The organism is Dyadobacter alkalitolerans DSM 23607 (genome assembly GCF_000428845.1).
GTDB lineage: Bacteria > Bacteroidota > Bacteroidia > Cytophagales > Spirosomataceae > Dyadobacter > Dyadobacter alkalitolerans.
Genome location: NZ_AUAS01000002.1, coordinates 576,713 through 621,071, shown reverse-complemented (window position 1 = coordinate 621,071; position 44,359 = coordinate 576,713). Strand labels below are relative to the sequence as shown.

At 45.7% G+C, this 44,359-nt stretch carries 33 protein-coding genes (1 of these 33 only partly in view); 27 read left to right on the top strand and 6 right to left on the bottom strand.

Annotated features, from left to right (window positions below; genetic code table 11):
• The 10 genes from G395_RS0105805 to G395_RS0105750 all read left to right on the top strand — a co-directional run.
• On the top strand, positions 1-521 hold a 521-nt coding region (locus G395_RS0105805), incomplete at its 5' end, for an IS110 family transposase (protein ID WP_026629192.1).
• A 418-nt stretch (positions 522-939) separates the two neighbouring features.
• The gene (locus G395_RS0105795; protein WP_026629190.1) at positions 940-3,342 is read left to right on the top strand and encodes a TonB-dependent receptor; all 2,403 of its coding nucleotides are present in this window, start codon (positions 940-942) and stop codon (positions 3,340-3,342) included.
• Positions 3,343-3,356: 14 nt separating this feature from the next.
• Entirely contained in the window at positions 3,357-4,646 is a 1,290-nt protein-coding gene (locus G395_RS28735; RefSeq protein ID WP_211237747.1) for an MFS transporter, read from the top strand.
• A 12-nt stretch (positions 4,647-4,658) separates the two neighbouring features.
• On the top strand, positions 4,659-5,003 hold the full coding sequence (locus tag G395_RS0105785) for a hypothetical protein (RefSeq protein WP_026629189.1): 345 nt from the start codon (positions 4,659-4,661) through the stop codon (positions 5,001-5,003).
• Positions 5,004-5,015: 12 nt separating this feature from the next.
• Positions 5,016-5,912, top strand: a complete 897-nt coding sequence (locus G395_RS0105780) for a helix-turn-helix domain-containing protein (RefSeq protein WP_035360422.1) — start codon at positions 5,016-5,018, stop codon at positions 5,910-5,912.
• A 14-nt stretch (positions 5,913-5,926) separates the two neighbouring features.
• Positions 5,927-6,628, top strand: coding sequence for a metallophosphoesterase family protein (locus G395_RS28730; protein ID WP_084439448.1), 702 nt, complete (start codon positions 5,927-5,929; stop codon positions 6,626-6,628).
• Positions 6,577-6,954: a hypothetical protein gene (locus G395_RS28725; RefSeq protein WP_157486579.1), complete on the top strand. Its 378-nt coding sequence runs from the start codon at positions 6,577-6,579 to the stop codon at positions 6,952-6,954. The genes G395_RS28730 and G395_RS28725 overlap by 52 nt, the downstream gene beginning before the upstream one ends.
• Before the next feature lie 133 nt (positions 6,955-7,087).
• Positions 7,088-7,639, top strand: coding sequence for an SDR family NAD(P)-dependent oxidoreductase (locus G395_RS28720; protein ID WP_051350024.1), 552 nt, complete (start codon positions 7,088-7,090; stop codon positions 7,637-7,639).
• 138 nt (positions 7,640-7,777) lie between these two features.
• Entirely contained in the window at positions 7,778-7,939 is a 162-nt protein-coding gene (locus G395_RS31995; protein ID WP_157486577.1) for an NAD-dependent epimerase/dehydratase family protein, read from the top strand.
• Positions 7,940-8,334: 395 nt separating this feature from the next.
• Positions 8,335-8,610 carry a hypothetical protein gene (locus G395_RS0105750; RefSeq protein WP_026629185.1) on the top strand — a complete coding sequence of 92 codons (276 nt, stop codon included), beginning with the start codon at positions 8,335-8,337 and terminating at the stop codon, positions 8,608-8,610.
• A 21-nt stretch (positions 8,611-8,631) separates the two neighbouring features.
• On the opposite strand, the gene G395_RS0105745 is transcribed toward G395_RS0105750, so the two are convergent.
• Entirely contained in the window at positions 8,632-9,171 is a 540-nt protein-coding gene (locus G395_RS0105745) for a hypothetical protein (RefSeq protein ID WP_026629184.1), read from the bottom strand.
• A 1,064-nt stretch (positions 9,172-10,235) separates the two neighbouring features.
• Here G395_RS0105745 and G395_RS28715 point away from each other — a divergent pair.
• Positions 10,236-11,906: an IS1182 family transposase gene (locus G395_RS28715; RefSeq protein ID WP_157486575.1), complete on the top strand. Its 1,671-nt coding sequence runs from the start codon at positions 10,236-10,238 to the stop codon at positions 11,904-11,906.
• Between the two features lie 352 nt (positions 11,907-12,258).
• Here G395_RS28715 and G395_RS28710 read toward each other — a convergent pair whose 3' ends face one another.
• Positions 12,259-13,941, bottom strand: a complete 1,683-nt coding sequence (locus G395_RS28710) for an FtsX-like permease family protein (RefSeq protein WP_310588842.1) — start codon at positions 13,939-13,941, stop codon at positions 12,259-12,261.
• A gap of 725 nt (positions 13,942-14,666) precedes the next feature.
• Here G395_RS28710 and G395_RS0105720 point away from each other — a divergent pair.
• The 8 genes from G395_RS0105720 (at position 14,667) to G395_RS0105685 (ending at position 29,251) form a co-directional block, all read left to right on the top strand.
• Positions 14,667-15,005, top strand: coding sequence for a PadR family transcriptional regulator (locus G395_RS0105720; protein WP_026629181.1), 339 nt, complete (start codon positions 14,667-14,669; stop codon positions 15,003-15,005).
• Entirely contained in the window at positions 15,002-17,665 is a 2,664-nt protein-coding gene (locus tag G395_RS0105715) for an ABC transporter permease (RefSeq protein WP_084439429.1), read from the top strand. The genes G395_RS0105720 and G395_RS0105715 overlap by 4 nt, the downstream gene beginning before the upstream one ends.
• A gap of 536 nt (positions 17,666-18,201) precedes the next feature.
• Positions 18,202-18,804, top strand: coding sequence for an RNA polymerase sigma factor (locus G395_RS0105710; protein ID WP_026629179.1), 603 nt, complete (start codon positions 18,202-18,204; stop codon positions 18,802-18,804).
• A 171-nt stretch (positions 18,805-18,975) separates the two neighbouring features.
• Positions 18,976-20,079, top strand: a complete 1,104-nt coding sequence (locus G395_RS0105705) for a FecR family protein (RefSeq protein ID WP_026629178.1) — start codon at positions 18,976-18,978, stop codon at positions 20,077-20,079.
• Positions 20,080-20,325: 246 nt separating this feature from the next.
• The gene (locus G395_RS0105700; RefSeq protein WP_229204001.1) at positions 20,326-23,901 is read left to right on the top strand and encodes a SusC/RagA family TonB-linked outer membrane protein; all 3,576 of its coding nucleotides are present in this window, start codon (positions 20,326-20,328) and stop codon (positions 23,899-23,901) included.
• 12 nt (positions 23,902-23,913) lie between these two features.
• Complete coding sequence (locus G395_RS0105695; RefSeq protein ID WP_026629176.1) at positions 23,914-25,365, top strand: SusD/RagB family nutrient-binding outer membrane lipoprotein; 1,452 nt, start codon at positions 23,914-23,916, stop codon at positions 25,363-25,365.
• Between the two features lie 75 nt (positions 25,366-25,440).
• On the top strand, positions 25,441-27,579 hold the full coding sequence (locus G395_RS0105690) for a PKD domain-containing protein (RefSeq protein WP_026629175.1): 2,139 nt from the start codon (positions 25,441-25,443) through the stop codon (positions 27,577-27,579).
• Between the two features lie 64 nt (positions 27,580-27,643).
• On the top strand, positions 27,644-29,251 hold the full coding sequence (locus tag G395_RS0105685; RefSeq protein ID WP_374754372.1) for an FAD-dependent oxidoreductase: 1,608 nt from the start codon (positions 27,644-27,646) through the stop codon (positions 29,249-29,251).
• A 917-nt stretch (positions 29,252-30,168) separates the two neighbouring features.
• On the opposite strand, the gene G395_RS0105675 is transcribed toward G395_RS0105685, so the two are convergent.
• The 4 genes from G395_RS0105675 to G395_RS28705 all read right to left on the bottom strand — a co-directional run bounded on the left by G395_RS0105675 (position 30,169) and on the right by G395_RS28705 (position 32,779).
• Positions 30,169-30,522, bottom strand: a complete 354-nt coding sequence (locus G395_RS0105675; RefSeq protein ID WP_229203999.1) for a hypothetical protein — start codon at positions 30,520-30,522, stop codon at positions 30,169-30,171.
• Positions 30,523-30,535: 13 nt separating this feature from the next.
• Complete coding sequence (locus G395_RS31990; RefSeq protein ID WP_157486569.1) at positions 30,536-30,760, bottom strand: hypothetical protein; 225 nt, start codon at positions 30,758-30,760, stop codon at positions 30,536-30,538.
• 229 nt (positions 30,761-30,989) lie between these two features.
• Positions 30,990-32,123, bottom strand: a complete 1,134-nt coding sequence (locus tag G395_RS0105665; RefSeq protein WP_026629170.1) for an alpha/beta fold hydrolase — start codon at positions 32,121-32,123, stop codon at positions 30,990-30,992.
• Between the two features lie 98 nt (positions 32,124-32,221).
• Positions 32,222-32,779: a hypothetical protein gene (locus G395_RS28705; protein ID WP_051350020.1), complete on the bottom strand. Its 558-nt coding sequence runs from the start codon at positions 32,777-32,779 to the stop codon at positions 32,222-32,224.
• Positions 32,780-33,093: 314 nt separating this feature from the next.
• On the opposite strand from G395_RS28705, the gene G395_RS0105655 reads away from it, so the two are divergent.
• From G395_RS0105655 to G395_RS30990, 8 genes are all read left to right on the top strand, one after another.
• Entirely contained in the window at positions 33,094-33,669 is a 576-nt protein-coding gene (locus G395_RS0105655; protein ID WP_026629169.1) for an RNA polymerase sigma factor, read from the top strand.
• 78 nt (positions 33,670-33,747) lie between these two features.
• Positions 33,748-34,821: a FecR family protein gene (locus G395_RS30995; RefSeq protein WP_051350019.1), complete on the top strand. Its 1,074-nt coding sequence runs from the start codon at positions 33,748-33,750 to the stop codon at positions 34,819-34,821.
• 160 nt (positions 34,822-34,981) lie between these two features.
• Positions 34,982-38,398, top strand: coding sequence for a TonB-dependent receptor (locus G395_RS0105645; RefSeq protein WP_169720005.1), 3,417 nt, complete (start codon positions 34,982-34,984; stop codon positions 38,396-38,398).
• 27 nt (positions 38,399-38,425) lie between these two features.
• Positions 38,426-40,000, top strand: coding sequence for a RagB/SusD family nutrient uptake outer membrane protein (locus tag G395_RS0105640; protein ID WP_026629167.1), 1,575 nt, complete (start codon positions 38,426-38,428; stop codon positions 39,998-40,000).
• A gap of 27 nt (positions 40,001-40,027) precedes the next feature.
• A complete protein-coding gene (locus G395_RS0105635) occupies positions 40,028-42,079 on the top strand; it encodes a CehA/McbA family metallohydrolase (RefSeq protein ID WP_035360419.1) in 2,052 nt (683 codons plus the stop codon).
• 45 nt (positions 42,080-42,124) lie between these two features.
• A complete protein-coding gene (locus G395_RS0105630; RefSeq protein ID WP_084439423.1) occupies positions 42,125-43,105 on the top strand; it encodes a metallophosphoesterase in 981 nt (326 codons plus the stop codon).
• 247 nt (positions 43,106-43,352) lie between these two features.
• Positions 43,353-43,994, top strand: a complete 642-nt coding sequence (locus G395_RS28695; protein WP_051350017.1) for an RNA polymerase sigma factor — start codon at positions 43,353-43,355, stop codon at positions 43,992-43,994.
• Between the two features lie 54 nt (positions 43,995-44,048).
• On the top strand, positions 44,049-44,359 hold the 5' end (the start) of the coding sequence (locus G395_RS30990) for a FecR family protein (RefSeq protein ID WP_051350016.1). It continues 670 nt past the right edge of the window; the window shows 311 of its 981 coding nt (coding positions 1-311); it begins with the start codon at positions 44,049-44,051; its stop codon lies off the right edge, out of view.

The window sequence follows — 44,359 nt, the reverse complement described above, 5'->3', positions numbered from 1 at the left end:
CAGTGAAAGACGAAGCTGTTCAGACTAGTTTAACACATATATTAAATGAGTTTGACGTTGCTATAAAGAGGTTAAATGACGAAATTGAAGAATTAACGAAAGCTAATTTCAGTCAGGAGCTCATCAGATTGACTTCCATAGTAGGCATTTCAACAACTATTGCTACGGCATTGATTGAGGTAACCGGCGGTCTCAGGCACTTTCATTCGGCTAAAGCTCTGGTTACATTCATTGGTGTAGCCCCTATTATCTATCAATCCGGAAAGCTAAATTCAGCTAAGGGAATCTGTAAAACTGGTGATGGCCAATTAAGGAGCATGCTGTATACTGCCTCCTGGTCTGCAATTCAGCATAATAAATCATGTCGAGCGCTCTATGAACGTTTAAAAGCCGCAGGCAAAGCTTCAAAAGTCGCACTAATTGCAGTCGTTAACAAGTTACTTCGGCAGGCGTTTGCAGTGGTCAAGTTCGATCAGGATTTTGATCCAAATTATTGTCCAATTTTACGGAGTTATCCTTGACTTTTAATACAGTTCATAAAGTAATATGCAAAAGCAGAAGAGCCAGCTTTCTTGGTATTAAGAATTGATGATCTCAAATAACAACAAAACCAGACTCAAAATGATAGATAAAAACAACGACGACAAATTGCCAAACGCTTGGTTTATGCTGTCAAACGCAATGCCGCCGGTAGGTATATTCCTTTACTTTAAATATAGGAACCAGTTCCCTAACAAAGCCAGAAGGGCTTTGATGGGTGCTTTGGCCGGTATCCCGGTAGCAATATTGATGGGCTACATCTTTAACAACTACTTGCTAAAGTGACACAGGCGCTCACTTTTTAAAGCCCAAATTCCATTTGACTACAGCAAAAGACGTTTAGGCTACAATTGCTTTTCTGCTGCTTTGCAATTTTGTCTCAACAAAAATCAAGGAAAAATGAAACAAAAAAGCAGGATGAAAACCCAGGTAATTACCCTATTCCTAAGCATGGCCAGCGTGCTGTCTTTCGCCCAATCGACAGGAAGTTTTAAAGGCAAGATTGTAGACCAGTCCACCAAGCAGCCCATTGTGGGCGTAATAGTGCAAATCGATCAGACGCAGCTGGGGGCGAACACGGACACCCTGGGTCTTTTTACCATCAGTAACATTCCCACTGGCACTTACGGAGTAACGATTTCTTACATGGGTTTTCAGACCAAAAAGATTAGTGAAATAGGGATCATATCGGGCAAAACTTATTATTCCGAAATTGAAATCTTAGAGGTGGCAGCCAACCTAAATGAAGCAACTGTGAAATCATTTAAAGGAGAAAACAATCCGATGACGCCCGTTTCTACTTTTTCTTATTCCCGGGAAGAGATTTTTAGAAACCCGGGTGCGCAGGGAGATATCATGCGTGCTTTGGCAAGCTTACCCGGCGTGGTGAGCAGCGGGGCTCAGTTTTCTGCCATTGCCGCCAGGGGCCAGGGCACGCAGGACAATGTGTATATGGTCGATGACATACCGATGTTTAACTTGTCACACCTCGAAGCGGAGGGTTTTAACTCGGGCTTTAACGATCCCAACGGTGGGCGGTTCAGCATCTTTGCGCCCAGGATCATTGACAATGTGCAATTTCAAAATGGTGGTTTTGATGCGGTGTATGGGCGTAAATCTTCCTCTTACCTTGCACTTGGTATCAAAGAAGGTAATAAAGAAAGTTGGTCGTTTGCAGGGCAGTTTGACTTGATGGGTGCGACTCTGATTGCAGATGGGCCTATTTCCAACAAGACCAGTCTGTTCGCTTCGGGCAGGTATCAGAATTTTGGATTGCTGCAAAGGGTCGTCAGCCAGCAAAACCCGGCAACTATTGTTTTTGGCGATTACCTGATTAAAACAACAACTGAGCTGAACGCTAAAAACAAACTGTCATTCATCGCCATGTACAATCCCGAAGCGCCGAGCCGGGGCATTGATGATATTGGGACAGACTACAACATCAACGAGGATAACAGCGGCGGCACCACACTTTTCAATCATAGCGGTAGCAAAGCATTGGCAGGTCTGAACTTGCGGACGCTGATTGATAGCAAAAGTTACATTAAAAATGTACTCTATTTCCGCTCGTCGACCATCGATAACAACTTCGGATCTTTTACACCAACATTAAGTGACGAAGGCATCATCCTTGATCCCAGGTCCGGCAGATATGAAGACGATTTAAGGCGCATCAAAAATAATCAGCAGGAGATTGGATACCGGTCGATCTATACCAAACGCTTCAATAAGCTGACATTCACGGCAGGCGTCGAGGCCATGCAAGTTCAGCTGGATTATGAAAGGAGCATCAAGCGGACTGATACGGTATTTGTTTTTCGCACCACAGATGTAAGACCAAGTCCTTCGCAATACTATCAAATTTTGAACCCTTCGCTTTATAATTCCGCGTTCGACAACAGTGCATTTAATGGCTCGGGTTACGTGAGTGCATCTTACAGGGTTACAAACGGTTTCACGCTAAACCCAAGCATTCGTTACGATTACACCGGCTTTACCGAGCAGCACACCATTTCCCCACGACTGAGCGGCAGCCTTGTATTAAGCGACAAGCAAAGCCTTAATTTCGCTTCGGGAATCTATTATCAGGACGCGGCATACTCCGATGTTGCAGGACAGAGCGCGGTCAATAAGCTGAAAAATGAACGCACGTTCCAGAATATTCTCGGATATAAGTATCAGTTTTCGAGCGACTTGAAACTGGTGGTGGAAGGCTGGCACAAACGATTTGATGATGTAATTGTCCAGCCCAACAGGTTGCAAAGTTATCTTACAAATAATGGCGATGGCTATGCGTATGGCGGGGATATCAGTCTGACAAAACGGCTTTCGCAGAAATATTACGGGCAGGTGAGCTATTCGTACATGCAAAGCAAGAGAGACGATAACAATGGCCTGGGAGAATATGATTACACTTTTAGTATCCCAAATAACCTGTCACTGCTTGGAAGTTACAAGCCCAATGAAAAATGGATATTTTCGGGAAAATTCCGGTATAGCACCGGCCGTCCTGGCGATGAGTACATTGTTCGTTCCAACGTATTGAACAATCCCAATATGCTTCGTTATTCGCAGGAAATTACAGCCATCAATGGCAGAAGGCTGCCCGATTATATGAGCCTGGACGTCCGGGTTGATTACAATGTTCAGATGAAAAAAGGCATGTTCTCTGCCTTTCTGGACCTGGCCAATATAAACAACCGCTTCAATGTGAACTCTGAGATTTTTCTACCCGACACAGGTAATGTCTTTAATATCGGGCTGGGTGTGTTTCCCACGTTCGGCGTAAGGTTTGAATTATAATTATATATTAAGGCATGATGCATAAAAAAGATATACTTAAAACCCAGCCTGGCTTGACTGGATGGAAAAGGTCGGCCTTCCTGGCCACGATTGTCCTGGTAAGTATTTTCAGTCAGGTAGACCGTATTTTGCCTTTCATCATGGCTGAATCCATAAAGGCAGATCTTGGCCTAAGTGATACACAGCTCGGTCTGATAACAGGTCTTGCATTTGCACTTTGCTACTCAGTTGCCGCCTTGCCCTTGGCACGCCTGTCAGATATGGGCCGCTCAAAACAGGTGCTGGCCGCGTGTATTCTGATATGGAGCGCTATGACCGGGCTCTCAGGATTAGCGACTGGTTTTGGTATGCTGGCATTTCTGCGGGTTGGCGTAGCCCTGGGCGAGGCCGGGGGAACACCTGCAAGTCATGCTTTAATCGTGCAAAAGATTCCGGTCTCGTTTCGCGGGCGGGCGATCGGTTTATTTTCGATGGGGATTCCCTTGGGTACAATGCTGGGTTTCGGCTTTGGGGGCTGGGCAAATGATACGATTGGCTGGCGCAATGCTTTTGCTGTCGCAGGTGGTTTGGGACTGGTGCTGGCAGCAATGGTCTGGTTGTTTGCAGGAAAAAAGGAAGCGGCGGCGCCAGATTTAATGCGTGCGGAAGGCTTCTTACCAGCTAGCCGCAAATTATTATCGAAGCCCGCTTTTTTGTGGCTGTTCATTGCTGCCAACCTGGTAACCTTCGCATCAGCCCCATTTTACGTATTCACTGCGCCTTTCCTGATCCGGACGCATGGACTCACAGCAAGCCAGGTGGGACTTAGTTTTGGCGCTTTACAAGGATTAATGGGCATCCTGGCAACATTGATCGGAGGAAGATTATTTGACAAATTGGTCGCCGAAAGATCGGGCCGGTTGCTGCATCCGCCCGCCATTGTTTTTATGATAGGAGCCGTATTTACGTCGGCAGGCTTGTTTGCGCCCACCAGCAATCTGGCTATTGCACTTTTTGTGCCCGGAATGTTCTCATTTGCTTTCTGTCTGCCATTCGCATTTGGTGCCGGACATTTGGTTGCAGGAAGTGGAAAGCAGGCCATGTCCAGCAGTTTGCTGATGCTGGCAACAAGCCTTTTGGGCCCGTCAATTTCGCCTCTTTTGGTGGGTTTAATCAGTGATGCTTTTACCGAATCAAATCTTGGAAATGGGCTTAGGTGGGGTTTGACCATTGGCCCGGCCGCAAGCATCCTTACTGCCTTGGCTTGCCTGATGGTAAGCAGGCAAATGGGTGGATTTTGGAAAGAAAAGACTATTTTAACTTAAATTAAAACACAAATGAAAGTCATTAGCATTGTGCTCATTTTAGTTTCAGCAGCGCTGAGTATCAAACATGGTTGGGATGGTTTTCGCCCGCCTGGACCGGAGCAGGCTAAGATGATGGCCAATCTGGGTATTACCCAGGCCATCATGCCTTATTTTGGAGCGTTTTCGATCATACTTGGATTGACGTTATTTTTCCCGCAAACCTTTTTTCTGAGTAATGTATTCTCGGCCATCACCATAGTTTTGATCATGGCTTTGTCATTGAGAGCGGGAGATACAAAAACAGCATTGATCGAAATCCCTTTCCTGGCTTTGCCATTGCTATTGATATGGTTGAAGTACCCATTTAAATTTTAAAATATCCCAAAAATGAATGAACTGGTCAGAGTAAGTTCGATATCACAGGCCCACAAAATGCAGGGCTTTGCACCTCCCAAGCACCCACTTATCAGCGTGATTGAATGTGGCACCATGACAGCAGTGCCAGGCCTTACAGCCGTACTGGATTTTTACTTGATTTCTGTCAAACGAAATTGTAACAATCTCAACTACGGACAGCAGAAATATGACTTTGATGAAGGTTTTATGGCATTCGTTGCACCCAACCAGGTGATCAGTGGTGAGAAACATGAACCCGAGCACAGACCCGTGGGCTGGATGCTTGCAGTGCATCCAGACTTTTTCTGGGGATCTCCACTTGCCAAAAAGATAAAACAATACGAATACTTTGGCTACTCGGTAAGGGAAGCGCTGTTTCTTTCTGAATACGAAGAAGCCACAATCAATACCATTGTTGATAATATCAGACACGAGTGCAATGGGAATATTGATAAATTCACCCAGGATATTATCATTTCGCACATTGACACATTGCTCAATTATGCCGAGCGTTTCTACCAGCGCCAGTTCATCACCCGTAAAATCAGCAATCACCAGATCCTTGACAAATTTTCAGATTTGCTGGATGAATATTTTGCAAGTGATATGATTAATAAAAGCTTACCCACAGTAGAATACATCTCGGAGGCGCTAAATATTTCACCCGGCTATTTAAGGAGTGTGCTTAAAACCCTGACCGGGCAAAATACCCAGCAGCTCATTCATGAAAAGCTGATTGATAAAGCCAAAGAAAGGTTATCTACCACTAGTTTGTCTGTGAGCGAAATCGCCTATGAGCTGGGTTTTGAACACCCACAATCATTTAATAAACTCTTTAAGACCAAGACCAAAGTTTCACCTCTGGAATTCAGGGCTTCGTTTAACTGATGGGTTTTGATTGTATGAAAGGTCAAAATCATTTCCGTTCAGCCGCACCTTTCAGAGCATATGGCTATTGGGTCTTTATTTTATTGCTCCTAACTGGGTGCAACCAATTCGAATTTAGTCCTAACCAAGTCCGCGACCGCAATTCGCCCACACAACTAAATGAGAAAAACCTGGCGCAACTTTATCAAAACCCGGTCGATGACACAGTTACCATAGTTTTTGTGGGCGACTCACAGCGCTGGTATGATGAGCTGGATCGATTTGTCGACAAAGTAAATACGCTGAATGCGGTCGATTTCGTCCTGCTAGCCGGTGACATTTCGGATTTTGGGCTTTTACAGGAATTTGAATGGGTGAACGACCGCCTAAGGCGTCTTGAAGAACCATATATCGGCGTCATTGGAAATCACGACCTGGTTGCAAACGGGGAACAAGTATTTACAAGAATGTTTGGCCCAACTGATTTCTCATTTGTTTACGACAGCATCAAATTTGTTGCCCACAATACAAACAGCATGGAATATTCACGGCGTAAAGTTCCTGATATGCCGTGGCTTTCTAACGCATTGTCAGACAGTAATGATGCTGCGTATATAGTGTTGGCTATGATTTATTCCGACAACGGGTACGGGCCGGTTTGTCATATGGATATGTTCCAAAACAAATGGGAGGAGAACTTCATTTGCTTTCAGCTTTGCTGTTCTACACACCATTGAAAGTAAAAGTCTCTGAAATGGTTACCATTAACCCGCTGGACGTTGGGATTAAAACTGTCTATCATTTTGGTGACCAGTTCTATCTGAACTGGCCCGAACGGTTCCCGCGAAATTATTATTGGTGGAAGTCGGCACTCCGGCAGCATCTCGTAACAGAATCGTCAGTCACTCGTGAGCTTAAAAGTGCAGGAAAAATAAAATCAGTAACTGCATATGTCGGATTTAACACCAACGACCTGTATTTGATTAGCTATGTGCTTAATCCATCATCATTATCTGTTACAGATATTATTAAGGTTGGATGCGGATTGAGGATTCATTTTTAATGACCGTTTACCATCCCGATCACACGGTTCGTGAGCTAAGGCTCCCGACGTTTGAACAAAGCAAATAGGACGTTTGAACAAATCAACCCAAAAAGAAGCTGTCTAATTTTGGTCTCAATTAAATAATAATTTTATGACATCGAAAAAGACAGCGTTTATTACAGGTGCAAACAAAGGCGTCGGATTGGCGACCGCAAAACAACTTGCAAAACTCGATTATCAGGTTTATCTCGGGAGCCGTGACAAAATTAATGGCCAGAAAGCGGTAGAAGAACTGAGGAAATTAGGCTTAACCAACGTTGATTTAATTAAAATCGACGTGACAGACGAAGAGTCTATTATAAAAGCCAAGCTTGAATTGGAGAGCAAAATTGAAAGGCTTGACGTGCTGGTAAACAATGCGGGAATTGGCGGCACGTACCCGCAGCATGCGTCTGGAATATCCATGGATAATTTTTTTAAAAAGGATTTTTATAAAATTTACAGGATAACGCCACAGCGTTGGCTAACGCAACGACGCTTGGAATTAGCACATTACTTTCTTGCTAAGAAAAACAGAAGACCCATTGAAGTGTATTTACAAACAGGCTTTGAAAATTTATCACATTTCTCTTATGCGTTCAAAAAACAATTCGGGATAACGCCGACAGAATTTGCCGGTGGCGAAAGGGAAACCATCCACTAATATTAGCCTACGAAGACATTTTGCTGCTCCGACGCTGTCTTTAAATGGATATGGACCTTTAAGCAAAGTGTTATTGGACTTTTCAACAAAATACCCTTCCATTTTTTGGGCAAACTTTGCCATATAATAATATAGAAAATGGAAGATAAAGAGATTGTGTTAGTTACAGGTGGTAATGGTTTTGTTGGCTTGCATATCGTGCTGCAATTACTGCAAGAAGGACATAAGGTTAGAACCACGCTTTGCTCTATGGTATGCGAACTACAACAAGCAGTACCAGGCTTTACTTATTACTGGTGATCCAGCAAGTGGCTGGTCTTGCTTTTATTATGCTACACCTCAAGAATTGAAAATGATCGCAAACCGCAAGATATCATGCGATAGTATGAAGCATTATTTAAAACCTTTTCCAGTGGATCTGCTTATGGATTGCCCAACACGGTCCAGAGATTTATTTTCAATATTCTGATTCAGTCGCAAGAACCTTCGTATTTCTGACACTCGATCACTTTTGCCGGTGAATACTGTTGACATGTGAACCATCTTTAAAATGAATGAAAAGCATACCGCGGACTGACTGAAAGTGTAAATTAAAATATTAAGCAGTATCTGACCAGGTTTGGCTGCCTTTCCCATTTGGCAATAATAGTAGGACGGTCGACGTGAGTTTAATTATATTCATGCGTACATAGGTTATGGATCAGGTTAAGAAGCAGGAATTGCAAAAAGATTGGTGGCGCTTCATGCTCATTGGAAGCATGCTGTTTTCGATATTCCAGACGCTTTTTGAGAGAAGCGTCGATGCTGACAGGCTCCCATTCCAGTATTACTTGATGGCAGGCATGGCAGCTTTAGGGGTGGAAGTCCTACTCTATTTTTCAATTCGGAATTGGCCTGGGCGCTGGAAGACAGCGATGGCCTGGCTGTTTGCCCTTATCTGGTTAGCCGTTTGCTTCACGTACGAAAGGTAGTAGTTCATAATGGGCCAAATTTCATTTTTCGCTAATCATGAATGGCTCGTTAGGAGGTATGATAAGCCGTTTATGTCTGTCGAATGTTAATTCTCTTTCCGAGTATAAGCTGACCAATTCAAACAATTGGGTCCTTGAAATATTTTGCTGTGAGTTGCACAGTCGTGATCTACCAAAATCAATGAATGGAAAGACGAACCAACAGCTATCTGAAGGTTTGGAATTTGGAGGCAACTTCCATTTCCCTTTCGTTGCATAAATATTCGATTTAATCGTTTTAACGGATTGGTTATCAAGATTCCCCTTAACTTCAATACTATCAACAATTCCCTGGCCATTTACTCGGAAATAAAATGTTGACATCTTAACCATACATTCATCACCTGGGTCGAGTGCCGCACTTTTTGATAGATATTCACTTAATGTCAACGGTTTATTATAAAGGACAGTCTCGGCTGTTAGCCCGAAATCAAATATAGGTCTCCAATCTTGACCATAGGTCCGATAGATCGTATTTGATAACAACCAAATTATCACTGCAAGTGAAATTCCTTTGATCATATGTACTGTTTTGTTTTACTATTACTCAAAACCCTAATTTAAGAATTCGAAAGTTAAAGTCAAGTAACCGTCAACGTCGCCAGTCGCAAATAACGTCTGTATTTTTTGACACTTACTCATGTTCACGTGCCGGGACGGTTGATGTGTGAACCATATGGATAGAAAGGAGAGGAGCCAGGTGCCCTATTTTTTGTCAGGTTAACATTTTATATGTAAATGAAAACACAGAACAAGAGGGGAAGCGACAATTGGGCGAAGTTCTTGGTTTTACAAGTTGAGCGCACTTTGCCCATTGCATTCCGGATCTGATAGTAGCAGGTGAAGCAGCGGATCTTTTAATCTTTGTTATCCTGCCAGATTTGTTATACTACGCAACTAAAAATCATTTAGCCGTGTCAACATTGAAAACCGCTCACAAATGAAAGCACACTGCTTATTGTTATTTCTTCTGGCGTTTAGCTTTGCCTTTACTGCCTGTGATGATTGCTCAGATACTGGCGATGCTGCGATAACGCCACCACTCAGATTTTCAATTGTTGACATCAAAGGCAATAATCTCGTGGATACAACGAAATCTTACTATTCAGTAGATTCCATCAGGCTTTTCGATCTCGAAGAATAGGAGTGGATTGTTTTAAATATGGAGTATTTGCCAGTGGCCGGTGGGTTCGTCTTCGCGGCAGATATCCAAAGAAATATTCGGGGAAAGTCCGGGGAATCATCGTTAAGACTTCAATTTAACAGCCTAGATTCTGACACATTGGATGTTTGGTATAGGCAAACTGACGACAAATGCTTTACTACTTATGAGTATACTCATTTTCAGTATAATGGCCAAGATTTGCAGAAATCACCACTATCTCCGTTACTTATCAACAAAGAAAACTAGCTAATAGAGAAAGCTCTTAAATATTTGTTGCACGAAACGTCCATTTGGTAAGACTAGATGATGTGTCAACTACTACATTATTAGTTATATAAAATTTTGTCTTAAATGATCATCTCAAATTTCTAGATTGCTTGTAGCCAACCTTGATTAAGTTAATGAGATATGTTAGAGAAGTATGCAGACAGGAGATCTGTCTAAAAAACCACCGTGGCCGTTGCAGAACTCAATGAAAGACAGTCCAAATCCTTTCCATAACTGCTTGGATCTTTGTAACTTCAGGAATGCAAGGAAGAAAAAATTACTCCGTGCGACGGCCGCCGAAAAGCTGTTTATGAGCTTCCAGTTATGCGAGCGGATCCCGAAGGATAATTTTTATAGGAGGCTCAGAGAGACTCTGGATCTACAATCCATTTACAGCGATACCCGAGACCTGTATGGTCGCACCGGAAACCCATCCATAGACCCGGTCGTATTTCGCCCGGCGACCCGGTTCAAGCTTATGCTTGTCGGTTACCTGGAAAATATTACGTCTGACCGCAAATTGGTAGATCACTGCTCGATGCGCATGGACATTCTTTACTTTTTGGGCTATGATATTGATGAGCAATTACCCTGGCATTCGACCATCAGTCAGACCAGACAATTATATCCAGCTACCGTTTCTGAGGCTCTGTTCAATAAGATATTTGCTTTATGTGTTGATAAGGGCATGGTCAGTGGACATACCCAGGCCATAGACCGCGGCGGCGGCCGTTCGGCTCCCATTAAGGCGAATGCTTCAATGGAAAGCCTTGAACTGAAAAGACCTTTTCAGTCTGTTGAAAGGCACATTGAAGCCGTAGACACCGAAAACCAAAATCAAACAAGCACTGCTGTAACTTCCACGGTGGGGTTGATCACTGCTCCGCAGCATCATTTGAAGCGTGTTAAACATATTCATGATAAACTGCGTAAAAATCCGGTCGGAGCCAGCGGCGCTTCTCATGAAAAAGCCCAGTTATTCAGTAATAAAACGCATTATAGTCCGCATGATCCGGATGCTCGTATTTCGGTAAAGCCTGGCAAGGCAAGAAAACTTAACTATCACTGCAGTATGGCAGTAGATACAGGTCAGGGTGTGATCAGCCATATACAGGCCGACTTTGCAGATGGAAGAGACAGTCAGTATCTGCCAGCAATGACTCTACAAGTTCAAAGCCGACTGAAAGCAAATGAGCTTCGTATGACAGAGCTCCTAGCAGATGCAGGATACTCAAATGGTTTTAATTACGAGTTCCTGGAACTGAGAAATGTCACACCATGGATCCCTGTTTTTGGCAAGTATAAACCAGAAAGAGAATGGGTTACCTATGACAGGAAAGAAGATGTTTTTACGTGTACCATGGGGAAGACAATTCCTTTTAAAGGCTTCGATCTAACATCTGACGGGAAGCTTATCAAAAACTACCGGGCTTCAAAAAAGGATTGCATTCCCTGTGTTCTAAAAGAATCCTGCACACCTAAGTCATTATTTAAAAGAATATTTACGACAGCTTATGAAGATTATTACCACCGAGCCTATGAAAGACAATTAAGCAGGCGAGGGAAACGGATGAAACAAGTCCGACAAAGCACGGTAGAGCCGGTCTTTGGAAGCCTGATCCATCATTACGGACTAAGTAAAATCAATGTTTTAGGAAAAGCCGCAGCACATAAGGTGATGCTAATGGCAGCGACCTGCTTCAACCTCAAAAAGTACCTCAAAACATTCAAAAGGAAATTGACAAATGGAGCAGCAATGGAGACCATGGGTCACTTAATAGGCGCATTTCTGAAGCCCTCGATTGCTTTTACGCCAAATTCTTAAAATTCTCAGAAGTCAGCACTAATAATTCCCAAGACTTAATTTATAAGGATAGTTCTGCAACGGCCACGGACGTTTAAACGAACTCAGGACGATTTTCGATTTTATGCGATTCCCTATCCAGAAGTGGCAGTATTGTACATTTAATATAAGTAGGTATACATTAAATCGTACTACTATTTTGTCTTTATTCACTTGTGGATAGACTTGTTGAGACGGCCAGCTATAATAAGCAATGCAATGAAAATGAACGGAATGCTGAGTACTTAAATTTCGAGGTTTACAGTTTAAAATATATCGCTGGTGTAACCTTTGCTTAGTTGCCAAAAGGTCCCGCAGGAGCCATTGTGGACAATTATTCTGATTTGAGTGACTTTATTGGATTTAACAAAGCCGCTGTAATACTTTGGTAACTGACTGTCAATAACGCAATCCCCAAGGCTAAGAAGTCCGTATAGCCAAATATGCCCCAGCCAATATTTACTTTGTATGCAAATTCCTGCAACCATCTTTGCATGACAAACCAGGCGATAGGAGATGCAATGACAATAGAAATCACTACCAGTTTCAAAAAGTTGCTGGAAAGCAGTGTTACAATACTCGTCACGGAAGCCCCAAGAACCTTCCTGATTCCGATTTCCTTCGTACGCTGATCTGCTGTTATAGCAGCCAAACCAAATAATCCAAGTGAGGCAATGAATATCGCCAGGCCAGAAAATAAGCTGGTTATGGTTTCAATGATCTGCTCACTCCGATATTGTTTCTGATACTCTTGGTCAAGGAATGAGAAAGTGAAAGGATACTCCGGATTTAAGTTTTTGTATAAATTCTCCAAACCCGTCAGGGCTTCTCTTGTCTTACCAGGTTGGATCCGGACCAGAATATTGCCAAAATTCAGGTTTTCATCGATACTTATCACAAGCGGTTCTATCGGCTGGCGTAATGAATTAAAATGAAAGTCTTTCATCACACCAATAATGACACCTTTGTTACCGTAAACGCTGAATGATTTATCGATAGGATCTTTCAGTCCCATTTGTTTGATGGCTTGCTCATTAACAATGTAACTGTTTGTGTCTGTTGCAAACGCTCTTGAAAAATCCCGGCCTTCTACAATTTTCAAGCCCATGACCTTAACAAAGTCATATCCAACAGAAGTCGGATAGAAAGTAACCGTGGTGGTCGGGCTCTTTCCTATCCAGTCTGCATTGTGGGTTTTCAATCCCATAGCATGAGGTGGTTCACTTGTAAGGTCTATGCCAAGGACTCCGGGTAATTCAAGGGCTTTGCCGCGAAATACTTCATATCTGGTCGATGAACCGGCTTCAATAGGTATGTAAAGAATGCCGGACCGGTCATAGCCGGTTTCTTTGGTTTGTAGAAATTTTGTCTGCTTGGAGACGACTGACGTCGCAATGATAAACAGGACGGAAAGCGTAAACTGGAAGCCAACAAGTGCCTGGCGAATAGAAACAACCCCGAAAAAATGTTGCTTTCCCTTCAATACACTTACAGGATTCAATGACGATAAATACAAAGCAGGATAACTGCCAGCAACTAAGCCAATAAAGAAAACAAGTCCTGTAAGTGCCAGCCAAAATGTTGAGCTTTTCAGGGGTAGCTCCATCGGACGCTCTGTAAGATCTGCAATGTAGGGCAATGACAACCAACTGATAACCAAGGCTAAAAAAACTGCTATTAATGTCAATAGCCAAGTTTCAACAAACAACTGGGCAACCACGCCCGAGCGGGCCGAGCCGACCACCTTGCGGATGCCTATCTCTTTGCTTCTCTTTAAAGACATTGCAGTGGCAAGGTTCATAAAATTGATACAGGCAATCAGCAAAATAAATAACCCGACTCCGCTAAATAACCAGACATAAGTGATTCGTCCCCCGGCTGGCTTGCCATTTACATAAGCAGAATGTAGGTATCTCTCTGAAAATGGCTGCAAAACCAAATCTATCTTGAAATCACTGGATGGCTTTTTTGAATTTTTAATGAAAGGATCAACAAAATTTTTAATCTTGGAATCCACCAAGGCCGGATCGGCGTCCGGGTGAAGCTGTACATAGGTCCGGACGAAATTTGCTCACCCGGTAACTTTGACAGACCACATAGCTTTGGCATCACCACTTATATGCATGGGTGAATTTTCGATATAAAAGCCGATGCTACGTTTAGCTGGTCCGACTTGTAAGGTATAGTAAGTGGGCTCAGATACCTTGCCTCTAACGTGCAGGATATTTGCTGATGCCGTCTTTGAGCTAACCGCTAGATATCAATTCTATCTATAAGGATTTGTGTGAAATTTATTCGGTGGTTTTTCCGTACCCTCTAACCCTCTGAATATTCTCCCCTCATTAGTGTGAATTTGAAAAATTGTTTTGCAATGGTTAGAAGAAATATTTTGCATGGGCCGGTTCATTCAAACCTTGGTGTAAATGAAAATGACTTACACCGCCAAATAAGCGATATCAGCAGCAGAGAGGCCAATATAGTACAGCTTAGTACTTTGTTGCCGTTAAACTGTAATATTCTAAATAACAAAATCACAAGAAGGGATAGCCGGGGGAGCGAAGTTTCTGAGAATGTTAAGAACAGGTGTAATTAACTGTTTTGATAGCGAACATTCAGGTGTCCGGTATCGGACATTACGCTACAAGTATAGTGAATCTAAATGTCTAACAATCAACCTATTATTAAACATTTTCTTTTTTGGCTCGACTATTTAATCAGCAAAAGTAGAAGTTATAAAAACATATGAGACGGACCTATTTAGGTGAGTTTGAAGAAATCGTCCTGCTAACCGTTGCGGTGATGAATGAACGCGCTTATGGCGTGGTGCTGATGCTTGAAATCATTGAACAAACTGGCCGGGACGTAAGGCTGAACCAAGTTCATTCGGCTTTGCAGCGGCTAGAAGAAAAGGGTATGGTAAAATCCGAAATGGGAGAACCTACTGCCGAAAGGGGAGGTAGGCGCAAAAGACTGTTTAAAGTAACCGCTTTTGGGCAGCGGACGCTGCACGAAATTCAGGAGGTACGTGTGAGTTTTTGGGATAGAATCCTGAATCCATTGAAGCTTTCCTCAAACCTATGAACCAGCACGACAAACTTCCCGAGCCACCGCCATTGGCCGATAAATTGCTTCGTCTTTTTTGTGCTCCGCATTTGTTGGAATCGATTCAGGGCGATCTTCACGAAGCATTTATTTATAAGGCAGAAAGTGCCGGCATTAAAAAGGCACGCAGCGACTACTGGTGGGAAGTGCTGGGATTTTTCAAACTCAGATATATCCGGCGAAAACGTGCAGCCAGCCAATGGGATCATAACTATTCTTCTAACCCTTTAATCGGTATTGATATGCTAAAAAATTATTTAAAAATCGCGTTCAGGAACCTTGCAAAAAACAGAGGTTATTCGGCCATAAACATAGGTGGCCTGGGCCTGGGCATGGCTGTGGCAATGCTGATCGGGTTGTGGATTTACGATGAATTTGCTTTCGACAGGTATCACAAGAATTACGATCGCATTGCTAAGGTCATGCAGAAAGGTGCTTTTAACAATGAGATCTCTTACGGCGAGTACATGCCTGCGCCAATGGGGAAAGAGCTTGGTGTAAAGTTTGCGGACGATTTTGAATACGTCATCATGTCGTCATGGAACAGTGAGCATATCCTGGCTTACGGCGACAGGAAATTTACCAGAAAGGGCAATTATCTAAGCGCCGAAGCGCCCGACATGTTTTCCCTTAACATGAAACAAGGCACACGAGCCGGGCTTAAAGATCAGAATTCCATTATGTTGTCAGAGTCTGTTGCACAGGCATTGTTCGGGACAGAGAATCCGATGGACAAGATCGTGAAGCTGGACAATAGCATGAACCTCAGGGTAACAGGTGTTTACGAGGATCTTCCTTATAACACCGAATTCAGGGATCTTTCATTTATCGCGCCGTGGAGTTTGTATGTTGCCACGCAAAACTGGGTTAAAACGGCCGTTGAAAACGATGAGTGGAATAACAATTCGTGGCAGACACTTGTACAGATTAGTCCCAATTCAGACTTTGAAACGGTTTCGGAAAAGATCCGGAATGTAAAACTGGAACACGCTCCTGAGACTGCATTCTTTAAGCCCGAGATCTTTCTCCAACCCATGCAAAAATGGCATTTGTACAGTGGCTGGGACAAAGCCGGGAACCTCGACGGACGGATCCAGTATGTCTGGCTGTTTGGCATTATCGGAGTCTTTGTGCTGCTTCTTGCGTCCATTAACTTTATGAACCTGAGTACGGCCAGGTCGGAGAAACGTGCTAAGGAAGTCGGCATCCGCAAAGCAGTCGGATCCTACCGCGCGCAGCTGATCAACCAGTTTTTTACAGAATCACTGATGGTTGTGGCCCTGGCTTTCCTACTTTCCATATTGCTGGTCATCGTCATTTTGCCTTTTTTCAACGAGGTAGCAGACAAAAAGATTGATTTTCCGTTTGATAATGCCTTGTTCTGGTTGCTAGGGATTGCATTTACGCTGATAACCGGCATTTTCTCCGGAATATATCCTGCCATTTACCTTTCCTCTTTCCAGCCTGTTAAAGTTTTGAAAGGGATTATCAACGTCGGCCGTTATGCCTCAATTCCACGCAAGGTGCTTGTCGTTTTGCAATTCACCGTTTCGGTTACTCTAATCATCGGAACCATCATTGTTTTCAAGCAAATTCAGCATGCCAAAAACCGCCCTATTGGTTATGATCGCAGCGGGCTGATTACCGTAAATATGAATACGCCCGAACTATATGGGCATTACAATGCACTAAGAAGTGATTTGCTGAAAACAGGCGCGGTGGTAAATATGTCCACTTCATCAACGCCGACAACGGATATGAACTCTTCCAATGGCGGATTTGATTGGGAAGGAAAGGATCCAAATTTTAAGGAAAACTTCGGAACGATTGCAGTAAGCCACGATTTTGGTAAAACTGTGGGCTGGAAATTTATTAATGGCCGAGATTTATCAAGAGAATATGCCACGGACTCGTCAGGAATGGTCCTTAATGAAAAAGCCGTGAGATACATGGGACTGAAACACCCCGCTGAAATCGTCGGTAAGATCATGAAGTGGCATGGAAAGCCATTTACGGTGGTGGGCGTGATTAAGGATATGGTAATGGACTCGCCCTTTCAGCCGGTTTATCCTACGGTGTTTATGCTAGACTACAACTGGGCCAATGTAATTAACATTAAGCTGAACCCATACCAATCAGCCACCAGTTCACTGGCAAAAGTCGGGACCGTTTTCAGGAAGTTCAACCCCGGCAGCCCGTTTGACTACAAGTTCACGGATCAGCAATATGCACTGAAATTTGCAACGGAAGAACGCATTGCCAGGCTTGCATCTGCATTCGCCACCCTTGCAATTTTAATCAGTTGCCTCGGATTATTCGGGTTAGCCTCCTTTACGGCTGAGCAGCGCACCAAGGAAATAGGGGTCCGGAAAGTCTTGGGAGCTTCCGTAGCAAACTTATGGGCATTACTCTCCGGCGATTTTGTGAAACTGGTGATCTTATCCTGTGTGATTTCTGCACCTGTTGCACATTACTTCCTGAATGCCTGGCTTTTGAAATACGAATACCGTACCGAAATGCCATGGTGGGTTTTTGTCGCTGCGGCATCGGGTGCAATGCTGATTACCATGATCACTGTTAGTTACCAGGCCATTAAGGCTGCGCTGCTGGATCCTGTGAAGAGTTTAAAAAGTGAGTAATTGATATCGGAAGCAATGAAAGGAAAGCTGAGCCCCTGGCTGGTCATATCCTTCAATGTCTTGTTCGTTTCACTTGCATTAAACCACTCAGGCGATTTGGCTAAGGTAGGTATTTAGTTACTCTAATGGGTAAAAGATGAATTAACTTTGAGCGCTTTCACAGAATTTTGATTGCATTTTACCGCATCAATGGCGCCATTGGCATCGGTAGCCCAGCCAAGGAATTGGCGGCTAACCTATAAGAAACAGCTTGTTGCAACATGGAGATTACCCATGAGCGGTTAATGAAAGCTAACCGGTTCCTAGGATATTAAAAACTTTCATTTTTGATACATTTAAATACTACCACGATTCTGTTGTATAAGAGGGCAGCATAAGCTTCGGTGCTCTACTTCGATATAGATCAGATAAATTAAAAGAAAGATTTAGTAATGTTTTTAACTTTCGTTTTATGGTATTTAATTTGAGTTATTGCTTTCGCGTAAAACAACAACCTTCTGCTCTCGGAAGGTAAGACATTCTCATCCAGACACCTTTTGAACGATACCAGCAACACATCTTTTCAGGTTTCGCACGAGGTATGGTGGGACAGGTTCCGGGCGGGCGACAAGCAGGCCTTTGGACAACTCGCACTCCATTACTACCAACTATTATACAACTACGGACTAAGACTGAACAGTGATGAGGATTTTATTTCTGACTGCATTCAGGAGCTATTTCTAGAACTTTGGGAGCGGCGCGCTTTCTTGTCAAAAACTGATTTTGTAAAAACGTACCTGCTTCGCGCGTTGCGCAATAAAATTTTCAAGGAAAGCATTCGCCTGAAACGCTTCAAGGAACCGCTGGACGTGCCTTTTGCAGCAGAATCGGATGTTTCAATAGAATCTTACATTGTCTTAAAAGAAGAAGAAAGAGCCCGGATCAGGCATTTGAATGCGGTTCTGGACACGCTTCCCAGGCGCCAGCAGGAGATTGTTTACCTGCGTTTTTACCAAGGACTTGAATTCGATGAAATTGCGCAGATCATGGGACTCGCGCGGCAAAGCGTGGCTAATCTGCTTCACCGTACTCTCAAAAAAATCAAGGATAGTTGGGTAGTCGCCCTGTTTATTCCTGTTTTCTTATATTTTTTTAAATAGTTAATCATTTGTTAATCAAGCATTTATTTTGAATGTAATTATTTCAAAAAATAATTGAATTGCACTGGGTATGTAATGCAGCAAATCGGACTATAGGTTGACTCTGATCGTACGGACGCATTGGGTCACTTAAAAAATGTCCATTAAAGCAGTTAACAGGCTGCTGCACCCATGCACAATTACAACGATTACACTATTGAAGGTTTAGCCCGGGACGATTATTTCCGGACCTCCATGCTCCATCCCGACAGGGAATCAACCGCATTCTGGCAAGCCTGGACCGCGGCCCGTCCCGACCATCGCGACCGTTACGAAAAGGCGCGCATCATTGTCCTTACGCTCGACAAGCGTTATAATGCCCAGCTTCCAAAGGAGGAAGTGGCGCACAGGGTCGGACAGATCATCGGCAGGCTGGACGAAATCGACTCTGTGACTCCAACCAAAAAGCCTTTCCTTTTCCATTACTGGTGGCGGGCGGCGGCGGTTTTAGTTGCTTCCTTAGGTTTTCTTTTATGGAATTTTCAGGATTCGTCAAAACCACAACTCAGCCAAACTGTTCCAGAACAAGCTACTCAGGTGTCGAATGCACTTGTTGCTCGGAAAAATGATACGCAGCATAATCAGACGCTCATTCTCAGTGACAGTAGCATTGTTACCCTCTTTCCGGGAAGTACGCTGCAATTTCCGGAAGCATTCACCGGCGAAAGTCGGAAGGTAACCCTAAGCGGCGATGCTTTTTTTGAGGTATCCCACGGTGCCAAGCCATTCCTGGTGTATGCGGGCGAAACCGTCACACAGGTATGGGGAACGCGTTTCCGGGTCACTGCATTTCCGAAAGACGATCTTGTCAAAGTGAGTGTGAAAAGTGGGAAGGTATCTGTCCACAAGTCAAGCGAATTTGAGCTTCCGGCCAGTGCAGCGAGTAAGCCCGCGCCCGGTATCATGCTCACCATGCATCAGCAAGCCGTATTTGACAGAAATGACCTGCTGCTGGAAAAATCCCAACTCAAAGACCTGGAAATCATTGCGCAGGATACTGATTCACGCGAGCAGGTTTTTGTAGATACGCCCGTGGCTGAGGTATTTAAAGAACTGGAAAATCTGTATGGAATTGAGATTGCATTCGACAAACACACTTTTGTCAACTGCAGGATCATTGCCTCATTCCGCGGAGAAACACTCACCGAAAGAATCAACAGCATTTGCGAAGCTATAGAAGCACATTACGAGCCTGAGAATGGCGGGATTGTGATTCTGGGAGAGGGATGCCATTGAGGGCTTTCAGCAATCGGCAGTCGGCTTTCAGACTTTGACGGCCGATTGCTGACTGCCGAAAGCATAAATCTAAAAAACCTGCCTATGACCTAAACCTCTTTACAAAAAAGGCTGATGGTGTTTGAGCCACCACCAGCCTGGTCCCGTCAACATTGTACCCTCGTACGTATGCCAATCTTCCAGGAAGATGAACGGGATTCTTTTGCCTTCAACCCTAATCAAGTCTATGACAAAACGATCAAAATTATGAAAAAACAAAGACAAGCGCTTTGGCTGGCACGTACAATTATGAAAATATCAATACATCAGCTTTTGTTGGTTTTTCTATTCGCAGGAGTGAGCCTCGCCCGACCGGCTGATGCCCAGAATGCATTGAACCAGAAAATATCCATTCACGCAGAAAATGAAGGATTACGCAGTGTTCTCAACCAGATCCAGAAGCTGGCCGATGTGCATTTTACCTATACCTCAAACCTGATTTCACCCGATCAGAAGGTGACCGTGAGTGCGCACCAGCAAGCATTATCCAGCGTGCTCGACGAGGTGCTGCTTAAAGCCGGGATCCGGTACAAGTTGCAGCGGAAACAGATTATCCTGCAAAAGGCTGTAAATCAATCCAGGCGTGAAAGCGACGAGCAGACCAATCTGCCGGAAAGCAATGCTCGTCAGGAAAGAAATATCCGGGGAACTGTCAAAGATGATCGCGGCGAGGTGCTTCCGGGCGTGAGCGTAATGCTGAAAGGCTCGCAACGCGGTACACTTACGAATACCGATGGCGCCTTCGAAATCAGCGTTCCGGACGAAAACGCGACCCTGATTCTCTCCTACGTTGGCTACGTCAACAAGGAAATTCTCGTCGGAGATCAGACCACTTTTAACATTGTTTTGGAATCGGATATTAAAATGCTGGACGCGGTAGTGGTTACCGCGCTGGGATTTAAAGAATCTGCCGATAAGCTCGGGTCTACCAGTTCTAAAATCACGGATAAAAGCATTGCGGCATCCGGCGAAACGAGTCTGTTGAATAAAATGGCTGGAAAGGCTTCCGGCGTTTTCATCGGCCGGTCTTCCGGCAGCGATCCGGGCGGTGGCTCCTTTGTGCAGATCAGGGGTGCAAGTACCTTGTCGGGTTCGTCGCAGCCGCTGTATATTGTTGACGGTGTGCCTATTAACAGCTCGGTTCATGGCGGCACCAACATTCGTGGCGTCGTGCAGCAATCGCGCGTCAATGACATTAACCCCGACGATATTGCCTCCATTCAGGTATTGAAAGGCGCTTCGGCGGCTGCGCTCTGGGGATCCCGGGCAGCGAACGGGGTGATCGTGATCACGACCAAAAACGGCTCATTCAATGACAAAATGCGGATTTCATTCAAATCCAGCTATTCAATGGATGAAATCAACCGCTACCACCAGAGGCAAACTGCATTTGGCCAGGGCGACCAGGGAAAATTCAATCCTGCTTCGGGAAATGCCTGGGGTGACAAGATCGAAGCCAGGGCAGGCGGTACGGATGAGGTGAATACGGCGGGCGAATTTTTTGAAGGTTACCAAACTGGGAAAAGATATTATCCCATTACCAAAAAGAACTCACGTGACATTTATGCGGATGATCAGTTCAAATCAATCTTCAGGAACGGATATGCTGTCGATAATAGCCTCAGTCTGAGTGGCGGCGGAGCCAATTCCAGCTACCTGTTCAGTCTGAGCGACGTTTACCAGAAAGGTGTTTTCAGACAAAACAGCGATTACAGAAGGAGCACGATTAGGCTGAACATTGAAAGTAAGCTCAGCGAAATCATCAAACTTTCTACACACGCATCTTATGCAATGATCCGGTCTGAGCGCGTGCAGCGTTCCAATAATACGGCCGGTATGCTGCTGGGTTATTACCGGATGACGCCCGATTTCGATATTACCGATTACAAAGGCAACTATTACAGCGGCCCCAATGCAGCGCCGGTTGTAAACAGACAGCGCTCGTACCGAAATTATTTGGGAAATAGCTCCAACCCGGTGTATAACAATCCGTTATGGACGATGATCGAGCAGAAAAACCCGAATTCGGTGAACCGGTTTATCGGTAGCGCAGAGCTGACCATTACGCCCATAAAAGGATTGGATATCATCAACCGGTTTGGTATCGATAATTCTTCCGATGTACGCCAAACGTATTTCCCTGTCAATTCGGCGCAGGCTGATGCGGTGAATTTGAATGGCCGGTATGGTGAAGTCAATATTCTTGAAAATCAGCTCAATTACGATCTGATCGAAAGGTATAGCCACCAGTTTAATCCCAATTTTTCGGCGAACCTGATTGCCGGATTCAATTTGAATGATCGTAAATATGCTGAGTTAGGCGGAGAAATGTCCGATTTTCTGATCGCCGAAGGGCCATGGAATTTTTCAAATGCCCTGACTGTCAACAAAAACCCGAACAATTATAAGACAAACATCAGAAGTGCGCGGGCATATTCGGTACTAGGCTTGTCGGTTTACGATGCATTGTTCTTCAATTTCTCATTCGCCGGTGAAGCTGCGTCGACTTTTGGAGAAGCGTCCGACAATACATTCTACTATCCTTCCGGAGACGTTGCCTGGCAATTCACGAAATTGAAAATGTTTGAAAAAGCCAACTGGCTGACATTCGGAAAGTTGAGAGCATCTTACGGCGTGGTAGGTGTGCAGCCTGCGCCTTACCGGACAAGGACTTTGTTTGTGCCTGGTAACTCGCTTTACGGAAACGGATCTTACCTGCAAAGTGCAAATTTCGGAAATGATCAGTTGCGGCCCGAAAGAAAAACGGAGTATGAAGTGGGTGCGGATCTGAGATTCTTAGGGAACAGGCTGAGAACCGAGATTACCTATTACCAAAACAAGACAAGCGACCTGCTGCTGTCAGTGCCTGTACCTAACTCGACTGGTTTTTCAAGCGCCTACCAGAATGCGGGAACGATGCAGAACAAGGGCGTGGATTTTGATCTGAACTATGATGTTTTCAGAAAAAAAGACCTGACACTTTCGCTCAATTTTAACCTCAACCGAAACCGCAGTCTGGTAACCGATCTTGCCGGCGCTACTGCCGTACAAGTGGGCGGTATCAGCGGATATATGACGATCAATGCGCTGGAAGGTCAGCCGGTGGGCGTGTTTATGGGCGGACATTATGCCCGCGACGACCAGGGTAACAAGATTTTTGATGCAAACGGTTTTCCTACTGTCAATGCAGCCAATGCCAAGATCGGCGATCCGAACCCGGACTGGAGAGGCGGATTTGGAGCTAATCTTTCCTACAAGTCTTTCTCACTTGGATTGCTATTTGAAACCTTCCAGGGGGGCGACTTTTTCGAAGGAACCCGAGGTGTGATGTACTCGCACGGAACGCATGAAGACGTAGGGAAAGAGGTGACTTTGAACAAAGACCTGAAAAATTTCAAAGGCGCAGTGATCCCTGCCGGGACTACGGTGAGGGGCAATGTTGCCGACCTGGGAGCAGGGGAAGTGCTGCTGGATGAATCGTATTACACGACTTTGGGCGGCGGTTTCAGCGGCTTGAAAGAACAGTTTGTGGTCGAGGGAAGCTGGACCAGGCTGCGGGAGCTTTCGCTGGGTTATACTTTGCAATCCGAAGCTTTCAGAAAGGCGACCAAGCTGCGGTCTGTTGAGTTCAGGCTGTCGGGCCGTAACCTTTTTCTGTGGACGGGCGTGCGCGGGATAGACCCGGATTCCAATCATACACAGGTTTCGCTGGGAAGAGGTCTGGATTACTTTGATAACCCCGGCACCAGATCCTACCTTTTTTCTTTACTCATTAACTATTAATTAGTTATCCTCATGAAAAGACTATTTCTTTTTGCTATAACGTCCATTTTTGTCTTCGCGACCTCGTGTTCAAGTTTTGTAAAGGACATGAATGTGGACCCGAATAATGTGACCGATGCGCCGGCGGATATGATGCTCACAGGTGCCCAGGTGGCCTCCATTAACTTCAATGGATCCAGGATCGCGATCATTTCCAATATGTGGTCGGGTTACATGACAGGGATTCAAAGGCAGTACCTGAATTATCAAAATTACCAGTACACGGCGGTGGAAACCGACGATGCCTGGACTTACATTTATAACCAAACCTACATTCAGCTCGAAAAGGCGATCGGCAAATACAGGGAGGCGGACAACCAGCGCGGTATCGGCATTGCAAGAGTGGTTCAGGCATATGTAATAGGTTCGGGAGCAGCGCTTTATGGTGATATCCCATTCTCTCAGTTTGGTAATCCGCAGCAATTTCCCAATCCTGTTTTCGATCCGCAGGCGAGTGTGTATGCCGGTGTTCAAAAGCTGCTCGATGAAGGAATTGTGGCTCTGGAATCCGGAAAAGGTGCGGTGACAAACAAAGCCGACATTTTCTTTAATGGCGATGCTGCCAAATGGATTGCAGTGGCGCATACATTGAAAGCGAGGCTTTATATGGAAACCAGGGAGTACGATAAGGCTTACAATGAAGCATTGAAAGGCATTGCGAGTACCGCCGGTTCTTTGCTGAGTCCGCACACGGCAACTGCTGGGACGCGCAACCGGTATTATCTGCATAATGTGGAAGAACGTGCGGGCGATTTGAGCGCCAGAAATGCTTATCTGACAACCATTCTTGATCCCGCTTCGAAAACATACCGGGGTAATCCGAAAACGGATGAAACTGCGCGGTTTAATTTTTACTATGTCAATTTGGGTACCAAAGGCATCACCGGCGAAATTGAGCCCAATTATCTTTCCGTGGCGCGCGGCGATTCTTTGAATGGGGTCATTGCGATGAATGCGTCTTCCCCGATGGTCACCTATGAAGAAAACCTGCTGACCCTGGCGGAGGCTGCGGCAAGAAAGCCTGACTTTACTTTGGCATTAACGCACCTGAATAAGTTCCGCGAGTTTATGAGCTCGGGCGGCTACATGGACCCTACTTACCGGTCGAGATACAGCCTTAAATACGATGCTTATACAGAGGCAGATTTCGCCGCAGGCGGGATTGCAAACCCGACGAATCCTGATAAAACACGGGCGCTTCTGGAAGAAATACTGGAAGAACGGTACGTCACTTTTTTTGTCCGGCTGATCGGTTTTAATGATATCAGAAGAACGCGCAAAGAAGGGATCGGCATTAAGCTCACGCCTTCCACGGGCAACCGGCTGCCTGAAAGGTTCTTTTACGGGCAAAATGAGATCAATTCGAATGCAAGCACCCCCAATCCTTTGCCTGACTTGTTCGAGCCCACTGCGGTCAATAAATAAGTAGATCAACTGGTTGATAGTAAGATAGAAAACTGAATAATGATGCATAAACAACGACTATATCCATTGATACCAATGTTCCGATTTTATCTAGCAGCTATCGTTTTTCTGCTGTTTTACGGAAGCTCTGCCAGTGGCGAAACCATAATTCGCAAGGCCAAAGCTACGCTGACGCCGGTGGAAATGAACAAGGAGGATACGCTGAAATTTACCCTCCGCAATGGCGAAACCCGGACGATGGTATTGAAGAAAATATCGTCGGATATCATCATTACTAACCTGGGAAAGCTCAGGGAAGATCAGCCGGGAGGCGCGACACTTTACCATTTTACCTGTCAGGTTTTGATAGACGGGCATCTGATGAAAATGGAGCGTTATGTAGGGTCTCAGGAAAGCTTTTATGAACCTTATGTGATCAACGGAATGCGGATCTGGTTTGACGGGGTGAACACGATCGGGCAGATCATTAAGGACGAGCACGGCGGGAAAAGCAGCGAATCGGTGCCGCACAAACACGCGCGTTTTGCGGTGACTGATATGACAAGCCGCATTGCTCCGTCCAGACTATACACGATGTTTCCCAGCAGTGAAAATTTCCTTCGCATTTCGAACAGCTACAATGGAGACGATTGCTGGATGGGCGCCTACAACGGATTTGAGCTGCACGGAGGATTGGATCTGAACATTCCGGCAGGAACACCGCACTTTACGCCGTTTCCGATCGATGATCATTACTTTGTTTTCAGCCTGGAAAAGGGCGACAATAACAACCGGTGGCGGGGCACTCATACCTGGGCAAACGGCGATCAATGGAGCATTCAGAATCACCACATGCTCAACCTGCGCATTCCGGAACATACGCCTATTGGCGCAGGCGTGTATTATTCGGACGGGTCGGGTGTGCATGTAGGGAATAACAACCATTCGCATTTCGTGTTTCGGGTCAAAACAAAGGAAGAGGAAACCGAGATTCTGCTCGATCCGTGGATTTTGTTCTGGCAGACTTTTGAAGATAACCGAGAGCGGGCCGGTGAAACCAAAGCGATCATCGGTCCGCTACGCCCGGGGAAGACAGGGGTCGGGGTTTCGTTCAATGGTGAAAAATCGCGGAACGAATACAAAATTACTGGTCGCGAGCTGCTCTACTACTGGAGTTTCGGCGACGGCGGCATTGCAATCGAGAAGAATCCGAAACATGTTTTTGTAAATCCGGGCATTTATCCGGTAACACTTTTGGTAGACGACGGCGTTACCCGCAACAGCTTTACGCAGCATATTACAATCGACGGTCAGAATGCTAATTCTGTGTCAAAAGCTGCACTCGCTTTGGCTTGCAGTGAAGAACCTTCGTTCCGCATCAGGCCGGCGCATGTGATGGATGTGTATGCATTGGAAAGGAAGTTTATTCCAAATTCACTTCACTTTCTCGCCCGACCAACCAGGCCGCAGCCCAATGCAAAAACGGTGGCACTGGTGAATTTTGGAACGGGCGAATTAGCTAAAATCAATGCGCCAAAGATTGAGTATTTGAGCGGAAAAGGCTGGCTGGATCTGCAAACGGAAGGAAAGGGGAATGAGCAGAAATTGAAGGTCTCCGTCGATGCGACTAGACTTCCTACCGGCGTTTATAACGCGCGTATTCGTGTAGAGGCTCCGGGCAGCGCCAATGCAGTGCAGTATCTGATGGTAAATCTGACGATCCCAACTTATCCTCCGGCGCACAATGAAACCGGAAACCTCAAACGCGAGATCGTCGATAATGCGGACGTGCGCGAAAACCGGTTTTACAGCACGCCTTACTTTTGGGTTGCGCCGCAGTTTAAAAGATGGAAGGAAAAGGGAGTCGGTGATTTGTATCTGACCAATGGCGGCCGGGCCACGGAAGACGAATTTGTGAGATTCCGACCCGATCTTGCGGCAGGTACTTACGAGCTTTTGTTCTCAGAGCAAACGCCTTTTGACCCGCAACTTAGAGCGACTGTAAATGGGGATAAGTATCCGGTCGATGGTAAGCTGAACGCGGTAACGAGGTTTAAAGTGAAAGTTCATTCCAAAAAGGGCGAACAGGAAATCTGGGTAAAACCGACGGAATCACTTTCCATTGGAAAATTTGAGTTCCTGGAAGGAATGGACGGTTATGTGGATATTCTGAGCGAAGGTTCGGAAGGCCAGGTGCTCGTTGATGCGGTTATTTTTAAGAGAGTTCAGGAATAGGAGGTAAGATTAACTATTGATATAAATGAAAGAACATTTGATCTATATAGCTGCACTGGTTTTGATGTGCAGCAATGCAAGCTTTTCACAAAAACAAAAGACACAATCTGCGGACGTGATCATCTACGGCGGAACTTCTGCGGCGATCACTGCTGCAATGCAGGTTAGCAAGTCGGGAAAAACGGTGCTGGTTGTTTCGCCCGACAAGCACATAGGCGGACTTTCTGCAAGCGGACTGGGTTTCACGGACACGGGCGATAAGTCAGTAATCGGCGGGCTGGCGAGGGAGTTTTACCACCGGTTGTACCTGCATTACGACAAGCCGGAAGCATGGAAATGGCAGAAAAAGGAGGAATATGGTAACAAAGGTCAGGGTACACCTGCGATGGACGGAACCGAACGTACGATGTGGATATTTGAACCGCACGCGGCGGAGCAGGTTTTTGAGGATTTTGTTAAAGAAAATAACATTCAGATCTACCGTGACGAGTGGCTCGACCGGCAAAAAGGTGTGGAGAAAGAAAACGGCAAAATCGTTTCAATCAAAACACTTTCAGGCAAAACTTTCAAAGGTAAAATGTTCATTGACGCGACCTACGAAGGCGATTTGATGGCTGCCGCAGGTGTGAAATACCACGTCGGTCGCGAGGCAAATAGTGTTTACAATGAGAAATGGAACGGTGTACAGGCGGGCGTTTTTCACCATAGACATCACTTCCAAAAGAATATCAGTCCATACAAAGTGGAGGGCGACACTAAAAGCGGTTTGCTGCCTTATATAAGTGATGAAAAGATTGCGGAAAATGGTTCGGGCGACAATAAAATACAGGCTTACTGCTTCCGGATATGCCTGTCTGCAAATCCCGATAATCGTATTCCATTTACCAAACCAGCAGGTTACGATCCTGCCAATTACGAACTGCTCGCAAGGGTTTACAAGGCGGGCTGGACAGAAACATTTGATAAATATGATCCTATTCCCAATAAGAAAACGGATACCAACAACCACGGTCCATTCAGCACCGATTTCATTGGTCAGAACTATGATTACCCAGAAGCCAACTACGAAAGGAGGAAGGAGATCATCAGGGCGCATGAATTGTATGAGAAAGGTCTGATGTATTTCTTGTCCAATGACCCGCAAGTTCCAGCCGATGTACGCAAAGAGATGAGTAAGTGGGGGTTACCCAAGGATGAATTCAAAGATAATGGCGGCTGGCCGCACCAGATCTACGTGCGTGAAGCTAGAAGAATGATCGGCGAAAGTGTAATGACCGAAAACCACACGCTTGGCCTGGAACCGGTTAGCCAACCGATTGGAATGGGTTCTTATGCATTGGATTCGCACCATGCACAGCGTTATGTTAAAGAAGATGGATTTGTGCAGAATGAAGGTGATATCGGTGTGCATCCCAAGAAGCCTTACAGCATTTCCTATACTTCTATCATTCCCAAAAGGGCAGAGTGCCAAAACCTGTTGGTTCCGGTTTGCCTTTCCAGCTCGCACATTGCTTACGGATCCATTCGAATGGAGCCGGTTTTCATGATTTTAGGAGAGAGTGCAGCTTCCGCTGCGGTGCAGGCGATTGATGCCAAAGTGGCTGTGCAGGATCTGGACTATGCAAAATTGAAAGCGCAGCTCTTGAAAGACAAACAGAAGTTAGAGCTTTAAGTCCGTTGCGTTTTTCCCTGTGAAATGATATGATACGCCAAGGATGTTCAATTTTAGGGCAGTTTATTCCCATTAGTAATTGCTTTATCTTTAACCGGATTGGTCATAGCACCCAGTTTTAATATTAATAACGGATTGGGTTGTCGGGAATACTGCATGTAAGGCTCACAGAAGGTATCAATACTGTCTATTTAATATCCAGAAGATTTTTCCAATTACCGCCTGATTGCCTGCAACCGACCATTTCTAGTAGTGGGCACTCCTGTTTTTTTTTCAATTAACTTGGTTGGCGTAAGGCCAAATGTTTTTTTTAAATATGAATGAGAAGTGCGACACGTTTTCAAAACCGACTTCTAGATAAACTTCCGAAGGCCGCATCTCCCTTTTTGAGATCAGATAATGTGCTTGCTCGAAACGCTTGCAACCATATAGACGTCATTACTGCCTTATTCTTCAAAGAAACTGGTAATCGTAAAAAGCTAAGAAAATTCGTTTTTGCTCTTATAACGGATTGTATGTTAAATGACGAATCTAAGAACAAAATGTCTAACTTGAGGGTAAAAGGATATTAAAACTACAACGGAGCTTATGTGGAGTGATAAAACATGGTATGGTTTAATCGCAATCGTCTATTGTCTTCTGGTATTAGCACATTTATGGCCATATCTAAGCCAGGCATGGATAGCGTACAGTGAAAAAAAGTCAATTCGGCAAGTGCCCAGGCCGGCTACAAACACGCGTCTTACAGGTAGCCTAGCATTCATAAGTGGTGTAATGTGGCTCTGGTTATATTTTAGGCAGTAGCCTAAGTGTATACAACTGGGGGGGCGCTGGACTACTTTCGCTCCTGCCTGCCGGCGCATATTCTTGACAAACTAGATTTTTCTTCCCTCCGGCAGCTTCCGGACACATACGTTTCAAAGGAGCTGCAAAAATCTATTTCGGATATTGTCTGCGGCATTCTCGAGCGGCGACACATTGTAGACACCGCCGATGAACGCCACGCCCGAAGCTCCGCCGCCGACCGGCTTAGTATAAAGGTAGATGCGTTTGTCAAACTTTTGGTCCGACACCTGCCTGCTGGCCAGGATCGTCAACATGGCATGCACGTCGTGTGCGTTGGCGTAAGGATTCGGCTCGGTGTCTTTGAAAATCCGGATGCTCGTGACCATCATCCGGAAGTTTGCCTCCCGCTCAAAAAATTTCGAACATTTTTCGACATTACCGATCACCGTCTGGATAATCGCCGCGGTGTCACGTTCGTATTTCACATAAGTATCCGAATCAATCTCCACCGCAACGCGGCATATTCTTTTTTCTCCTGCGGCAGTGCGCGCGTTTTACCTGGCCATGATGGCCGGCAGCTGACTCATCATCTGCCATTTGCGGCGGTGCGTCGGCATCCCGGGTGCCGCACAAAACCGGTTTTTCCTGCCCAAACGCCATTTGGCAGCAAAAAAAAAGCATTACAAGCAGCCGGAGGCCGTAGGATGTAAAGTTGAAATTCATAATCATGCAGGTGGGATTGTTCAGGGGATATCCGGTAGGCCGGAATTATCCAGGTAGACACAATTTAAGGCCACCTGCGTTGCGATGAAATAAAAGGAACTTTGCAACTATTTAATCTGATGCGCCAGTCCTATTACGATAAGGCTTATTATTGAGCATTGGGACAAAATTATCATAGTATCTGTATGAAGCTCACACTCACAGACAGCTGATTTCTAGCAGAATACTGCTAAGGTCTGCCTGTTGTTTGGAGGGAAATGAATTTGCTTACCGCCTGATTAACTTCCTGATGCCGTTCAACAAATCCCATATGCCCTGCTGGCTGTAACAGCAGTAGCTTTGAACCAGTTATGCTTTGGTTCATTATAAGGCTCGCTTCGGGCTTGGTCAAACGATCTTTGTTTGCGCCAATGATAAGCGTAGGAACTTGAATTTGGGAAAGGATGTCAGTAGCATCGTAGTCGAACATGGCAAGAACGCCCCTACCTGTAACTGCCGGAGGTGCCATTGCAGCAAGTCGACTGGCGAAATCCAGCTGCTTACCTGTCTGGGTCCCCGCAAATGTGAGAAACCGGGTCATGATCAACATATTGCCATTGAAGTAGCTCATCCACCTGCTTAGCCACAGCAACGGAGAAAGTGCAACCATAAGCCAGCAGATCGGCTTTAAAACCGGATTTTGTATTGTTGTCAACAATTTGCTCAGGATTGATGTTTTGGTAGGGTTGGTGAATGTGGTGTGTTCTAAAATGATCCCTTTAATATTGGGCAACTTATGCTTGTATGTTTTGCAAAAAGTCAAGATCGTCATTCCGCCCATGCTATGTCCCCATAAAATCGGGTCTTTTGCGCCAGATCTTTCTATCACCGCATCCAGGTCGGCAGCTAGCTTATTCAGACTAAAATCTTTATTATCGGCGCGTTTGGATCTGCCCAAACCGGGGTGGTCCATCAGCACTAGGTGGTAGTTACTGGCAAAATATTCTTTTTGATAATACCACTGCATGCTGTTTGAATTCCAGCCATGGATAAAGACAATGGTCTGCTTGCCTTTTACTCCACCTTGTTCGATGTTGATGATACTTCCGTCAGGTCTTGGTAGTTTTATTTGATCCTTCAGGCGTTCGGCCTTAGGCTCGTCGACTCCCTTGATACTTTTGCTCAACAGGATGCGGATCAAACCCTTGCCGAATATCATAAAAACCATTAACGCAAGCGCTGCAATCAAACACCGCTGGGCGTAATCATGATCCCCGATGATATCCTTATGTATATACCACTGACGGCCTAAATAGACTTCAAGGCCCAAGAATGCAATGGTAGAGAGGTTAGTAAGCAGTAAGGCGAGCAGTAATATAGGCATACAGCAATTAGTTTAGGGGTAGAATTGGATAGGGGATCTATAAAAGGCTATGACTGCCCTGTGAAATGCGGACGATCATAGCCTTATGAAGTTTTTAGTTACATCAGCTCTGTTTCACCACCATGTAACTGCTGAACTTGATAGGTTCTCCATTCGGAGGTTATTGCATTGCGGTCAGGGATTGACTTAGGAGTAACACCGATGATAATGCCACCTTCTTTGACACTGTTTTCATAGTGCTCGGCATGTTCTTTCGGTATACCCGAGCCTACAAGCGCCCCGATGATACCACCCGTCAGCCCCCCAGCGCCAGCACCTGTGAGTGCTGCCAGCACTGGGCCCGCAACAACAAGGCCAAGACCCGGTAGAGCAACAACAGTACCGATGGCTGCAAGTGCTCCAATGATAGCGCCAGCTGTACCGCCGATAGCAGAACCTACGCCAGCTTTCTCCAAAGATTTATTTCCTAGGTCGCTGTCATGGTCACTGTCAACAAAATGCGCCTTTTTAGTCTCATCAGACATGATTACGGTAATCTCATCTGAACTGTACCCGCGGCTAATCAAAGAGTCATAGGCACGGTCTGCATCTTCTCTTGTTTTAAAAGCTCCGGTAATTGGGCCAGCAGTGTAAGCGGCGTTGGTTAAATCAGACATAATCAAATGAATTGGTTAATAAATATGAATTTCGATCTATGACTAATATCGTTCCAATGCTACTTTTTAAAGTTTATCAATATGTTATTAAATGAGATGGTTTGAGTTGATCCATAATTTAATCATTCATTGGTCAACTTATTTCTGGACAAGACAGTTTAATGTTGATCAATCGGCATAAACAATTCAATTTGCCACACCCCACATAATCCGTTCTTTTATCCGACATATTATTTAATTGTTATCTGTTAGCAGTATTTTATTGTTCTTTTCGGCTATTTCAATATTTTTGGAAGGTCTAAATCCAATGCAAATTGAATAGGAAACCATTACCCGATCAGGCAGATTTGCTGACAAGGGTGAGCTGCGGGGATGAAATCGCCTATAAGCAGCTTTACAAGCAATATTCCACCGCCATTTACAGGGTCGCCTACCGGTATCTGCATTCTGCCGACCAGGCAGAGGATGTTGTGCAGGAGATTTTTCTTGCCCTCTGGAATAAGCGGGCCGATTTCAGGGAGATCCGGGCCATAGAGAGTTACCTCTTTTTTATGACCAAAAACCTTTGTTTGAAATACATTAAAGACCTGGCGAGGGAATCAACAGCTCAGCTTGCATTTGCCGAAAGTCAGGATACGGAAGGCGTTGACACGACTGAATATTATCAGGAGCTCCTCGCAAAAGCCCTGCAACAGCTTCCGCCGCAGCAAAAACGTGTTATTGAACTGGCTAAGATCCAGGGATTGAGCCATGAAATGGTAGCGGGAATACTGAACCTATCGGCAAGTACGGTCAACAATCACATTACAGCCGCGCTCAAATCCATTAAACTGCGCCTGCAACAATACACCATTGGATTAGTTTACCTGATTTCAATGCTACTTGATTAATTTTTTTTAAAAAAATATCTCCGCCACTAGTTACTCCTTTCGTTTTTGCTCTCTTATACATAAACCGGGTTGTGCGCCATGTCCTTTGCATGGAACTGGCAGCAATCCAGCGAGAATTTCATGAATAGATTTGAGACTTTACTGGAACGTCACCTGAATCAGACTGCTTCAAAAAGCGAAACAGCTGAATTGTTCCGGCTCATTAACACCGGCGAATATGATGATATTCTGGAAATGAATATGCTGCAAAGCCTTCAAGATGAAATGCTTTCTATTCCATCTCAGGAAGAAAAAGAGCGGATGGCTGGCATTTACAACCGAAGATTAAGCGGCACTGTCGGTGAGCAGAAAGTCAAAGTGATTAGTATGCAAAGCTGGCTTGCAGCAGCTGCTGTGGTTGCAGGTGTTCTTTTTGGAACCTGGTGGTTTTTGATTGTTCGTTCAGGTAACCAACCGCTTGGTGCGCGGAACGAAGTCAAAACCGTTCCAGCGGCTGACGCGCACCTTGCCAGCTTTACGGATAAGCAGCTCATACGTCTACCGGATGGAAGTATGGTTTTGCTCAATAATGGAAGTCAACTCACTTATAATCCAGATAATTTTGGGAAAAGTGCGCGGGAGGTGACACTTACCGGAGAGGGCTTTTTTGATGTAAAGCATGATCCTGCCCAGCCATTCATAGTGTATACAGGGAAGGTTAAAACGACGGTCCTCGGTACGGCTTTTAACATTTCAGCGTCGGCCGGCACGCAGCAGGTGAAGGTAACGGTAACAAGAGGCAAGGTAAAGGTGGGTGATGAAGAAAGGACATTTGACGTGATAACGCCTGACCAGCAGATCGTTGTGAACACCCTGACCAGCGATTTTACCAAAGAAAACGTGAATGCAAACGTGGCTGCGGGCTGGAAAGATCAATTCATCATTCTGGATAATGTGACCATGCAGGAAGCAGTGTCAGTCATTGCTCAAAGGTTCCATACGAAGCTAACGCTGATGAACGAAAATCTTGAAAAATGCCACGTCAGCGCGTCATTCCTGAACGGGGAGAGTTTAGAGCATATACTTAAAGTGATTACGGCTGTCAATCAGATATCATACACCTTCCAACCCGACGGGTCCGTGGTTTTAGAGGGAGGAAACACTTGCCAGTAAACCGGATGATGCCCATTTAAACATGACGTATATGAATGATAGTTAGACAAGTCAACTGCAGTCCGTAAAGGCTGTAAAAGCAAAAGATCCACCCGGATTGCGGCCGGATGGATCAGGGTGCTTGTAAAACCGTGTTCCAATCTTAAAAGCAATGCAAAGTATGAAATTTTTTATTACTGAACCCAAGGGTTTGGGAAGGGCAGGGTTACGCGCTCTTTTTCAAAACCGTAATCTGCCATTTCTGATGCGGGCGAGTTTTTGTTATCTGTTTCTGTTATTGATGAGCATTGGGCTGCTGCTGGCAAAACCCGCGAGCAGCCAAAAGCTGGAAGACATACGTGTTACGCTGGAATTGCGCAATGAAAAACTCAAATCGTTGTTTCAAAAAATAGAAAAGCAAACCCAGCTGAATTTCGCCTACAACGAGTATGATATCAGTTCGTACAAATCAGTAAGCCTACCCAAAGGAAGTTATAAAGTGAGCGAAGCGCTGGACTTTACATTAAAGGGACTGCCATTTGGCTACAAACAAATGGATAAAAGTGTCATCATTTACCGCATTCAGCGTAAACAGGAAAGCGGTTCTGCTGAAAGCCCGGCCGGAGAGAAGCAGGCCGCTATGTTCAAAATTTCAGGCAAGGTCACATCCGCTTCCGGCAGTGGAATTCCGGGTGTTAATGTTGTTTTAAAAGGTACAAACGTCGGCACACCAACCGACGTGGAAGGCAACTATACGCTGGATCTGCCCGAGGCGTCGGGTACGCTTGTATTTTCTTACATTGGCTACGTATCGCAAGAAATTCCGGTTCAGGCGCAGTCTGTCTTGAATGTGGTGTTGCAGGAAAACAAGCAGGTTCTGGACGAAGTGGTCGTTGTAGGATACGGCACCCAAAAAAAGGGCAGCATGACAGGCGCGGTGGGCACGATAAAAAGGGAAAACCTGGTCAGAAGGCCCGTTTCCAATATCCAGCAGGCTTTACAGGGCCAGTTGCCCGGTCTTACCATCGTGGATAACGGAGGTGCACCTGGCAAGTCTAACACGACCGTGCGGGTGCGGGGCGTTACTACTTTGAGCGACAACAATCCACTGGTGATTGTCGACGGAATCGAGCAACGGCTGGCCGATATCAATCCCAATGACATTGAATCCATTTCCGTTTTGAAAGATGCTTCGTCAGCGGCAATTTATGGTTCTCGGGCGGCGAATGGGGTTATTCTGGTTACTACCATTCAAGGCAGATCAGGGAAGTTAGCGGTCAACTATCACGGTTATTATGCTTTGCAACAGGCCAATAACAAGCCGGCGCACATGGACCTGGAATCTTTTATGCGGATGCTGAATGTCGGCGCGATCAATGCGGGCGTGACGCCGAAGTATACGGAAGAATACATTCAGCAATATGTAAATGCCACCGACCGGCTCAAATATCCGCTGCCCAACACCTGGTTCAACACACTGTACAGTGTGGCGCCTCAGCAGAATCATTCATTGTCGATCAGCGGAGGAAGTGAGGGAGTAAAATCGCGGCTGAGCCTGCGTCATCAGAATCAGGACGCCATTGTTCCAAATTCAGGCTCAAAGATCAATGAGATCCGGCTCAATACAGATTTTAAATTGTCCTCCAAAATCACCTTAAATACAGACATTAACTACCGGTACACCTATTTTACCTCGCTGGTAAATGACAACAATCGCTACGAGAATATCTACAACCGCATGTTCCATTCCAGTCAGTGGGCGGTGCCGAAATATCCTGACGGAACTTACGGACTGAGTGCGCAGGGGCATAATCCGTTAATGTATGCCGAGATAGCGGGCGTTTCCAAAACCAACGACGATTACATCGTCGGAAACTTCAAAGGCAATTGGTCCATTACCAAAGATCTGATGTTTTCGACCCAGTTTGCGGCACGTTTTAACAATACGATGACAAAATCTTTCGCCAACAAATACGAGGTGCGGGATTATTACAACAAGGATATTATCAAGAAAAATGTCCTGATGAACTCGCTGAACGAGGACAGGATCTTTTCGCGCGAAATCACTTTAAACAATCTGCTGACGTACTCGAAAGAGTTTGGAGGGCATGAATTGAGCATTCTGGCAGGTTACTCGCAGATCAGCAATGTTGGAAATAATGTAAATGCATTTCGTCAGAACTTTTATAACAATAATATTCAGTCGATCAGCCAGGGTGCCAACGATAATACCAAAAACAATGGTGGCACCGATTATCAATGGGGTCTGCGCTCGTTTTTTGGCCGGATCAATTATGCCTATCAAAACAAATATCTTCTGGAAGTCAACAGCCGGTACGATGGATCGTCGCGGTTTATGGAAAACAGGCGTTATGGTTATTTTCCGTCCATGTCGCTCGGCTGGCGGGTTTCCAACGAAAAGTTCTGGGAGAAGCTCGGGAACTATGTGAATGATCTCAAAATCAGGGGTTCATGGGGTGGAACCGGCAACCAGGCCGTGGCGCTTTACAGTTATTTCCCAACGCTCAGTCTTGTCAATTATACGTTCGACGGAGCGCCGGCATCTGGTTACGCGCAGCTTAACCTAGCCGATCCGGACCTTACATGGGAAACGACGACGCAGACTAATATTGGCCTCGACGCACAGCTTTTCAGCAATAAAGTTTCGGTTACTGTGGATTATTACAGAAAGCGGACTGACAAAATCCTGCTCGTGCTACCCGTGCCCGCCACACTTGGCTTAAACCCGTCTGCGCGCAATGCAGGTGTGGTTGATAATAATGGCTGGGAATTCTCGGCGGGCATGCAAAACAAATGGGACCAGTTTGCTCTGGATGTAAATGCCAATTTGAATATTAATAAAAATAAGGTTGTGAGCCTGGCAGGAACAGGCCCGTACATCAGTTCTGATGAAACAGACCCGATTTTTATCATCGGTGAAGGGTATCCGATTAACTCGCATTGGGGATACGAAACAGACGGATTGTTTCAGACCGCAGACGAAATCGCCAACTATCCGACGCTTGTAGCGGGGACAAAACCTGGCGATGTTAAATATGTAGACAGGAATGGAGACGGTATTATCAATCCCAGTGACCGAAAATATCTGGGCAACAGTTTTCCAAAATACACGTTCGGGACTTCTCTGAACCTGTCCTACAAAAGCCTTTCGCTCGACATACTGTTTCAGGGAGCGGCGCAGGTAAAAACGCGCCTGGCCGGTGCACTGGCTGAAATGGGGAACAACGAAGGTTTTACCCACGCCATTTATACCAACAATTACTGGACGCCCGAACATCGCGATGCGCGCTTTCCGCGCCCACTGAAATCGGATCTCAGAAACCTTTCTTCGTCCGACCGGATGATGATCAACGGATCATACCTGCGGGTGAAAAACATTCAGCTGGTTTACCAATTGCCTACCAAGCTGACCCAAAGGGCATTTATCCAGCGTATGAACGTCTATGTTTCGGGCACAAACCTGCTTACTTTCTCTAAGCTGAATGAATGGAACCTTGATCCGGAAACCGTTTCGGGGCGTGGCGCCATTTACCCTCAGACTGCGCTTTACACGCTGGGCGTTAATCTATCCTTTTAATATAGAAACAGAAACATCATAAAGGCTATGTATACATCCTTACGAAATCTCATTGCGATTTTAATGCTGGCTGCCGCCTCGGGCTGCGAACGGGAGTTGCTGGATACTGTTCCTAACGACCGTCTGCCCGTGGAGCTGTTCTGGAAAACGGAGCAGGACGCGACCATGGCTACCAATGCAATTTACACGTATCTGGAAGGTCCGGGCATTTTCAGCTGGGACGGCATGACGGACATCGGACATACCAATCAGAGTTTTGCAACCGAAGCCCTGATCGAAAAAGGCCAGACGGATGCATTGAATGCAAAAGTGTTGCTGGAATGGACCAATGCGTACAAAGGAATCCGCGCTGCAAATAGTTTTTTCAAGAATATCGACAGGGTGCAGAATGCAGACCCCAAAAAGATCGATTTACTCAAAGGGGAAGTGAAATTTTTGAGGGCATATCTTTATACAAAACTAGCTAGTTTGTACGGCGATGTGCCGTTGATCACCGATGAGCTTTCTCTGGAAGAAAGCAGGCAGGTGAAACGCGCGCCGGTGGCGGAAGTCTGGGACTTTGTTGCTGCCGAACTCACAGAGGCTGCCGGGCTGCTGAACGCCGCTCCGCAACAAAAGGGACGGATCACGAAAGGCGCTGCATTGGGGCTGAAAGCAAGGGCATTACTATATGCGGGACGCTACGAAGGTGCGGCCGCGGCAGCGAAAGAAGTTATGGACCTGAAAGTTTACAACTTATATTCTTCTTATGAAAAACTGTTTAGTTATGAGGCTGAAAACAACCAGGAGGTGATTCTGGACAAACAGTTTATCAAGGACAACTATAACAACAATGTGTTTGCGACCATGGCACCTTACAGCCAGCAAGCCAGTACGAATTCATTTGTGCCGACCAAAGCGCTGGTGGATGCCTATGCGATGCGTAATGGAAAGGACATTACAGATCCTGCAAGCGGATTTGATCCCAAAGACCCTTACTCAAACCGTGATCCGCGGCTCAGGTACTCTGTCTTCGTAACCGGCGAAAAGCTTCCTGACGGGAAGATATTTAATTCAAATCCGGGTAGCGGCACGGCGGACGCAGTGGGTTACAGTTACATTACTTCCACTACTGGTTTTACTGTAAAAAAGTACATTAATCCTCAGGACCTGGCCCAGCCGGCCAATGGCGGGATCAACATTATTTTGATGCGCTATCCGGAAATTCTGTTAACCTATGCAGAGGCTAAGATCGAGCTCAATCAGCTGGATCAAAGTGTTCTGGACGCAATTAATCTGGTTCGTCAGAGAGCCGATGTCAATATGCCGCCTGTGAAAAATCTGGGTTCCCAACAGCATATGCGGCAGATTGTGCGCAAGGAACGACTGGTGGAGCTCGCTTTCGAAGGTTTACGATACATTGATCTGCGCCGGTGGCGCCTGGCTGAGCAAGTCCTTCCGGGCAAAGTATATGGCATGACTTACCTGGAAAACGGAACGCTGAAAACCGTAGAAGCACCTGCGTTCGAACGGGCATTTAACAAGAACCGGGACTATCTCTGGCCCATTCCTCAAAAGGAACGCGACCTGAATCCTGGATTAACACAAAACCCAAACTGGTAACCTATGCATATCTTTCAAATAAGCCTGATGGCTTTCTTAGTTCTGGCAAACAGGCAGGTCGTCAATGCAGATTCGGTGGTAGATAAAAAGATTCATCACTTGCGGGCAGGTAATGCGCGGGAATGGGATAGCTTTAAAGGAACACCGCAAAAGCAGCTCGATCTTAATTTTGACGGAAAAGAACATGCATCGGAAACCACGCTAAGTCTCAGGCAGGAAGATGTGAAAGCAGGTTGGGTTGTAACACTGAATGGCCGCGACCTGGGGAAACTCGATCAGGATGAAAACGCGCGTGTTAGGTATCTGCCCGTTCCGCCGAATGTTTTGAAGGCAAAAGGGAATGTGCTAACCATCAAGTATGATTCGGCAGGCAAAGCGGACTTGCTGCCGGACGATATCCTGGTCGGTGACATCCAATTGCTCGACCGTCCCACGCAGCAGCTGCTGGAAGAAGTGAAGGTTAATGTAGGCGTTTTCGAAAAAGGGATTAACCATTTGATTCCTGCAAGAATCACAATTACCAGGTTAGACAAAGCGCTGCAACCCGTTGTGGCGACGCCGGGGCAGCAGCTCGCGGTTCGTACCGGCTGTATTTATACGGGAGAAGGAACAGCTTCATTTTCACTGCCTGCGGGTAAATATAAGCTGTACGCAAGCCGGGGATTTGAGTATAGCGTGGATTCCGTTGTATTGGAGGTAACAAAAAATAAACCGGTAAGCCACCACTTTTCCCTCATCCGGGAAGTGCCAACCCAGGGTTGGGTTTCGTCTGATACGCACATTCACACGTTCACGAACTCGGGTCACGGAGATGCAACCGTACAGGAGCGGCTTTTAACCCTCGCCGGGGAAGGCATTGATCTGCCTGTTTTTACAGACCACAATATGGTGTACGACGCCAAACCATTGATCAGGAAAATGGGGCTGGACACGGTCTTTACGCCTGTAACCGGTAACGAGTTTACAACCAAGGTGGGCCATTTCAATGTATTTCCGCTGGCGGATAATGCGAAGGCGGCGGACCATCAGGTGAAAGACTGGGCATCGGTTTCAAAAGAGCTAGGCAATAGCAATAAGCAAGTGATTGTTCTGAATCATGGCCGTAATATTTTTTACAATTTCCAGCCATTCGGCCCGTCAAGGCACATTTCGATAGCCGGACAGGATCTGCAAGAATGGAAACTACCAGCCAATGCCATGGAAGTCATGAATTCGAGCGCGCAGCAAAAAGACATTATGCAATTGTACCGGGATTGGTTCGGCCTGCTTAACCGGGGGCATTACCTGACGCCGCTCGGTTCAAGTGATTCGCATGATGTGATGCGCTACCTGGTCGCGCAGGGGCGGACTTATATTCAATGTCGGGACGACGTGCCCGGAAAAATCAATGTCGGCGAAGCAGTTGATCAGCTGCTGGCTGGCCGGGTAATGGTGAGCTTTGGACTAATGGCTGAAATCAAGGTGGATGGAAAATATGGCCCTGGCGACCTTGCGCCGACCTCGGGCAAGGAAATGCAAATCTCTGCACGCGTGCTGGGACCTTCCTGGATTAAGGCAGACCGCGTTTCGTTGTATGCAAACGGCATGAAAATCCGGGAAGTACGCATTAACAAGGACGGAAAGAACGGGGTGAAGTGGGAGGGAAGCTGGACAGTTCCCATCAGTTCGCAGGATACCTATTTTGTAGCCATCGCAGAAGGGCCAGATCCATTGCACCCATTCTGGATTATTCCAAAACCCTACTCACGAATGTCCAGCGTGTGGAACCCGCAGGTGATCGGTTCTTCCGGCGCTTTGTGGGTGGATGCCGATGGGGATACTAAAAAAACAAGCGCATTTCATTACGCACAAAATCTGGTTGAAAGATCTCAGGGAAATACACAAAACCTTTTTAAACAGCTGGCTTCCTTTGACGAATCCGTTGCAGTTCAGGTCGCCTCTATTTTTCAGTCACAGGGAAAGTTGAACGAACTAATGTCTTCACAGGCATTTAAAAATGCATCCCAGCAAGTGAAAAATGGGTTTGATGTCTATCATCAGGCTTTAAAAGAGTCGGAACAATTTGCAAAAAGCAGGTAAGAAATGGCCACGGCGTACTTGCTAATAAACAATCATTCGTGTTTTATGAAAAAAGTCATTTACAGTTATTTATCTCTGCTGCTGATTGCCGGGAGCGTCACGCAAAGCCGTGCGCAAAAATTCACCATCCCTGTTTTTCCAGATACGCAAAACGAAGTTGGCGGCAAGCAGGATATGTTTTACAGCCAGGTGAAATGGATAGTGGAAAAGAAGGATTCCCTAAATATCCCAATTGTGCTGCACGTCGGCGACCTGGTCAATTTTGATAATTTCGACCATTATGAGACGGCCAGCCAGGGTTACGAGCTGTTTGATATACAACACATTCCGTACGCCATTGCCCTAGGGAACCATGATACGGAGGCGGTGGGTTTTATGAGCGGAAGTGCGGCGCCGGGTAATGTGAACCAGAATTTAAGGAAAACGGCGAAGTTCAATTCTTACTTTCCCGTGAGCCGGTTTGCGACGCAGCGTGGACGTTATGAGGCCGACAAAAGTGACAATTCGTATTACACATTTAAAGCAGGTGATACCAACTGGCTGGTGATCACGCTGGAATTTTGTCCTAGAATGGGCGCGATCAATTGGGCCAGCGACATTGCCAGACAGTACTTTAACTATAATGCCATCATTGTGACGCATTATTATCTGACCACAAAAGGCGAAATCGGTCAGACCAACTCCGGTTATGGCGATTTCAGTCCGCAGGATATTTTTGATAAACTTATCAAAACCAATCCGAATATCCGCTTCGTTTTCAGCGGTCACGTTGCGGATTCTGCCTGGAAAATTGATGAGACCGATCAAGGTAGCAAGGTGTACCAGATCCTGCAGGATTACCAGAGCGAGGACGCCGGCGGCGGTTACATTCGTCTGCTCGATTTCGACATTGAAAAAGGTACTGTATCAGCATCCATGTATTCGCCTTACTACAAAAAGGTGAAGGAAGACAAATCGAAATTTCAGCTGACCGGGATCGATTTTATCAAACAATCCGAGGAGCGGTCTCGCAAGCGGCCTGAGTAATTAATCACATTGATTCCGGCTCCTAAGGCTGCATTTCGGCTGTATGCTGCAATGCAGCTGGCTTTGCAATTCCTCCCCATAAATGTAGTGATAGCAACCAAATAGCAGGCCGGTTGTGATCGCCATTATCTGATATTATATTATTATTAAGACCAGCGTTGGTTTAGTTTCTTCAATACATTTGTGGTGAAATCTGTGATCATTCTACACTTTCGTTCTGACTAAGAATCTATTCAAGCAATGGAAAATGATCGCAGACGACTTTATCGAGAAACCGGGAGCTGGCGTGACAACTTACAGTGAATATTCCGAAGAAAAAGTACTGACGCTGCTTGCCAGCGGCGATAAAGGGGCGTTTAAATGGATTTATTTCACTTATTTTCCCCGCATCTTTTCCTATGCGCGAAAATTTACGAGATCCGCTGACCTGGCCGAAGACATTGCTCAGGATGTATTCCTTAAAGTTTGGGAAAACCGAGCCGATTTCCTGGAAATCAGATACCTGGAAGGCTATCTTTTCACCATTTGTAAAAACACAACCCTGAATGTGCTTTCCCGCGCCGCCCGTGAAACCAGGATCTACAACCTGATCATGGCCACTATCCCCCATGCTCACACAAGCACAGAAAACGAGATTCAGACAGCAGAGTACGAAATGCTGCTCAGCCAGGCGATCGAGCGTTTGCCGTCCCAACGCAAAAAAATCTTCCAACTTTGCAAGATCGAGGGGAAAAGTTATGAGCACGTTGCCAGGGAACTCGGCGTCAGCACGGGAACGGTAAATGATCACATTGTGAAAGCGACCCGTTCGGTACGTTCCTATTTGATGCGATACGACATTGCCCTCGGAATAATGCTCATTACATCTTTTTTTCAAAAAAAATTTTAAGAGCAGCATATGTACCCCCGGAGTTGTCGGTCTTACTTATAAACCGGCAAGATTTTGAAACCAGAAAATATCAAAGACCTCTTTCAAAGATTTGTAGCTGGACATGTGAGCTACGAAGAAAGCTTGGTTGTGGTGGAATTGCTGAATACACCTCATGGCCAAAGCCTTTACGAAGAGATTATTGATGACTTTCATCGAAAGAATGCGGTGAAGATCGAACCTTTCAGTCGACCGGAACTGGAACATAGGTTTGCTAAGCTTGAAGAAGCGATACTGGACAAGGGTCGTCTGGCTCCCACACACCGCAGCATAGGGCGCAGGGCCTGGCTGCTGGCCGCATCACTGACTGGATTGTTAATGATTGC

Excerpts from the sequence above, each read along its gene's own strand:
- G395_RS0105795 (WP_026629190.1), top strand. The coding sequence starts at position 940 with ATGAAACAAAAAAGCAGGATGAAAACCCAGGTAATTACCCTATTCCTA.
- G395_RS28735 (WP_211237747.1), top strand. The coding sequence starts at position 3,357 with ATGATGCATAAAAAAGATATACTTAAAACCCAGCCTGGCTTGACTGGA.
- G395_RS0105785 (WP_026629189.1), top strand. The coding sequence starts at position 4,659 with ATGAAAGTCATTAGCATTGTGCTCATTTTAGTTTCAGCAGCGCTGAGT.
- G395_RS0105780 (WP_035360422.1), top strand. The coding sequence starts at position 5,016 with ATGAATGAACTGGTCAGAGTAAGTTCGATATCACAGGCCCACAAAATG.
- G395_RS28730 (WP_084439448.1), top strand. The coding sequence starts at position 5,927 with ATGAAAGGTCAAAATCATTTCCGTTCAGCCGCACCTTTCAGAGCATAT.
- G395_RS28725 (WP_157486579.1), top strand. The coding sequence starts at position 6,577 with ATGGGAGGAGAACTTCATTTGCTTTCAGCTTTGCTGTTCTACACACCA.
- G395_RS28720 (WP_051350024.1), top strand. The coding sequence starts at position 7,088 with ATGACATCGAAAAAGACAGCGTTTATTACAGGTGCAAACAAAGGCGTC.
- G395_RS31995 (WP_157486577.1), top strand. The coding sequence starts at position 7,778 with ATGGAAGATAAAGAGATTGTGTTAGTTACAGGTGGTAATGGTTTTGTT.
- G395_RS0105750 (WP_026629185.1), top strand. The coding sequence starts at position 8,335 with ATGGATCAGGTTAAGAAGCAGGAATTGCAAAAAGATTGGTGGCGCTTC.
- G395_RS0105745 (WP_026629184.1), bottom strand. The coding sequence starts at position 9,171 with ATGATCAAAGGAATTTCACTTGCAGTGATAATTTGGTTGTTATCAAAT.
- G395_RS28715 (WP_157486575.1), top strand. The coding sequence starts at position 10,236 with ATGCAGACAGGAGATCTGTCTAAAAAACCACCGTGGCCGTTGCAGAAC.
- G395_RS0105720 (WP_026629181.1), top strand. The coding sequence starts at position 14,667 with ATGAGACGGACCTATTTAGGTGAGTTTGAAGAAATCGTCCTGCTAACC.
- G395_RS0105715 (WP_084439429.1), top strand. The coding sequence starts at position 15,002 with ATGAACCAGCACGACAAACTTCCCGAGCCACCGCCATTGGCCGATAAA.
- G395_RS0105705 (WP_026629178.1), top strand. The coding sequence starts at position 18,976 with ATGCACAATTACAACGATTACACTATTGAAGGTTTAGCCCGGGACGAT.
- G395_RS0105700 (WP_229204001.1), top strand. The coding sequence starts at position 20,326 with ATGAAAAAACAAAGACAAGCGCTTTGGCTGGCACGTACAATTATGAAA.
- G395_RS0105695 (WP_026629176.1), top strand. The coding sequence starts at position 23,914 with ATGAAAAGACTATTTCTTTTTGCTATAACGTCCATTTTTGTCTTCGCG.
- G395_RS0105690 (WP_026629175.1), top strand. The coding sequence starts at position 25,441 with ATGTTCCGATTTTATCTAGCAGCTATCGTTTTTCTGCTGTTTTACGGA.
- G395_RS0105685 (WP_374754372.1), top strand. The coding sequence starts at position 27,644 with ATGTGCAGCAATGCAAGCTTTTCACAAAAACAAAAGACACAATCTGCG.
- G395_RS31990 (WP_157486569.1), bottom strand. The coding sequence starts at position 30,760 with ATGAATTTCAACTTTACATCCTACGGCCTCCGGCTGCTTGTAATGCTT.
- G395_RS0105665 (WP_026629170.1), bottom strand. The coding sequence starts at position 32,123 with ATGCCTATATTACTGCTCGCCTTACTGCTTACTAACCTCTCTACCATT.
- G395_RS28705 (WP_051350020.1), bottom strand. The coding sequence starts at position 32,779 with ATGTCTGATTTAACCAACGCCGCTTACACTGCTGGCCCAATTACCGGA.
- G395_RS30995 (WP_051350019.1), top strand. The coding sequence starts at position 33,748 with ATGTCCTTTGCATGGAACTGGCAGCAATCCAGCGAGAATTTCATGAAT.
- G395_RS0105645 (WP_169720005.1), top strand. The coding sequence starts at position 34,982 with ATGAAATTTTTTATTACTGAACCCAAGGGTTTGGGAAGGGCAGGGTTA.
- G395_RS0105640 (WP_026629167.1), top strand. The coding sequence starts at position 38,426 with ATGTATACATCCTTACGAAATCTCATTGCGATTTTAATGCTGGCTGCC.
- G395_RS0105635 (WP_035360419.1), top strand. The coding sequence starts at position 40,028 with ATGGCTTTCTTAGTTCTGGCAAACAGGCAGGTCGTCAATGCAGATTCG.
- G395_RS0105630 (WP_084439423.1), top strand. The coding sequence starts at position 42,125 with ATGAAAAAAGTCATTTACAGTTATTTATCTCTGCTGCTGATTGCCGGG.
- G395_RS28695 (WP_051350017.1), top strand. The coding sequence starts at position 43,353 with ATGATCGCAGACGACTTTATCGAGAAACCGGGAGCTGGCGTGACAACT.